Annotated in this window: 42 protein-coding genes and 1 tRNA gene (1 of these 43 running past the window's edge); 30 read left to right on the top strand and 13 right to left on the bottom strand. The window is 70.4% G+C overall.

The window, feature by feature from the left end:
- The 4 genes in view from QM619_RS03715 to QM619_RS03700 are tightly spaced (each overlapping or abutting the next) and all read left to right on the top strand, a layout consistent with a single transcriptional unit that may run on beyond the window.
- On the top strand, nucleotides 1-63 hold the 3' portion of the coding sequence (locus QM619_RS03715; protein WP_415104443.1) for a hypothetical protein. Its footprint begins 606 nt before the window's first position; only the last 63 of its 669 coding nucleotides appear in the window; the start codon falls outside the window, past its left edge; its stop codon occupies nucleotides 61-63.
- A complete protein-coding gene (locus QM619_RS03710) occupies nucleotides 60-1,118 on the top strand; it encodes a hypothetical protein (RefSeq protein WP_415104441.1) in 1,059 nt (352 codons plus the stop codon). The genes QM619_RS03715 and QM619_RS03710 overlap by 4 nt, the downstream gene beginning before the upstream one ends.
- Nucleotides 1,115-1,780 carry an ABC transporter ATP-binding protein gene (locus QM619_RS03705; RefSeq protein WP_415104439.1) on the top strand — a complete coding sequence of 222 codons (666 nt, stop codon included), beginning with the start codon at nucleotides 1,115-1,117 and terminating at the stop codon, nucleotides 1,778-1,780. Before QM619_RS03710 ends, QM619_RS03705 begins: the two co-directional genes overlap by 4 nt.
- Nucleotides 1,777-2,955 carry an ABC transporter permease gene (locus QM619_RS03700; protein ID WP_415104437.1) on the top strand — a complete coding sequence of 393 codons (1,179 nt, stop codon included), beginning with the start codon at nucleotides 1,777-1,779 and terminating at the stop codon, nucleotides 2,953-2,955. Before QM619_RS03705 ends, QM619_RS03700 begins: the two co-directional genes overlap by 4 nt.
- Nucleotides 2,956-3,461: 506 nt before the next feature.
- Here the strand turns inward: QM619_RS03700 and QM619_RS03695 are convergent.
- The 7 genes from QM619_RS03695 to QM619_RS03665 form a co-directional block, all read right to left on the bottom strand.
- Nucleotides 3,462-5,270 (bottom strand): ABC transporter ATP-binding protein, encoded by a 1,809-nt coding sequence (locus QM619_RS03695; RefSeq protein WP_415104435.1) that lies wholly within the window; start codon nucleotides 5,268-5,270, stop codon nucleotides 3,462-3,464.
- On the bottom strand, nucleotides 5,270-7,057 hold the full coding sequence (locus tag QM619_RS03690; protein WP_415104433.1) for an ABC transporter ATP-binding protein: 1,788 nt from the start codon (nucleotides 7,055-7,057) through the stop codon (nucleotides 5,270-5,272). The genes QM619_RS03695 and QM619_RS03690 overlap by 1 nt, the downstream gene beginning before the upstream one ends.
- Complete coding sequence (locus QM619_RS03685; protein ID WP_415104431.1) at nucleotides 7,054-7,863, bottom strand: ABC transporter ATP-binding protein; 810 nt, start codon at nucleotides 7,861-7,863, stop codon at nucleotides 7,054-7,056. The genes QM619_RS03690 and QM619_RS03685 overlap by 4 nt, the downstream gene beginning before the upstream one ends.
- Nucleotides 7,860-8,948 carry a FecCD family ABC transporter permease gene (locus QM619_RS03680; RefSeq protein WP_415104429.1) on the bottom strand — a complete coding sequence of 363 codons (1,089 nt, stop codon included), beginning with the start codon at nucleotides 8,946-8,948 and terminating at the stop codon, nucleotides 7,860-7,862. Before QM619_RS03680 ends, QM619_RS03685 begins: the two co-directional genes overlap by 4 nt.
- Nucleotides 8,945-9,994, bottom strand: coding sequence for a FecCD family ABC transporter permease (locus tag QM619_RS03675; protein WP_415104427.1), 1,050 nt, complete (start codon nucleotides 9,992-9,994; stop codon nucleotides 8,945-8,947). Before QM619_RS03675 ends, QM619_RS03680 begins: the two co-directional genes overlap by 4 nt.
- Complete coding sequence (locus tag QM619_RS03670; protein WP_415104425.1) at nucleotides 9,994-10,968, bottom strand: ABC transporter substrate-binding protein; 975 nt, start codon at nucleotides 10,966-10,968, stop codon at nucleotides 9,994-9,996. The genes QM619_RS03675 and QM619_RS03670 overlap by 1 nt, the downstream gene beginning before the upstream one ends.
- 68 nt (nucleotides 10,969-11,036) lie before the next feature.
- Entirely contained in the window at nucleotides 11,037-12,902 is a 1,866-nt protein-coding gene (locus tag QM619_RS03665) for an SIP domain-containing protein (RefSeq protein ID WP_415104423.1), read from the bottom strand.
- A 159-nt stretch (nucleotides 12,903-13,061) separates the two neighbouring features.
- Between QM619_RS03665 and QM619_RS03660 the strand changes: the two genes are divergently transcribed.
- Entirely contained in the window at nucleotides 13,062-14,615 is a 1,554-nt protein-coding gene (locus QM619_RS03660) for a helix-turn-helix domain-containing protein (protein WP_415104421.1), read from the top strand.
- A gap of 512 nt (nucleotides 14,616-15,127) precedes the next feature.
- Here the strand turns inward: QM619_RS03660 and QM619_RS03655 are convergent.
- Together QM619_RS03655 and QM619_RS03650 are read right to left on the bottom strand one after the other, a co-directional pair.
- Entirely contained in the window at nucleotides 15,128-15,820 is a 693-nt protein-coding gene (locus tag QM619_RS03655; protein WP_415104419.1) for a transglutaminase domain-containing protein, read from the bottom strand.
- Nucleotides 15,821-16,234: 414 nt separating this feature from the next.
- A tRNA-Gly gene (locus QM619_RS03650) sits at nucleotides 16,235-16,305 on the bottom strand.
- Between the two features lie 155 nt (nucleotides 16,306-16,460).
- On the opposite strand from QM619_RS03650, the gene QM619_RS03645 reads away from it, so the two are divergent.
- The 9 genes from QM619_RS03645 to QM619_RS03605 all read left to right on the top strand — a co-directional run bounded on the left by QM619_RS03645 (nucleotide 16,461) and on the right by QM619_RS03605 (nucleotide 27,680).
- Entirely contained in the window at nucleotides 16,461-17,081 is a 621-nt protein-coding gene (locus QM619_RS03645; protein ID WP_415104417.1) for a DUF1707 SHOCT-like domain-containing protein, read from the top strand.
- A gap of 133 nt (nucleotides 17,082-17,214) precedes the next feature.
- On the top strand, nucleotides 17,215-17,706 hold the full coding sequence (locus QM619_RS03640) for a PH domain-containing protein (protein WP_415104415.1): 492 nt from the start codon (nucleotides 17,215-17,217) through the stop codon (nucleotides 17,704-17,706).
- A gap of 74 nt (nucleotides 17,707-17,780) precedes the next feature.
- Nucleotides 17,781-19,235 carry a PH domain-containing protein gene (locus QM619_RS03635; RefSeq protein ID WP_415104413.1) on the top strand — a complete coding sequence of 485 codons (1,455 nt, stop codon included), beginning with the start codon at nucleotides 17,781-17,783 and terminating at the stop codon, nucleotides 19,233-19,235.
- 75 nt (nucleotides 19,236-19,310) lie between these two features.
- Entirely contained in the window at nucleotides 19,311-20,087 is a 777-nt protein-coding gene (gene ppgK, locus QM619_RS03630) for a polyphosphate--glucose phosphotransferase (RefSeq protein WP_415104411.1), read from the top strand.
- Nucleotides 20,088-20,264: 177 nt separating this feature from the next.
- Entirely contained in the window at nucleotides 20,265-21,104 is an 840-nt protein-coding gene (locus tag QM619_RS03625) for a hypothetical protein (protein ID WP_415104409.1), read from the top strand.
- Between the two features lie 28 nt (nucleotides 21,105-21,132).
- Nucleotides 21,133-22,092 (top strand): hypothetical protein, encoded by a 960-nt coding sequence (locus QM619_RS03620; RefSeq protein WP_415104407.1) that lies wholly within the window; start codon nucleotides 21,133-21,135, stop codon nucleotides 22,090-22,092.
- Nucleotides 22,093-22,120: 28 nt separating this feature from the next.
- Nucleotides 22,121-22,915 (top strand): hypothetical protein, encoded by a 795-nt coding sequence (locus QM619_RS03615; protein WP_415104405.1) that lies wholly within the window; start codon nucleotides 22,121-22,123, stop codon nucleotides 22,913-22,915.
- Complete coding sequence (locus tag QM619_RS03610; RefSeq protein ID WP_415104403.1) at nucleotides 22,912-24,342, top strand: lanthionine synthetase C family protein; 1,431 nt, start codon at nucleotides 22,912-22,914, stop codon at nucleotides 24,340-24,342. The genes QM619_RS03615 and QM619_RS03610 overlap by 4 nt, the downstream gene beginning before the upstream one ends.
- Nucleotides 24,315-27,680, top strand: a complete 3,366-nt coding sequence (locus QM619_RS03605; RefSeq protein ID WP_415104401.1) for a lantibiotic dehydratase — start codon at nucleotides 24,315-24,317, stop codon at nucleotides 27,678-27,680. Before QM619_RS03610 ends, QM619_RS03605 begins: the two co-directional genes overlap by 28 nt.
- Here QM619_RS03605 and QM619_RS03600 read toward each other — a convergent pair.
- Nucleotides 27,667-28,773, bottom strand: coding sequence for an NAD(P)-dependent alcohol dehydrogenase (locus QM619_RS03600; protein WP_415104399.1), 1,107 nt, complete (start codon nucleotides 28,771-28,773; stop codon nucleotides 27,667-27,669). The two genes, QM619_RS03605 and QM619_RS03600, sit on opposite strands and share 14 nt — an antisense overlap.
- A 163-nt stretch (nucleotides 28,774-28,936) precedes the next feature.
- Between QM619_RS03600 and QM619_RS03595 the strand changes: the two genes are divergently transcribed.
- The gene (locus QM619_RS03595) at nucleotides 28,937-29,764 is read left to right on the top strand and encodes an FAD binding domain-containing protein (protein ID WP_415104397.1); all 828 of its coding nucleotides are present in this window, start codon (nucleotides 28,937-28,939) and stop codon (nucleotides 29,762-29,764) included.
- Nucleotides 29,761-32,556 carry a molybdopterin-dependent oxidoreductase gene (locus QM619_RS03590; RefSeq protein ID WP_415104395.1) on the top strand — a complete coding sequence of 932 codons (2,796 nt, stop codon included), beginning with the start codon at nucleotides 29,761-29,763 and terminating at the stop codon, nucleotides 32,554-32,556. Before QM619_RS03595 ends, QM619_RS03590 begins: the two co-directional genes overlap by 4 nt.
- A 278-nt stretch (nucleotides 32,557-32,834) precedes the next feature.
- Here the strand turns inward: QM619_RS03590 and QM619_RS03585 are convergent, their stop codons facing one another.
- Nucleotides 32,835-33,920 carry an XdhC family protein gene (locus QM619_RS03585; RefSeq protein ID WP_415104393.1) on the bottom strand — a complete coding sequence of 362 codons (1,086 nt, stop codon included), beginning with the start codon at nucleotides 33,918-33,920 and terminating at the stop codon, nucleotides 32,835-32,837.
- Between the two features lie 124 nt (nucleotides 33,921-34,044).
- Here QM619_RS03585 and QM619_RS03580 point away from each other — a divergent pair, with 124 nt between their 5' ends.
- The 6 genes from QM619_RS03580 (at nucleotide 34,045) to QM619_RS03555 (ending at nucleotide 40,579) form a co-directional block, all read left to right on the top strand.
- Nucleotides 34,045-36,120, top strand: coding sequence for a solute carrier family 23 protein (locus QM619_RS03580; protein WP_415104391.1), 2,076 nt, complete (start codon nucleotides 34,045-34,047; stop codon nucleotides 36,118-36,120).
- A 169-nt stretch (nucleotides 36,121-36,289) separates the two neighbouring features.
- Nucleotides 36,290-37,720 (top strand): amidohydrolase family protein, encoded by a 1,431-nt coding sequence (locus tag QM619_RS03575; RefSeq protein ID WP_415104389.1) that lies wholly within the window; start codon nucleotides 36,290-36,292, stop codon nucleotides 37,718-37,720.
- Complete coding sequence (locus tag QM619_RS03570; RefSeq protein WP_415104387.1) at nucleotides 37,717-38,394, top strand: nucleotidyltransferase family protein; 678 nt, start codon at nucleotides 37,717-37,719, stop codon at nucleotides 38,392-38,394. Before QM619_RS03575 ends, QM619_RS03570 begins: the two co-directional genes overlap by 4 nt.
- Before the next feature lie 147 nt (nucleotides 38,395-38,541).
- Nucleotides 38,542-39,363 (top strand): hypothetical protein, encoded by an 822-nt coding sequence (locus tag QM619_RS03565; RefSeq protein WP_415104385.1) that lies wholly within the window; start codon nucleotides 38,542-38,544, stop codon nucleotides 39,361-39,363.
- 140 nt (nucleotides 39,364-39,503) lie between these two features.
- On the top strand, nucleotides 39,504-39,923 hold the full coding sequence (locus QM619_RS03560; protein ID WP_415104383.1) for an NUDIX domain-containing protein: 420 nt from the start codon (nucleotides 39,504-39,506) through the stop codon (nucleotides 39,921-39,923).
- Between the two features lie 131 nt (nucleotides 39,924-40,054).
- Nucleotides 40,055-40,579 (top strand): hypothetical protein, encoded by a 525-nt coding sequence (locus QM619_RS03555; protein WP_415104381.1) that lies wholly within the window; start codon nucleotides 40,055-40,057, stop codon nucleotides 40,577-40,579.
- A 49-nt stretch (nucleotides 40,580-40,628) separates the two neighbouring features.
- On the opposite strand, the gene argS is transcribed toward QM619_RS03555, so the two are convergent.
- Nucleotides 40,629-42,272: an arginine--tRNA ligase gene (gene argS, locus QM619_RS03550; RefSeq protein ID WP_415104379.1), complete on the bottom strand. Its 1,644-nt coding sequence runs from the start codon at nucleotides 42,270-42,272 to the stop codon at nucleotides 40,629-40,631.
- Nucleotides 42,273-42,534: 262 nt separating this feature from the next.
- On the opposite strand from argS, the gene QM619_RS03545 reads away from it, so the two are divergent.
- The 3 genes from QM619_RS03545 (at nucleotide 42,535) to QM619_RS03535 (ending at nucleotide 45,987) form a co-directional block, all read left to right on the top strand.
- On the top strand, nucleotides 42,535-44,277 hold the full coding sequence (locus tag QM619_RS03545) for a tyrosinase family protein (protein ID WP_415104377.1): 1,743 nt from the start codon (nucleotides 42,535-42,537) through the stop codon (nucleotides 44,275-44,277).
- 173 nt (nucleotides 44,278-44,450) lie between these two features.
- The gene (locus tag QM619_RS03540) at nucleotides 44,451-45,128 is read left to right on the top strand and encodes a DUF2182 domain-containing protein (protein WP_415104375.1); all 678 of its coding nucleotides are present in this window, start codon (nucleotides 44,451-44,453) and stop codon (nucleotides 45,126-45,128) included.
- Between the two features lie 37 nt (nucleotides 45,129-45,165).
- A complete protein-coding gene (locus QM619_RS03535; RefSeq protein ID WP_415104373.1) occupies nucleotides 45,166-45,987 on the top strand; it encodes an aldo/keto reductase in 822 nt (273 codons plus the stop codon).
- A 528-nt stretch (nucleotides 45,988-46,515) separates the two neighbouring features.
- Here the strand turns inward: QM619_RS03535 and QM619_RS03530 are convergent.
- Nucleotides 46,516-47,178 (bottom strand): SanA/YdcF family protein, encoded by a 663-nt coding sequence (locus QM619_RS03530; RefSeq protein ID WP_415104371.1) that lies wholly within the window; start codon nucleotides 47,176-47,178, stop codon nucleotides 46,516-46,518.
- Nucleotides 47,179-47,280: 102 nt separating this feature from the next.
- On the opposite strand from QM619_RS03530, the gene QM619_RS03525 reads away from it, so the two are divergent.
- The 5 genes from QM619_RS03525 to QM619_RS03505 all read left to right on the top strand — a co-directional run bounded on the left by QM619_RS03525 (nucleotide 47,281) and on the right by QM619_RS03505 (nucleotide 57,457).
- On the top strand, nucleotides 47,281-47,715 hold the full coding sequence (locus tag QM619_RS03525) for a molybdenum cofactor biosynthesis protein MoaE (RefSeq protein ID WP_415104369.1): 435 nt from the start codon (nucleotides 47,281-47,283) through the stop codon (nucleotides 47,713-47,715).
- A 6-nt stretch (nucleotides 47,716-47,721) separates the two neighbouring features.
- The gene (locus QM619_RS03520) at nucleotides 47,722-48,009 is read left to right on the top strand and encodes a putative immunity protein (protein WP_415104367.1); all 288 of its coding nucleotides are present in this window, start codon (nucleotides 47,722-47,724) and stop codon (nucleotides 48,007-48,009) included.
- A gap of 216 nt (nucleotides 48,010-48,225) precedes the next feature.
- Nucleotides 48,226-48,822, top strand: a complete 597-nt coding sequence (locus QM619_RS03515) for a molybdenum cofactor guanylyltransferase (RefSeq protein ID WP_415104365.1) — start codon at nucleotides 48,226-48,228, stop codon at nucleotides 48,820-48,822.
- A gap of 106 nt (nucleotides 48,823-48,928) precedes the next feature.
- Nucleotides 48,929-52,894 (top strand): hypothetical protein, encoded by a 3,966-nt coding sequence (locus tag QM619_RS03510; RefSeq protein WP_415104363.1) that lies wholly within the window; start codon nucleotides 48,929-48,931, stop codon nucleotides 52,892-52,894.
- Between the two features lie 3 nt (nucleotides 52,895-52,897).
- The gene (locus QM619_RS03505; RefSeq protein WP_415104361.1) at nucleotides 52,898-57,457 is read left to right on the top strand and encodes a hypothetical protein; all 4,560 of its coding nucleotides are present in this window, start codon (nucleotides 52,898-52,900) and stop codon (nucleotides 57,455-57,457) included.
- Nucleotides 57,458-57,671: the final 214 nt, after the last annotated feature.

The raw sequence follows: 57,671 nt of genomic DNA, 5'->3' as shown, positions 1-57,671 counted from the left end.
CGAAACCGTGAACTGCTCACCGCCATGGCCGGCGACCTGGCGGCGGCCGGGTACGTCCCGTGAACCGCCGTTGGCAGCGGGTCGTCCGCTCACCCGTCGGCCTCGCGGCCGGGCTGATGCTCGCATGTCTGGCCGGCATCGGCGGCACGCTCGCGATCACCCAGTCACCGCAGCAGGCCGCCGCCGCGCGACAGGTGCCCACGCTGCCGATCGCGACGGCGCAGATCGTCGCGCAGCAGATCACCGACACCACCGAGGTCGACTGCGCGTTCGTCGCCCGCGAGGTCCGGGCGAGAGCGCCGCGATCGTCCGGGACGTTGCGGGCGAGGGTCGTCACCGCGATCCGGGTCGCGCCGGGCGACGTCTTGCGGTCGGGAACACCGGTGCTGTCGGTGTCGGACAAGCCGCTGTTCGCGTTCGTGACAACGATTCCGTTCTTCCGGAATCTTCACCTGGGCGACACCGGCGCGGACGTGAAGGAACTGGAGTCCGGCCTGGTGGCGTCCGGACGGCTCCGGGTGGCCGACGACCGGTTCGGCTCCGACACGCTCGCGGCGATCCGGTCGGTCTACCGCAAGGCCGGGCTGGGTCGTCCGGACGGTTTCGACGCCGATGCGGCGTGGCCGGTTCCCTCGGGCAGCCGGGTCAGCGCGGTGCATGGGGAAGTGGGTGAGATCGTGCGCCGCGACACCGTCCTGGTCGCGGCCCGGTCCGGGTCGGGACGCTGGGAATGCCGCGTCCCGGCCGGCATCGCGGTGAGCACCGGTGACACGATCGCGGCGTCCTCCGATTCGAGAGCCGTGACCGGCACCGTGACTCGCATCGCGCTCGACGACGAGACGCATTCGACGGTGGCGGTGGTCCGGCTCCCCCGCACCGTGGGCCCGGACGCGTCGGTCACCGCAAGCGTGGTCTCCCAGGCCAGCGAGGGCGCGGTGCTCACCGTCCCGGCCGGCGCGCTCTACGCCACCGCCGACTCCGATACCGCCGTCCGCCTCGTGGAGGACGGAGCGGTGCGGGAGGTCCGGGTGGTCACCGGCGTCACCGCCGGCGGATGGGTCGAGGTCAGCGGTGCGGGCCTGAAGGCCGGGATGGACGTCCAGATCAGGGGTGCGTGAGCGCCGTGGAGACTCTGATCGACCTGGACGGGGTGGGCCTGGAGGTGACGACGCCGCTCCGCACCCGGATCCTGCACCCGATCACGCTCAGCATCCGGCGGCATTCGTCGGTGGCACTGGTCGGCCCGTCCGGGGCCGGCAAGACCACTCTGGCGTCCATCATCGGCGCTCTTCAGCGGCCGACCGAGGGCAGCTACCGGTTCGCCGGGTCGCGGGTCGACGGCACAGACGCCGTCCGGCTGGCCCGGTTCCGGCGCAACCACATCGGCTTCGTCTTCCAGAACGCCCACCTGATCGACGAACGTTCCGCACTGGACAATGTGCGCCTCGGCGTCGTCGACCCACGCATCGCTCCGCGGCAGTCCGCCGTCGACGCTCGCGCCGCCCTCGCCTCGGTCGGGCTGGACGGTCTGGCGAGCCGACCGGCCGCGCTGCTCTCCGGCGGCGAACGCCAGCGGGTCGCGTTGGCGCGGGCGATCGTCAAACGGCCCGACCTGGTGATCGCCGATGAACCCACTGGTGCTCTCGATCGGGCCAGCGGCAGGGCCGTCCTCGACCTGCTGTTCAGCCTGGACACCACCGTGCTGCTGGTCACCCACGACCCTGACGTGGCCTCGCGCGCCGTGACGACCGTCACCATCGTCGACGGTGCCCTGCAATGACCAGCGGCGTCCGGCAGGCAGCCTGGAACTCGGTCGTCGCCCTGGTCACCGACGCGATGCTGTCTCTGACCGCGAAGCCGCTGCGCACCCTGGGGATGGCTTCGGGAATCATGCTCGCGATCACCAGTTGCACGGCCGCGATCATGATCGCCGACACCCAGCAGGTGCAGATCGACCGGCGCTTCGACCTGCAACGCTCCGCGGCGGTGGTGATCACCGCACAGACCGCGCCCGACGGCTTCCAGCCCGCCGCCATCGCCTCGATCGCCGCGCTGGAACCGGTCGCCACGGCGGGAGAGCTCTCCATCTGGAGCGATCAGGTCACCGTCGCCGCGAACGCCTGGACCGCACCGTCCACCGCGTCGCTGCTCGCCGCAGACGCCGGTGGCCTCGCCGTCGGCGGCCGGACGACACTCGGGGCCGACGCCCAGCTGCTCAGCGTGGACCGGCCGCTGGTCTGGCTCGGCTCCGGTCTGGCCGCACGACTCGGCGTCCGCGACCTGAGGCGTCCGCAGACGGTGGAGATCGACTCCCGGCGCTATGGCGTGGCCGGAATAGTCACGGCCAATCCCGGTTTCGACTATCTCGACACCAGCGTCGTGCTGAGCCGCGCCAGTGCCGCCCGCATCGTCCCCGCGGCCCGGACAACCCGCCTTGTCGCAGCCATTCGGCCAGGCGCGGCCAGTGCTGTCGGCGACTATGCGCTGGCGGTTCTCGACCCCACCCGGTCGCTCGGCTTGGTGGACGTCACCCCGCCGGACGGCGAAATCCTGCTCGGCGGCGTCGCCGGTGATCTGCATCTCATCGGCCTCACCCTCGGCGGGTTCATCGGGCTAGTCGGGATCGTCGCCGTCGCGAACACCATGAGCATGTCGGTGGCTCAACGTGCGCGCGAACTCGGCCTCCGCTCGGCGATGGGATGGAAGCCCGGACGCATCCGCGCGCTTATCCTGCTCGAATCAGGCATCACCGGAGCACTCGCCGCCACCGCCGGCTGCGTCCTCGGCATCGGCATCGCGATCGGCTGGTCGCTCAGCCAGGAATGGACGCCGATCCTCGACCGCCGCCTGCCGATGGTGCTAGTGATCGCAGGAACCCTTGCCGCCCTTGTCGGCGGCCTGATTCCGGCGCAGCACGCCGCCACGACGTCCCCGCTCGAAGCGATGCGCAGCTGACGGCGGGATCCCGGTAGACAGTGCCACGGAAGAAACCCGAAAATCCCCCAGTCGATGCAGAAAAGCCGGGCGACACGCCGGAGGAGAGCAATCGACTAGTGGATTTTCGGGATCGCGCCCGGCCATCTCGACGCCCCAGCGCGGGCCGGTCGGTCATGAGCTCCGTTCAGGCCTCGGCGTCGTCCTCGTCCAGCCCGGTGCGGTGCAGGTAGCCGGGCGAACTGTCGCCGCCGTGTGATCTCGAAGGACATTGCCGTCACCTTTCCGGTCGTGCCGGACTCCACGGTGGAGCCCAGACGGCACCAGCGCGGCTGACAGCGAAGACGTGGCTGAAAGCGAAGGCTGACGTCCCCACCTCCGTGCCCATGCGCGCGGTGCATCGAGGTAGGGACTGTTGGTTGCCGTGGCAACGGTTCTGAGATCATGGCGAGCCCCACCGCTGCGGCCACTTGTAGCACGGCGTCCGGCTCAGCTGGACGCCCGCCGCGGCCTTCGACAGGCCCCGGTCACCCAGCTCGAAGCGAGTCCGAATTCAGCTGGCCTCCCGTGACGTCCCGTCCGGCCTCCCATGCTGCCCACAAGCTGGCATAGACGCCGCCGGCGGCAACCAGTTCGCCGTGCGTTCCAGTCTCGCTGATCCGGCCATGCTCCATCACGACGATCCGGTCACAGGCCGCCGCCTGGGAGAGCCGGTGGGCGATCACCAGCCCGGTCCGTCCACGTAGCGCCGCCTCGGCTGCCCGATCCAGCAGGCTGGACTGCGTCGAGCCCGCCTCGGCGGTGGCTTCGTCGAAAATCGCCAGCTCGGGATCGAACAACAGCAGCCGGGCCAGGGCGATCTGCTGGGCCTGGGCGTCGGTGAACTGGTGCCCGCCGGAGCCGACACGGGTCTCCAGCCCGTCGGGCAGCAGTTCGAGGATCGCGGCTGCCCCCGTCGCTTCGAGTGCCTGACGGATCTCTTGGTCGCTCGCCTCGGGCGCGGACAGCGTGAGGTTCTCCCGCAGGGTTCCGGCGAAGACGTGCACCTCCTGGGTGATCACCGCGGTCCGCTCGGGACGGCTGACGGTGCCGGTCTCGGGTGGGTGGATGCCGGCGATCACGGCCGCCAGGGTGGTCTTGCCCGCGCCGGACGCACCGACCACGGCCAGCTGCCGGCCGGCCGGGATGTCGAGGTCGATGTCGTCCAGCACCCGCGGTCCCCCGTCGTAGCGGAACGAAACCTCGCGCAGCCGGACGGACCCGTCCTCGGTCGTCCCGTGTTCACGGGCCCCCGGCTCGGACGTCCCAGGCCCGGACGTCTCGGCGTCCGGGATCGCGGTCACACCGACGATCCGGTTGAGGGACGCGGCCGCCGACTGAACCACGTCGACGACCAACAGCAGCTGGTTGATCGGCTCGAGCAGCCGCAGAACCAGCAGCATTGCCGCGGTCGCGGCACCGATCGTCGAGGAACCGGCCTGGATCAGCAGGAAGCCGGTGACCAGCACGGTCGCCAGCGACAGGCATTCGGCGCAGTTGAGCCGCGCGTTGAACATGCTCTGCACGGTCCGAGCCCGCGCCGCCTGGATCGCCACCCCCCATGACGCCCGCAGCACGCTGTGGTGGCGTTGTTCGGCGAGCCCGAAGCCGATCACGGTGGCATAGCCGCGCTGGGATTCGACGATCTGCTGGGCGCGGGCGCTCATCGCCGCCCGTTCCGCTCGATACACCTGGGGTCCGGTGCGCAGGTACCAGCGCATCCCGACGACGTAGATGGGCAGGGTCACCGCGAAGACCGCCGCATAGGGCCAGTCCAGCGCCACCAGGCCGGCGAGCGAGGCGAGGATGGTGAAGACGGTGGTGGTGACCGCGCCGATCACCGCGGGAGCTGCTTCGGCCACGGTGGTCACGTCATCGCTGCTCCGCGAGATCAAGTCCCCGGTCCCGGAACGCTCCACCCGATGCTGCGGGAGCGTCATGGCCCGACCCACCAGCCGTTCCCGCAGCGCGGCGAGGATGGTGTGGTAGGTCCGGGTAGCCAGCACGATGGTGACCGCGCTGCCGACCGCCCCGACGACGGCCGCAGCCACCATCACCGCCGTGACGGTCAGGACCACGCCGAGGTCGGCGGTGCCCGTTTGCACCCGGTCGACGAAGTACCCGGTGACCAACGGAAAGATCAGGCCGAAGCTGGTGCCGCCGACCCCCAGCACCCCGATCGCGGCGAGCCTGGCCCGGTGACCGCGACTGAGTCGCCACAGTTCGCACCCCGTCTCCCGTCCGGACGCGATCGGCAGCCCGGGTTCGGCCGTGTTCGTGCCTGACGCCGCGCTCATCACGCCACCGTCCGCTCCGACGCGTCGCCGGCGGCCTCGGCGGTCGCGGGGCTCAGGTCGATCACCCGGTCGCAGCAGCTGAGCAGGGCCGGCGAGGACCCGATCAGCAGGATCGACCGGCCCGAGCGGACCTCGCGCAACCGTTCGGCGATGACCTGTTCGGTGACCGAGTCCACCGCCGTGGTGGGGTCGTGCAGCACCAGGATCGGGGTGTCGGTGGCGATCGCCCGGGCCAGGGCGACGCGCTGCCGCTGACCGCCGGAGAGCCGGTTGCCGTCCTCGCCGACCGGGGCGTCCAAGTCGGTGACGAAGTCGTCACAGGCCGCCGCCCGCACCGCCGCGTCCAGCCGGTCGGCCGCATCGGACGGGCTGGTCAGGCTGGTCAGGTTCGAGCGGATGGTGCCGCTGAACAACGTCGTCCGGTGCGGCGAGACGGTGACCCGGGCGTGGTACTCGGCCGGCGCCAGCCGCTCGACGGGGTGCCCGTCGAGCCGGATCTCGACCCCGGCGGGTCGCTCGGCGTGCGGGTCCAGCAGCGCCGCAGCGACCAGGGCCGCGGTGCGGTCGTCGGCCCGGAGCCCCACCAGCTCGCCGGGCGCCACCCGATGCGGCACCCCAGACACGCGGACCTCCAGCATGCCGGCGTCCGGTGACCGCGGCGTGGACGCGTCCGTCCCCGCACCGGTCGACCAGGCCGGTGCGGCGACTCCGGAACCCACCGGACAGGCGTTGCCGAGAGCCTCCAGGATGCGCGCCGCCGAGGCCTGGGAACTGGCGATGTTGGGTATCGAAGCGCCGACGATGCCCTGGATCTGCGGCAGCAGCGCCTGGGTCAGCCCAACGGTGGCGATCAACCCGCCGATGCTCAGTTGCCCATCGACCACGAACCAGCCCGCCAGCCCGGTAACGGCGACGACGAAGACACCGTTGACCACCCCCGAGGCGCCCAGGAAGCGGCCCAGCACGGCGGCGTTCCGTTTCGCGCCGACCAGGGTCTCCTGGCTCGCCTCCTGGTACCGACGGGTGGCTTCGGCCTCGGCGCGGATGCCCTTGATCACCCGATAGCCGGCGACCAGGTCACTGGCTCGTCCCACCGTCGCGGCGAGCAGATCCTGGTATTCGCGGGTGCTCCGAGACAGCCGCCTGGAGAGCATCCCCACCAACCACACCACCACCGGCGCGCCGACCAGCACCAGCACGCCGAGCAACCAGTGCACCACCAGCAGTGAGACCGCGATGAACACAATCGACACGATCCGCGAGATCGACATGGTCAGCAGCAGGACGGCGTAGCTCAGCCGAGCCACGTCGTTGGTCATCGTCGACACCACCCCGCCGTCCGGGGGCCGGACCGTGGTGTGCCGGGGGTGTAGCACCCGGCTGGACACGGTGGCCCGGAGCCGGTGCTGCAACAACTGCAGCGCGGTCACGTTGAGCCGGCCGGTGAACCTAGCCGCCATCGTCAAGGCGATGTACACCACCACCAGGACGCCGATCCACAGCAGCAGCTGGCCCGCGTCGCCGGCGGCCAGGGCACGGTCGATCGCCAGCCCCATCACGACCGGGACCGCAGACTCGCCGACCTGCCAGGTGATCGCCAGCAGCATGGCCGACACAGTGATCCGCGGGATCGAGAAGACCACCCGGACGACGAACCGGCCGGGGGTGTCGGATGCCCGTGTCTCGAAGGGACGGACGTCGGGAGGTTCCGGCGCAGCCTGGCCCAGCACCGGCAGCCACCGGGTCAGCGGGCCTCGGTTGAAGCCGGCCGGGTCGACCCGGCTCACGATCGTCCTCGGTTTCGTTCCCGGCCCAGCGGCACCACCGACGGCGTTCCCGCCACCGGATCGGGCACCACCAGGCAGCGCAACCCGAAGACCTCTTCGACCAGTTCCGCGGTGACGATCTCGGACGGGCTGCCCTCGGCGACGATGTCGCCGTCCTTCATGGCGACCAGGTGGGTGCCGTAGCGGGCGGCGTGGTTCAGGTCGTGGAGCACCGCGACCAGGGTGTGGCCGACGTGGTTGAGGTCGGTGAACAGCTCCAGCAGCTCGATCTGGTGGGTGATGTCGAGGAAGGTGGTCGGCTCGTCCAGCAGCAGGATGTCGGTGTGCTGGGCCAGGGCCATCGCGACCCAGACCCGCTGCCGCTGCCCGCCGGACAGCTCGTCCACCAGGCGTCCGGACAGGCTGGTGGTGTTAGTGGCATCCATCGCCTGGACCACGGCCTGCTCGTCCTCCGTCGTCCACTGCCGGACCAGCCCCTGGTAGGGGTAGCGGCCACGGGCCACCAGATCGGCCACCGTGATGCCGTCCGGAGCGATCGCGGTCTGCGGCAGCAGTCCGACCCGCCGGGCCACCTCCTTGGTCCGGTACGACGCGATGTCATTGCCGTCCAGGATCACCCGTCCGGCCGACGGCTTGAGCAGCCGCGACAACCCGCGCAGCAGCGTCGACTTGCCACACGCGTTCGGGCCGACGATCACCGTGAAGGACTCGTCCGGGATGGTCACCGACAGGTCGTCGGAGACCATCCGCTTGTCGTAGCCGATGCTGGCGGACTCCACCCGAAGTCGCGCGGTGAGGGTGGTCATAGCCGCCTCCTGGCTTCGAGGAACAACAGGTAGCCCAGGTAGCAGCCGCCGATGATCAGGGTGATGATCCCGACCGGGAGCGGGGTCGATACCAGGTGCTGGGCGAAGTAGTCCGCCGCCGCGCACAGCACCGCGCCAACGCACGCGGAGGGGACCAGGGTGATCCCGGCGGTGCGGGTGAGGCGGCGCGCGATCTGCGGCGCGACCAGTGAGACGAACGCGATCGGCCCGGACGCCGCGGTCACGGTAGCGGTCAACGCAACGCCGACGATGATCAGGACGAACCTGGCCGGCCCGACCCGGACGCCCTGCGATGCGGCGGCGTCGTCGCCCAGCTCCAGCTGGCGCATCGGCCGGCTGAACCCGGCCGCCACCGTCGCCAGCACCGCGATGCACACACCGCCGACGACGACCTGCACCCAGGACGTCCCGTTCAGCGACCCGGCGCCCCAGGCGGCCGCGGCCAGCGCGTCCTCCCGGTTGGCCTTCAGCATCAGCCAGGTGTTCACCGAGGCCAGCATCGCCGACAACCCGATGCCGACGATGATCAAGCGGAAGCCCTGGACGCCCTGCCGATAGGCGAGCAGATAGACGATCACGGCCGTGCCCATCCCGCCCAGCAGCGCCCCGCCGACCAGTTGCGGGTAGTTGCCGTCCATGACCAGGATCACGATCAGGGCACCGGTGTGGGAGCCCTGCGAGAACCCGATGATTCCGGGGTCGGCGAGCGGGTTGCGCATCAGCGACTGGAAGATCGCACCGCTCAGCCCGAGCGCGGCGCCGAACAGCAGCGCCGCGGTCACTCGAGGCAGCCGCCACTCGACCACGATCTGGCGCACCAGCTTGGACTCGCCGCCGGTCAGCGCGGCAGCGACCTGGTCGAAACCGAGCTGGTAGGAACCGGTGGCCAACGCCGCCAGCACCAGGGCGATCATCAGGACGGCGAGCACACCGCAGACCAGCACGCTGCGCAGATCCACCCGGAGCCCGAACCGCTGCCGGCGCAGCACCAGCACCCGACGTCCGAAGTCGATCGGCTGCCCGTGCCGCGCGGTGCGTTCCGGCGTTGCTGTCTCCAGGGTCATAGTCCGCTCGCCTTCTTGCGCCGCACCAGGCCGATCAGCACCGGGGCACCGACGAAGGCGGTGACGATGCCGACCGGGATCTCGCCGGGCGCGATCACGACTCGGCCGAGGATGTCGGAGGCCAGCAGCAGGCTGGGTGCCAGCACGATGCTGTAGGCGAAGATCCAGCCCTGATGCGGGCCGACGAACCAGCGGGCGACGTGCGGGACCATCAGGCCGACGAAGCCGATCGGACCGGCGATGGCGGTGGCGCCTCCGGCCAGCAAGGTGATGGCGGCGACGGTCAGCACCCGGGACAGCCCCAGGCGGACACCCTGCGCCGCCGCGACGTCATCGCCGAGCGCCATCGCGTTGAGGGATGCGGTCACGCTCAACCCCAGCACCAGGGCCACCACCAGCAGCGGAAGCACCGGCCAGATCAGCGCCAACGGCCGGCCCATGATGCTGCCGGCACTCCAGCCGCGCATCTGATCGAAGGCCTCCGGGTTGGTAAGGGTCAGCGCCGAGCTCGCGCCGGTCAGCACGGCGCTGACGCAGACCCCGGCCAGCACCATCAGCACCGGCGACTGGCCACGGCGGGTCGATCCGAGCGCGAGCACCATGACGGTCACGACCAGCGCCCCGGCGTAGGCGAACCACATGTAGCCGCTGATGTCGCGAACCCCGAGGACACCCACCGCGACCGTGACCGCGAACGAGGAACCGGCACCGACGCCGAGGATTCCGGTGTCGGCCAGCGGATTGCGGGTCAGCGCCTGGAGCAACGCACCCGAGACACCCAGTGCGGCACCGACGACCAGGCCGACGATCGTGCGGGGCAGCCGGAAGTCGCGGATGGCGAACTGGTCGAAGCCGTCCGAGGCGTTCACCAGGGCATCCCACACCGCCGCCGGGGACATGGTCGTCCCGCCGACGGTGACACTCAGCACCAGCAGGACGGCCAGCGCCGCCATCGCCGCCAACAGGCCGAGCATTCTCCGGCTGGGTTCGGGCGCGGTGGCCGCGCCCGAACCCGGGTTGCCGGTGATCGTGGTGGTGGTGATCACTATTCCTTCGGCAGTGTCGCCAGTGCCTGGTCGAGCCCCTCCAGGTACTTCGCCATGAAGCCGTAGGAGCGACCCCACGGGCAGTACACCGGCTTCGCGTGGCCCGCCTTCACCGCCGGAAGCAGCTTCCAGGCGTTGGTGTCGAGCAGCGGCTGGATGCCGGCGCCCGGCTGGCCGTCGCTGCGGGCGTTGTACAGGATCAGGTCGTACTTGGCGAGCTTGCCGATCTGCTCGAAGGACATCGGGGCGCTGGCCTCGAAGTCGACGAGGCCCTCCTCCTTGACCGCCTCGGCGCACAGCGACTGGTTGATCGCGAATTGTCCCGCTTCCGCCCCGGCGAACCGGTAGGTCTCGACGATCTTCGCGGTCTTGAGGACGTCGGCGTAGTTCTGCTTGATGCTGGTGGCGAGCTGCTGGTACGTCGCCTTCTGCTGGTTCAACGTGTCGAGCAGGTTGCCGGCACCGGCGAAGGCTTCGACGCGGAACTTCCAGTCGCTCTCCTGGTTCAGGAACACCACCGGCGCGATCGCCTTCAGCTCGTCGCCGATCTTGCCGTACTGAGAGTCGCCGGTCTGAATGACGATGACGTCCGGCTTGAGCGAGGCGACCTTCTCCAGATCGATCTCGCCGCTGCTGGTGGCGACGTTGGTGGCGGCCCGGTAGGCAGCCTGCTGCTCGGCGGGGAGGTCGGCGAGGGTTCCTTCGTCGACCGCGGTGATGCCGACCGGCTTGCCGCCCATGTCCAGGTAGGCCAGCGCGGCGTTGACCAACGCGACCACGCGTTGCGGGTTGGCGGGGACGGTCACGGTGCCGTCGTTGGTCTCGACCTGGCGGGTCTGCGCCGTCGTAGGACTGGCGCTGGGGCTGGCCGAGGGTGCCGCGGCGGGGGCGCTGCACGCCGCGAGGCCGAGGGCCGTGACGAGCAGACCGGTGGCCACGGCTGTGGCACGTCGCCTGACGGTGGGGAGGGGCATGACGGGCTCTTCTTTCTCTCGGTTCGGTAAGGGAGTGACGAGTGGGGACGGGCGGTAACCGGACCGGGCTAGCTGGGCAACGGGCGGATCAGCTCGTGGATCTCGGTGCCCCAGCCGACGGTGTGTGTCGTGCTGAGGACCAGGCCGGCGTTGCCGAACACGGCGGCCAGTTCGTCCGGTGTGCGGAGCCCGGAGCCGTGCACCGCGAGGCCGAGCAGATCGGCCTCGCCGTCGTGTTCGTCCAGGTCGTCGAGGGCGAAGGTGTCCTCCACGTAGAGCACCCGCCCACCGGGCAGCAGGTTCTCCGCGGCCCGGCGCAGGGCGTGGGCGGCGTCGGCGTCCGGCAGGCTCTTGAACGACCGGACGATCAGGACGGCGTCGGCCGCCGGGCTCGGTTCGAAGACGGATTGTTCCGACACCGTGACCCGAGCGCGCTGCCGCTCGTCGGGGATGGTGTCGGGCAGGTCGCGACGCAGCCAGTCGGCTTGGGCGGGCAGCGCGCAGATGGTGATCGTCAGGTCGGGGTGGTCGGCCAGGAACTCCCGGGCCTGCACACCCGCACCGGCGGAGTGGATGACCAGATGACGGACGCCGGCCAGCAACTCGGATTGGGCGATCGGCACCGCCAGCGCGGACTGGAATTCCGCCACCCGCTCGAGGTAGCGGTCCTCGTAGTCCTGCTCGGCACGGACGTCGGCGAAGGTCCGTCCGGTCACCGAGACGTAGGCGGCTCTGCCGGTGCGGATCGACTCGGTGAGCCCGAAGATGCCGAGCATCTCGCGTCCGAACACCCCGTCGGGGTGCAGGTAGTCCACCGTCGGCTCGTTGGTCAGCACCTCGCCGATCGCTGCCAGTCGGTAGTGGCCGGGCTCGGGCTGGGTCAGCAGGTCGAGGGACTGCAGGTAGCGCAACAGCTTGCCCAACGCTCGTTCGTCGGTCTTGGTCCTGGCGGCGAGTTCGGTGACGCTGGTCACTCCGCGAGAGATCAGCTCTGCCACGTCCAGTTCGACGACGGTGCGGATCGCGATCGGCGCGATCAACTCGGTCAGGTCGTGCAGCTTCTCGAAGGGCGTCTTGGACTTGGCGGGATCGGGCATCGCGGCGTCCTCGTCCGAGGCCACCACCTCACCGCGGCGCCAGTACCCGGTGAAGTCGATGTCTTCCTTGGGGATCTGGCGTTCCTCGACCAGGTAGCGTCGCAGGTCGCGCACCGTGCTGCGCTCGCCGGCGACCCAGGCGAAGACCTGCCCCGGCAGCGATCCCGCTTCCCGCATCGCGTCGCACAGCAGGCTGGTGGTGCCGGCCTCGGCGCCGTGCCGGACCAGCCAGGTGACCTGAACACCCGGCGGCCGGCGCAGTTCCATCCGGTGCTCCAGCTCGGCGACCTCGATGAACACCAGAGCGCGCGCGTCGTCGGCGAGCTCGTCGAGCAGCCGGGCGATCGCGGGCAGCGCCGTGTCGTCCCCGGCGACCAGCAGCCAGTCGGCGGCCGACGGGAAGCTTTTGGACGTGCTCGGGCCGATGAAGTGGATCCGGTCCCCCGGCTGGGCGCGGTAGGCCCAGGTGGTGCCCACGCCGACGCCGTGCTTGACGAAGTCGACGTCCAGTTCGCCGGCGGCTGCGTCCCAGCGCCGCACCGTGTAGACCCGGGACAGTGGGCCCGGGTCCCGCGGGATGTCGAGGCCCTTCTCCTTCTGCACCGGCAATACCGGGGCCGTCTGGCCCGGGTAGCAGAACACCAACCGGATGTCGTCGTCGAAACCTGGCGAATCGAAGGCGGGCTGCGGGAACCCGTTGTCGGAGGTGAAAGCCCCCAGCTGGTCGCCGACCAGGGTTACTCGCCGCATCCCGGACGTCAGATCGACGACCCTGGACACCTGCACCTCCCGCAGAGTCAGTGGGTGCACCGTGAGCCGGCGTGAGGTTTTCGGCATGCTGAAGATCAGCCCTTCCGATCACATGGTGGATGAGGAGGCCACACGCCACCGTGGGCGAGAGGGCCGCTGTTAAGGTTAGGCAAACCTAACTACCTGTGGAGTGCGTAGATCGCCATATAGTTAGGATCAAGTTCAATCCACTTGGGACTTCTGACCATGAACGGACCCCCGGCGATCCCGGCAGCGCAGGCGCGTTCGCCGCGACGCTCGGCGTCTCCGTTGCTGCTCTGGGTGCGCACCGGCACCGCGCAGGTACGCGTCGACGAAGCGGCAACGCTCACCGTCCGTGCCGGCGAGGGCGTCTGGATGCCCGCGGGCAGCCGACGTGAGATCGTCACCGAGCCGGGCACCGTCGCCTTCCCGCTGTGGCCCGAGGTCGGCGGGGGTCCGTCCGAGACGACCCGGTTCGAGGTTCCCGAGGGCTGGCAGGACTGGCTGATCCAGCAGTTCAACCTGCAGGTCACGCCGTTCCATGGTCTCGGCTACTCCTGGGACGCGATCGCCGACCTGCTGCGGCGTCCCGGCTCACCCCCGGCCGCGATCGCGGGCCGACATCACGCGGCCGCGGCGCGCCACGACCCACCCCCGACGCCGAAGGCGGAGGTGGCCCGGGCCGTGGCCGAGGAACTGCTCCGCGACCCCGCCCTCGATCTCACCATCCAGCAGTGGGCGGTGCGGGTGCTGTCCAGCCCCCGCACCCTGCTGCGCCACTTCGTCGCCGACACCGGGCTCACCTTCGAGCAGTGGCGGCTGCGCTGCCGACTGTGCGCGGCGGTCGAGTTGCTGGCGACCGGCTACGGCGTGGACGCCGTCGCGGCCCGGGTGGGTTTCGCCAGCCGCAACGGCTTCACTCGCGCCTTCCGGCAGCAGTACGAAATGACGCCGCACGAGTTCACCAGTGCGCTCGCCGTCCGTCCTGGCGGCGACCGGGCGGTCGGCGATGGCGTGGTGCGCCGCGGCACCGATCTGGTGCGGATGATGCGGGGGGACGGCACATCGCTGGCACCCGATCTGCTGCCGCAGGTCCGGACGCCGCCGCACGCCAACGACAACCATGTGCTGAGCTGGGTCTACCGCGGCAGCGGCTACCTCGACACCGGCGATCAGCGCTACGAACGGCAGCGCGGAGACGCGACCTGGATACCGGCCGAGATCGAGCACGTGACGGTTCTGCGGCAGGACTCGGTCTCGCTGCCGCTCGGCAACGCCAGCCCCCGCGACCTGCAGTTGACCGCGCCGCTGCAGGTGCAGTTCTCCCCCGCCTGGGACGACTACCTGATGTTCTGCTCGGTCAGCGCCCGGTCGATCCTGCAACCCGACGACTACGACCCCCGCCAGATCCTGGACCTGTTCGCCGAGCAGGTCGCCGCACAGCGGGCGCTCGAGGTGCCGATGCCGACCGAGCCCCACGCGCGGAAAGCGGCCCTGCACTACCTGCGCCACATCGGCGAACCCGACGCGTCGGCGGCACACGACCTGCCGACCGACCTGCACCGGGCCTTCCGCACCGAGACCGGCATGACCTTCTCCCGCTGGCGCTACGCCGCCCGCATGCGCATCGCCCGGAACCTGCTCGCCGCCGGCGCCAAGCCCAGCGCGATCGCCCGCCGCGTCGGCTACGCCCACCTGCCGACGTTCACCGCAGCCTTCCTCCGTTTCCACGGACTCTCACCGCGGGAGTACCAGGAACGCGAGACCGCACAGGTCTGACCCCGCCCCCCGCGCTCCATAACTATTTGGCGCTCGAACTCGGCGAGCCCGAAGTAGTTGGGCGAGCGGTTGGTTGGAGTAAGGGGGTCGGCGACAATGGCCGCATGGCCGACCGGATCATGTTCGTGCAGTTGAAGACGGGATACGACACCGACAAGGGTCCGGCCTGGATCAGCGTGGTTTCCTTCAGTCGCACCTGGAACACGGCCCGATGACACGGCAAGACCCTGCGCCGGATTCCCTCCCGCTTCGACGCGAACTTCACCGATACCGAGACCGGTGACGAGTACTGGCTCTCGGGGCCGCATCGCGACCGCCGGGACACCCGGTACAGCTCGATCATCCCCACCGTCGACCCGGACGCCAAGGCCGACTACGAAGCCTTTCTGGGCGGCGCCCCGCTGCCCGGCCGGGAACACGGCTGAATCGGACGTCCCACCCTGACGAGAGCGCTGATTTCCGTTGGTCAAGCCTGTCGAGACCCCGTTGGCAACGGGTTTCGTCGAACTCGATCAGCGCGACGGCGCGGCCAGCGTCACTCGGACGGGAGGCTCACCTCGCGGAGAGAACTGAACCACCTCGTCGCCCACCCGGATCCGCGCGTCCTGTTCGTACAACTCCTGCAATGCGCTTTCAGCGTCCCCGTCACCGCGATCGGCCCGCTGCACGAGCTCGGCGAGGACGTCCCCCAAGTCGAGGTCGACCTGTCCGCCGGGAAAAGGCATGGCGCCCCAGCTGTCCCACAGCAGAAGTTCATCGCCGAAGCGGTGGGCGACATCTCTGATCAGGTAGGACAGCACGAACAGCGGACCAGTGAAGTCCACCGGTCCGATGCGAACACCGAGGTCGTCGATGGATCGTCCATGCTGCCGGTAATCGGACCACGCAGCGGCAGCCGTCAGGAAGGGAGATTCTTCGCCGATGACGATGTCGCGGGGATTCGCCACCCGGCCACGAGGCTCGGCAAGACCAGGGTCGAAACGGATCCACCGGCCGTCCATCCAGGCTTCGGCCACGACGTGATCAATCCGCAAGCCCGGGCGCAGATAGTCGGCGAACCCGACCCGGCCTCGCGCCGGGATGCCGTGCTGGCGCAGGACGCCGACCGCGAGCAGGGTCTGGTCTCGGCAACACCCTTGAACCCGCTCCGCTTCGGGCCGCGGCACCAGCAGCGAAGAACCGTGCCGCCCCTGGTCGATCTCCACGATCGCGCTGAGCCAGCGAGCATTGATGTCGTCGTTGCTGGATTCCGGCAAAGGCACCTTCGAGAACCGGTAGTGAGCGATCAGGTTCTGGGCGACTGCGGACGCGCCGGCGATGCTCGGCTCGATCTCCTCGAGCAACGCGGCATGGCGACCAGGATCCGAGTAGGACGAGTGCGCTGCGTATCGCTCGGACGGAACCGGCTGAACTGCTGTCCCGTCAGGTTCGTTCAGCGGTGGACGCATCCCTGCACGCTAGCAACTGGTCACCACGGACTGAGCAGCCGACCCGTAGGCGGTTGTTCCGCTGAACACACTCCGCTGATGCACGAAAGTGCACAACTTCGCGGTTTCAAGGCGAGTAAGGTTGCCCAACTGGACTGGTCGGGTTAGCTCCGACTAGGCATTTCACCTCGGAGCGGGCGACGGGAATCGAACCCGCATTCTCAGCTTGGGAAGCTGATGTTCTGCCATTGAACTACGCCCGCACGATCCATCGGATCGGCCCGGTCAGTGTAGCCCGAACCCCTTGCCCCGCGCACAATCGGACGCCGCGGCGTCCGGTCAGGGAGACCCCGACCCGGACCCTGGGCGGGCTGGGCAGGCCTGCCGACCGCGGTCGGGCGCGACTAGCGTCGAGATTATGAGCTACCCCGAACCCAGCGATGTCGGACCCGCGGCGGGCGGCAACCGGCCAGTGTTCGACAGCGACCGCAACCAGGTGATCGCACTTCTCGAAGCCGCCTACGCCGAGGGACGGATCACCGCGGCGGAGCACACCGAACGGATCCAGGCGGCCAAGGCGGCCGAGACCTTCGACGACCTCGTTCCCCTGACCCGCGACCTGGTCGCACTCGACGAACCCACCGCGCCGGCACCGGCGTGGTCGCGGGCTCCCAGCCAGTCCGGCGCCGAACCCGAACTGATCGTCACCCTGTTCGGCGGCACCGAGCGGCGCGGTCGCTGGCAGCCCCGCCGCAATCTCAGCGTGCTCACCCTGTTCGGCGGAACCTCGCTCGATCTGCGGCAGGCGATCTTCACCGGCAACAGCTGCGAGATCAACGTGTTCTGCCTGTTCGGCGGCGTCTCGGTGATCGTCCCCGAAGGTGTCGATGTCGAGAACCGGGTGACGGCGATCTTCGGCGGCTCGGACGTCAAGGCCACCCCGGTGATGCCCGGCACCCCGAAGGTCGTGGTGCGCGGCTTCGTCGGGTTCGGCGGCGTGGAGACGCGCGCCAAGCCCCTCGACGACCCCGACGACTGAGAAACAACCGCCGCGACGCCCTCGGCACGGACGACGTCCAGAGCCTGAGCGCCACGATTCTTCGCAGGCCCGGTGCGACCCACTCGCGCCGGGCCTCGGCACGTCCGGACGCCGTCCCACCTATGGTGAAGCCATGGACGACGCCCTGTTAGCCCCGCCCGACCAGGAGTGGCGCCGGATCTCACCGGAGTACACGACGGTGCTGCGCGTCCGGATGTTGGTGAGCGTGGTCGTGGTGGCAGGGGCGACCGCCGCCGCGCTCTGGCTGCTGACGGACTGGCGGTGGGCGGCCATCCCGGTCGCGGCCGGCCTGATCTGGGCGGTGTGGCAGTGGTTCCGGCTCGCCCGCTGGGTGCGCACCTGGGGCTACGCCGAACACGACGAGGACCTGTACCTGACCCACGGCCTGTGGTTCCGCGAACTCACCGTGATTCCCTACGGCCGCATGCAGGCGGTCAAGGTCGAGAGCGGTCCGCTGACCCGCGCGCGCGGCCTGGCCAGCGTCGAACTGGTGACCGCCAGCCTGCAGTCGAGCGCCAAGATTCCGGGCCTGCCGCGGGCAGACGCCGAACAGCTCCGCGATCGGCTGACCGCGATCGGCATCGGCGACGAGGACGGCCTGTGACCAGTCCACAGGGCCAATTCTCGGGCCCACCCGACCCGAGCGGGCAGGATCGGCCGGCGACCTCTGACGACAGTGTGAATCTGGGCACTGAACTCGGTGCCCAGATTCACACTGTCCTGCCGACCATCGAGGCCCCGAGCGAGAAGCTGGTCGAAAAGCCCCATCCGATGACCCCGTTGGTGCGGGCCTGGGTGCTGGTGCTGGCCGCGATCTGGACCCTCGGCCGCGAAATGCTCAACAGCGCGGACGGGTTCCGGCTGCCGCCGCTCACCTGGGTCACCGGCGCCGGCGCCGTGGCGCTGGTGCTGCTGCTCGGGTACGCCTACCTGGACTGGCGGGCCACCTCGTTCGTCATCGACTCCGACGAGGTGCGGATCGAGACCGGGGTGTTCACCAAGACCTCGCAGCGGATCCGCTTCGACCGCATCCAGTCCGTCGACATCACCGAGCCGTTCGCGGCCCGACTACTGGGTTTGGCCGAGATCTCGATCGACGTCGGCGCCGAGGGCGGCCACAAGCTGCGCTACCTGTCCCGGACCCGGGCCGCCGCCGTCCGCGACTATCTGCTGACGCGCGCCCACGGCGTCCGGCCTGTCGAGATCAGCCAGCACGTCCGGACCGGCGTCCTGGACGACCGCGGGGACGCCGATCAGGTGCTGGTCACCGTGCCGCCGCAACGGCTGGTGCTGGGGGCACTGTTGTCGCACGAACTGCTGTTGTTCACCCTGCCGGTGCTGCTGGCGCTCGCCGTGCTGCTGGCCCTCGACCCGGCCGGCGCCGCGGCGGTCGCGGCGAACCCCTGGCTGCTCCTCGGCCTGCTGGTGCCGGCCCTCGGCGGCCTGTGGAGCTTCGTCGTCCGCCGGGTCATCGGGCAGTGGAATTACGCCTTCCTGCGCAGCGGTCACGGTTTGAAGATCACCCGCGGACTGACCAGCCTGACCAGCCAGTCGGTCCCCCGGCACCGCATTCAGTCGTTGCGGATCGCGCAGCCGCTGTGGTGGCGGCGGCTCGGCCTCTACCGGGTCGACATGGCGGTGCTGGGCAATCACGGCCTGGCGCACGACGAGGACCAGGCCGGCACCACCAGCCTGCTGCTCCCGGTCGGCACCCGCGCCGAACTCGAGGTGGTGCTGAGCACGATCTGGCCCGGCCTGCGGCTGGACGCGATCGACGTCCGTCCGTCGCCGCACCGGGCCCGCTGGCTGCAGCCGATCAGCCACCGCTGGGTCGGCTGGGGATTCGACGACCTGGTGCTGCTCACCCGAGCCGGCTGGCTGACCCGTGTGCAGATGGTGGTGCCGCATGCCCGCGTCCAGTCGATCGCCGTCCAGCAGGGGCCGGTGCGCCGCCGGCTGGGCCTGGCCACCGTCGACTTCCACACCACACAGGTGCTGGCCACCAGCGCCGCCCGGAACATCGCCGCCGCCGACGCCCGCACCCTGCTGTTGGACGAGGCGGCACGAGCCCGGACGGCCCGGCTGGGCAGACTGCTGAACGGCCCAGACCAGCCCGAGTCGTCCGGCGACTGAGAAAGAACAAGGCCGGGCGCCGAAAAGCCCCGAAGCACTCCCGTCGGGCAGCACCAGGGCCCTAGGGTTCCGCTCATGACTTCGAACTTCGCACTCGGCATCGACATCGGCGGCTCGGGCATCAAAGGAGCGCTGGTCGATCTGACCGCCGGCGACTTCGCCACCGAACGGCTGCGGATCGAGACGCCACAGGAGTCCACGCCGGCCAACGTCGCCGCGGTCGTGGGCCAGATCGTGGACAACTTCGCCGACCAGCTCGGCGACGGCGCGATCGGCATCACCGTTCCCGCGATCGTGCAGCACGGCGTCACCCTCTCGGCGGCCAATATCCACGAATCCTGGGTGAACTGCCCGGCGGAGACCATCTTCAAAGAGACGCTCGGACGCGACCTGGTGGTGGTCAACGACGCCGACGCGGCCGGGGTCGCCGAGGTCGGGTTCGGTGCCGCCAAGGGGCATCCGGGGCTGGTCATCGTCACCACGCTGGGCACCGGCATCGGCTCGGCGATGATCCACCAGGGCGTGCTGGTGCCCAACTCCGAGCTCGGCCACCTCCAGATCGACGGTTACGTCGCCGAGAAGCGGGCCGCGGCCAGCGTCCGGACGCGCGAGAACCTGAGTTGGGAGGAGTACGTCCCGCGGCTGCAGCGCTTCTACGAGACGGTGGAGTTCCTGTTCTCTCCCGACCTGCTGGTGGTCGGCGGCGGGGTCAGCAAGAAGGCCGACAAATTCCTGCCGGATCTGACGTTGCGGACGCCGATCGTCCCGGCTCAACTGCAGAACCGGGCCGGCATCATCGGTGCCGCCTTGCTGGCCGTGGCGACGTCCGCGCACCCGGACGGTCGTCGCTGATCGTCGCCGGAGGAGGCCTGGAGAAGGCGGAGTCATGTCCCGCCGACAAGGGCGACATGCTTCACCAGCGAGAGTCAGCGCTTCCCTAACCGTACGCAATTCCACGTATGGCCGGGCCTACTCGGCGGGAGCACGATGAGTGGAGGCCACCCCTTTGTGCGGATCGAGGTACCACTCATGGCCGAGAACGAGAACATCGCCAACCGCCCGTCCGACCCCTTCGTCGCCGCCCGCATCAACGATCCGGCGGCCGGACCGCCGGCCACGCTCACCCTGGTAGGCCTGCTCGGCGACAGCGATCGTCCGGGGCGACGCCGGCTCTACCTGAGCACCCGGCTCGACTACTGGGTGGAAGTACGCAACTCCGACGTCCTGGCGGTCGAGGACGTCGGACCGGACCAGCCGCCCTTCCAGGGATTGGACGCGACCCGGCTGACCGTCGTCCGGGATGCCCAGCTCGACTACGTCCGGACGGCGGGGGCGGGAGCGGCCGACCCGTTCTCGGTGCAGCCGATGACGGCGGCGGCCCGGCCGATGGCGGCGCTCGCCGAGACCTGGGAGGCGGAATGCCCCGGCCCGTCGTGGGGGGATTGCCCGACCGACATCGGCTGCCCGACCGCGAACGAGTGTCCGAGCGGATGGACGGTGTGCAAGCCGCGCACCTGCCGCGAGACCCAGGGCGCCACCTGCCAGACCTGCGACACCTGCCGGCACACCTGCGACACCTGCCACGGCGGCACCTGTCGAACCTGCGGGGACGGCTGCCCTACCCGTGGCGACGCCACCTGCGTCACCTGCCCGACCGGGTGCGCGACCACTTGCGGCCCGACCTGCGCGGCCACCTGTCTGAACACCTGCGCCGCTACGTGCGCGAACACCTGTGCCAACACGTGCGCGGCAACCTGTGGAGCCACCTGCGGCGCGACCTGCCGGTTCACCTGCACGCCGGACGTCTGCGAGACGGTCGGGCGCTGCCCGACGTTCGCGCAGACCCACTGCAACACCTGCCGCTGCTGACCCGGCGTCCGAACGGAGGGGGACCGCGATGGCAGATCCAGACGAGATCCAGAGCCGCGCCGCGGACCCCTTCGTCCGCGCCCGAGCCGACGCCGGATCGCCCCGACCGGGCCTGGTCACCCTGGCCGGCCTGCTCGGCGACAGCGATCGGGACGGCCGGCGCCGGCTCTACCTGACCACCCGGCTGGACTATTTCGTCGAGTTCAAGACCGAGGACGTCGTCGCCGTCGAGGACATCGCCCCCGAAGCGGCCCCGTTCCCCGGCCTGGACGCTACCCGCGTCACCCTGGCCGGCGGCGCCACCCTGGACTGGGTGCGGCAGGCCTCCGGCGCCGCCGACCCGCTCGCCCACAGCCACCTGTTCGCGGTGGACGCGCAGTCGCAAGAGCAGGAACAGCAACAAGAGCAACACCCCACCCACACCTGGGAGGCGCGCTGCCCTGCGATCACGGTGGTCGCCGGCCAATCGGACCTTCTCCCTTGTCAGGGCGGCGCTCAAGGCACCGGCGGCGAAGCTGGCACCGTCCGCCAGGTGCCGACCATGGCCGGGCACACCTGCGCGACCTGCAATCTGCGGAACACCTGCAACGCCTGCACGGCGGCCACCTGCGCCACCTGCGGACAGGCCACCTGCGCGATCACCTGCAACGCGGCGACCTGCGCCACCTGTCAAGGCGTCCGCTGCGTTTCAGCCCAGGGCACCTGCCAGACCTGCGGACGCGCCACCTGCGAAGCCGCCTGCGCCGTTACCGCCGGCAACGGTGTCAGTTGCGACGCGACCTGCGCGACCTGCTGGGACACCTGCGCCGGCACCTGTCTGAGTTGCCGCGGGACGTGTGACGCCACCTGCGCCAACACCTGTGTCGACACCTGCGCGAGCACCTGCGCCGCGACCTGCTGGGCAACCTGCGAGACCTGCAACACCTGCAATTTCGCCACCTGCGGCTGCCGGGCCAGCGACCCGGCCTGGTGCCCGATCCGGGCCTGACCACAACCGACACCACCGAGGAGTTCCCATGGCCGACAACGAGAAAGACAGCGAAGACCGCCCGGACGACGGCAGCCCAAGCCGCCCGGACAACGGCATCGAAGGCCGTCCGCCGGACCCGTTCGTGGCCGCCCGGATCAACGATCCGAGCGCACCGGCACCGGCGTCCCTGCAACTCGCCGGGCTGCTCGGCGACAGCGAACGGGCCGGCTACCGCCGGCTCTACCTGAACACCGCCCTGGACTACTACGTCGAATTCCGCACCGACGACGTCCTCGCCGTCGACTCGGTTGCCCCGGACCAGCCGCCGTTCGTCGGTCTGGACGCCACCCGGGTCACCCTGAAACGGGACGCCCAGGTGGCCTACGTCCACTCCCGGCCCGCTGCGGCAGTGTCCGACGCCTTCGACGTCGATGCGCAGACGGACGGATCGACCGCGGAGATCATCAGGCCCACCACCACCGTCTTCACGCGTACTCGCGGTGTCGGCTGCGTGCCCAACACGCTGCCGCCGGGATGCCAACCGGCGACGATTCCGAACACCTGCGGGCCCGGTTGCGACACCCTTCACACCCTCAGGCTCACCCAGTGCGGCACCTGCGGCGACGCCACCTGCCAGACCTGCAACCAGGCCACCTGTGTGAGTTGCGTGACCTGCGACAACGGCGTCAGCTGCCAGACCTGCGTGGCCGGGGAATGCTGGCCGACCCTCGGCGGGACCTGCATCACCTGCCGGATCACCATCTGCAACTGGAACTGCCAGCCGTCGGCGGTCGTCCGGTGCGTCACCCAGGACGGTTGCCCCACGTTGGCCTGCCCATGAGAGACGGCCCCGAACCGGACGCCGGCGAGTCCGGTGCCGCGATGGCCGCGGCACCGGTGCGGACGCATCGGCTGATTCAGCACTACCCGATCCGGCCCCGGCCCGCGTCATCGTGGCACTCGCCGCTGCCCGATGACCTGGCCGAGCGGGCATCGGCGGCGGCGTTGCTGCTCGCTGAGCGATGCACTGATCCGGCCAGGGTGACGCAGGCCAACCGGCTGTGCGTGCAGCAGACCAGGTTCCCCACGGCGCTGCACTGGGATCCGACGTCGATCGCGCAGGGAGACCTGGGCCAGGCGCTGCTGTGCGCCGAACTGGATCGGCACCGTCCCGGCCAGGGCTGGGACGTCCGGGCCGCGACCTTGGCGTCCACCACCGCGACCCTGCTCGGACGCGGCCATCGACCCGCGATGGGGTCGGTGGGCGGGTCGTCCGGAATGGCCTTCGCCGGACGCCGGATCGGTGCCGTCGCGCTGAACCCGCTGCTGCCCGGCCTGGACGGGGTGATCGCCCAGGACGCGCTAGCCACCGCCGCAGCGATCCGGGGACGCCGCGGACTGTCGGTCGGCAGCTTCGACCAGATCTCAGGCCTGGCCGGAGTCGCGCTGTGCGCCCTGCCGAACCCGGAGCAGAGCGCCCGGCCGGTGGTTCCGTTCGTGCTGCGCGCCCTGGCCGCGCTGGCTCTGGAGGGCGGCCAACCGCCCGCCTGGTATTCGCCCGCCGAGCTGCTGTACGACGACGAACAGCGCTCCTACTACCCGTTCGGCAACGTCAATCTGGGGTTGGCCCACGGCATTCCGGGGCCGCTGGCCGCGCTGGCCATCGCCGTGCTCTGCGGGGTGGGCAGCGACGATTGCCGGGCCGCCGCCGAGTCGCTGGCCGAGTGGCTCGCTGCCCACGTCAGCATGGGCGACGACGGACCCGGCTGGGACACCGTCGTCGCGCTGGCGCAGGGTCCGCAGGGTCTGGTAGAGGTGCCGGCGCACCGGGTCGGGCGGGACGCCTGGTGCTACGGCACCCCAGGCGCCGCCCGTGCCCTGTTCTTGGCCGGCCGGGCCCTGGACCGCTCCGACCTGCGCAATCTGGCCATCGAGGCGATGGCCGCGGTCTACCGGCGTCCGCCGGCGGTGCGCGGCATCGACTCCCCAACCTTCTGCCACGGCGTCTCCGGACTGCTGCAGATCACCCTGCGCTTCCACCACGACACCGGCCTGCCGCTGTTCGCCGAGGCGGCGTCCGCGCTCACCGAGCAGATCCTGGACGCCGTCGAACCCGACCGTCCGATGGGCATCGCCTGTGTGGAGCCGGGCGACAACAAGGTTGATCAGCCCGGCGTCCTGGACGGCGCGGCCGGGGTCAGCCTGGTGCTGCTGAGCGCCGGGAGCGAGGTGGAGCCGACATGGGACCGGATGTTCGCGCTGTCCTGACCGACTCAGGCCCGGACGTGGAACGCGGGGGCCGACCCCGCGTTCCACTCCTCAATGGCGCGGGCGGGTCCGTCCCCGAGCGAACCTCCGAGCCGGAACCGTCGATCGGGACGGCGCTGTACCGGGTGGCGCCCTGGGTGACGGTGCGGACGCCGTTGCTGCCCGTCGAGCGGCTGCCGTGGGTGCGCGATCCGCTGCGGTCGCTGGACGACCCCGCCGTCGTCCGGGCGCTGGCGATCGGCAGCCCCACCCTGCTGCAGAAGACCCGGCGGGCCGAGCCCGACCCCAGGGAGGCGTCCCGGACCCGGACCAGCCTGGCCCGCTACCTGATCCGGATGACCACCCGGCCCACCCCCTACGGCGGGTTCGCGGCCGTGTCGCTGGCCGGCTGGACCTCGGCCACCGACCTGTGCCTGAGTTCCGCGGACCGCACCCGGACACGCCCGGACATGGGCTGGCTACGGGGTGTGCTCGCCGCCACGGAACAACGCCCGGACGTCCGGGCACGATTGCGCTGGCGGGCCGACCCGCTGATCGCCGAGTCCGGCGACCGCCTGGTCGCCCAGGGCGGCGGTTCGGTGCGCGCCACCGAGCCGGTCCGGCTGGCGTTGGCGTCCGCGGCGTCCTGGATCGACCACGCCGACCTCGTCGAGCGGGTCGCGGCGGGCAGCGGCGGCTCCGCCGAGCAGGTCACCGGCCTGGTCGAGCAGCTGATCCAGGCCGGGCTGTTGCACAGCGACCTGGTCCCCGCGCTGACCGGGCCGGCCGCGACCGCCGGCACCGAGATCGGGGGCCTGCTGGCCAGGGCCGACCCGGCCGCGGGCGACTCGGTCGCCGAGCTGACCGAGGCACTCGTCGCCGCCGACTCCGACGCCGGATCGTCCGGTGACCACGGCGAGCCGGACGCTTTCGCCCGCGTGGCCGCGGCCGCCCGTGCCGTCGCCGACCGGGTCCGGCAGAGCGGGGTGCCCCACGACCACGACCACAATCACGGAGACCAGTCCGACACCTTCCAGACCGATCTGCTCCGGCCGCTCACCGGCGCCCTGGCAGCCGAGGTCGGGCGGGAATGTGCCCAGGCCGTCGAGGTGCTGCTGCGGATCGGGCCAGGGCCGTCGACCTCGGGCGACCTGGCCGGGTACGGACGCCGGTTCCTGGCCCGCTGGGGTGCCGGGCAGGAGGTTCCGCTCACCGAGGTGTTCGATCCGACCCGCGGGCTGGGGCCGCTGCCGCACACGCACGGGGCGGCGTCTGGCCTCGATCCGGCCGTGCAGGCCCGGCGCTCGGAGCGACTGATGAGCCTCGCCCTGGAAGCGCTCCGGGACGGACGCCGCGGCGTCCGGCTGGACGGCGACACGATCGCCGCACTGAGCGGCTGGCCGGCGACGACCGGCGGAAAACAGAGCAGCGGCACCAGGGAGTTGTCGCCACAGACCGCGCCGGACGCCCCACTGTCACTCGACGTCTCCGCGTTCCTGCTCGCCACCGACCCTGCCGCGGTCGACGCCGGCGCCTTCACCCTGGTCGTCGGGCCCAACCTGGGCGCCGGTTCGGCGGGACGCTGGCTGGGCCGGTTCGCCGACCTGTTCGGTGCCGCCGGCGACGACTATTACGCCTGGTTGGGCCGTGCCGAGGCCGATGCCGACCCGGGCTCGGTGGCCGCCGAGGTGGTCTATCTGCCGGGCACTCCGCGTTCGACGAACGTGGTGATCCGGCCCACCGTGTCAGCGCACGAGATCGTGGTCAGCGGACGGGGCAGCGCCGAGCATCAGCTCGACCTCGCCGATCTCCTGGTCGGCCACGACGGCACCCGGCTCTACCTGCGCTCGGCGAGCCTGGGCGTCCGGCTCCGTCCGACCGCCCGGCACATGCTCAACCACCATGGCGCGCCGCCGGTCTGTCAGTTCCTGGACGCGGTCGGGCTGGGCGTCCCGGCCGAGTTCTCCGCCTTCGACTGGGGTCCGGCGCAGTCGCTGCCGGTGCTGCCCCGGGTCCAGGTGGGCCGGACGGTGCTGGCGCCGGCCCGCTGGCTGCTCAGCGTGCCCGGCTGGACGCCGTCGGTGACCGTGGACGCCGGCGCAGTGACGTCCGCGATCGACCTGGCCCGCAGCCGTTGGGGCTTGCCGGAACGGGTCTACGTGACGGTGGCCGACAACCGGTTGCTGCTCGATCTCGCCCAGGCCGACGACCGCGAGCAGCTGCGTCGCGAGTTCCGGAACTCCGGCGGAACCCTGCGGCTCGACGAGGCTCTCCCCGATGTGGCGGACACCTGGCTGCCCGGCCCCGGCGGTCACTACCTCACCGAGCTGGTGATCTCGCTGGTTCGCCGTCCGGCGCCCGGATCGGCCGCCGCGGCCGGTGTCTCGCAGGGTCACGGCGCGACAACCGATGGGATCGCAAACGGGCGACCCGCGGGCGATCTTCACTCCCACCTGCCGGCGACCGGCGACCCACTCGCCCCCTGGTCGCGCCCGGCGAACCACATCGCCGTCCGGGACCGGATCCGGTTGCCGGGCAGCGATTGGCTGTTCGCGAAGTTCTACGCGCCCTACGACCAGCTGACCCGGCTGCTGACCACCGATCTGGCCGACCTGATCGACATGGCCGAGAACTCCGGGCTGGCCAGGCGCTGGTTCTTCCTTCGCTACAGCGACCCGGAGCCGCATCTGCGGATCCGCTGGCAGGGCCAGCCCGACCTGCTGGTGCGCCATCTGCTGCCGCAGGTCGGCGACTTCGCCGGGCAGCTCCTGGACGCCGGACGGATCGCCCGGCTGACCCTCGACAGCTACGACCGCGAGATCGAGCGGTACGGCGGGGCGGCCGGCATCGAGCTGTGCGAGGACGTGTTCCACGCCGACAGCGTCGCCGTCCGCAGGCTGCTCGCGCTGCCCGGACCGATGCCGGAGACTCTGGCGGCGTCCACCACGGCCCTGCTGGCCGGACTCGGCATCGACCGGTCGCAGCGGCTGGCGTTCTACCAGGCCCAGGCGGCATTGGTCGAGGACCCGCAGGTCGGCCGGGCGGCCGGCGCCGACTACCGGGACCGCAAGACTCGGCTGCGTGCCCTGCTCGGCGCCGATCCCCCGCCCGACCCGCTGGCCGACGTTCTCGACGCGCTGCGGACGTCGCTGCTGCCGGTGGGCGCCACGCTGCGCGAGGCTGAAAGGGCGGGCGAACTGGACGGCACCATGGCCGTCCTGCTGCCCAGCCTGGTGCACATGCACCACAACCGGATGGTCGGTCCGGGCCAGCCCAGCGAAGCGCATCTGGTCCAGCTGCTGCTGCGCACCGAGCGCGGACTGCTGATGTCGAGCGACGCCAGCCTTAGGCCGGCATGACCAGGACGGCCTTCACCGCCTTGCCGGAGGCGGTATCGGAGATCGCCCGCTCGATGTCCTCGAACCGATAGGTGGTGATCAGCTCGTCGAAGGGGAACTGGCCTGCCCGATGGAGGGCGAGCAATTGCGGGATGAAGGTCTGCGGAACGGAATCGCCCTCGAGCGCGCCGACGATGGTCTTGCCCGACGCGCTGATCAGCCCGAGATTCACCGTCTCGCCGGGCCGGGGCACACCGACCAATGCGATCTTTGCGCCCAACGCCGTCGCCTGCAGCAGCGACTCGATCACCGTTGCCACGCCGGTGGTGTCCACGCCGTAGTCGGCGCCCGCTGAGGTGATCTCCATGATTCGCGCGACGGCGTCGACCTCACGAGAGTTGATGGTGTGCGTGGCCCCGAGGCTCCGGGCGGCCTCCAACCGTTCGTCGATGATGTCGACGGCGACGATGGTGGTCGCGGCGGCGATCTTCGCCGCCATGATCGCCGAGAGTCCGACGGCGCCCGCGCCGGTGACCACGACGGTGCTGCCGGCCGGCACCCCGAGCGTGTTCAGGATCGTGCCGGCCCCGGTCTGGAAACCGCAGCCGAGCGGGCCGACCAGTTCCACCGGCACACCGTCGGGCAGCTTGACCACGCTCGTCGCCGCAGCGATGGCGTGGGTCGCGAATGAGGACTGCCCGAAGAAGCTCCCGTGCACGACGCCGCCATCGGCACGGCTGAAGGTGGTCGAGCCGTCCCCTCGGACGCCGAAGAAGTTCAGCGGGTAGAGGTTCAGGCAGTTGGTCGGGTGCCCGGCCAGGCAGTTGCGGCAGTGATGGCACGAGGCGAAGGAGAGCGCGACGGCGTCGCCGACGGCGAGACCGGTGACACTGTCTCCGACCTGTTCGACGACGCCCGAACCCTCATGACCCAGAACGAACGGAAAGGGGCCCGGTATATCCCCGTGCTGCACCGCGAGGTCGGTGTGGCACAGACCGGTCGCCGCGATCTTGATCAGCACTTCGTCCGGACGGATGTCATCGAGAATCAGATCCTCGAACCGGAACTTCTCCTCGACGCCGGTCAAGACGGCGGCACGCACCTCAGTGGCCACGATATTTCTCCTTCGAAAGTGGGCTGCCCTCACGGTACGTGGCGGTGCGGGCCATGTCACGGCCTATCGATCGCACGCGAATAGGGCGGCGCCGGGTGCAGCCGACCCGGAAGCCGCACCGAATCGAAACACGGGCGATACATACCCTCTGTTCACTGTGCCGATGGACCTGAACACGATCACGCGGTTCCGACGGCCCCTCTGCCGAGACGATCTGGTCCTAGAGCCGGGCGAGACACTGCTCGCCGGCGGGACCTGGTTGTTCTCCGAGCCGCAGCAGGCGACGTCCGGACTCGTCGACCTGACCGCGCTGGACTGGCCCGCGCTGGAGATCACCGAGGACGGCCTGCGGGTCGCCGCCACCTGCACCATCGCCGAGCTGGTCGCGCTGCCGCAGCAACCCGGGTGGACCGCCCAGCCACTGTTCCGGGCCTGTGCCGACGCGCTGCTGATGTCGTTCAAGATCTGGAACCTGGCCACGGTCGGCGGCAACATCTGCCGCTCGTTCGCGGCCGGGGCGATGGTGACGCTCGCGGTCGCTCTGGACGCCGAGGCCGAGATCTGGCGTCCGAACGGCACCGACCGGCGGGCGCCAGTGGCCGATCTGATCACCGGCAACGGCACCAACAGCCTCGCCGCGGGCGAGGTGCTGCGGGCTATCGAGATTCCGCAGCACGCACTGGTGGCCACCACGGCGCTGCGGAAGATCGCGCTGGCGAAGCTGGGTCGCTCCGGCGCGGTGCTGACCGGACGCCTCGACGCCGACGGCTCGGCGCTGTTCACGATCACCGCCGCCACACTGTGTCCGGTGCTGGTGCGCTACCCGGAATTGCCGGACGCCGCCACCCTGCGCGCCGCGGTCGCCGCCGCACCGGGCTACTACACCGATCCCCTGGGCGCCGCCGATTGGCGCCGCCAGGTCAGCCAGGTGCTGGCCGACGAGGTGCGCGCCGAACTGGCGGAGACCGCGCCTGATCGGGTCGGCCGATGACCGCCGAGCCCAACACCCCGGTGACTGCTGCGGACGTCCCTGGCGAGGTCCGCTGCACGGTGGACGGGGGCGAGCTGACCGGGGTTCCCGCACCCGGCCAGTGCCTGCGCACCTTTCTGCGCGAGCACGGCCATCTGGGGGTGAAGAAGGGCTGCGATGCGGGCGACTGCGGCGCCTGTTCGGTGCTGCTGGACGGACGTCCGGTGCATTCCTGCCTGGTGCCGGCCGTCCGGGTCGACGGGGCCGCGGTGACCACGGTGTCCGGGTTGGGCAGCCCCGAGGACCTGCATCCGATGCAGCGCTCGTTCTGTGACAACTTCGGCTTCCAGTGCGGATTCTGCACCGCCGGCATGATCGTCACAGCGTCCACGTTGACCCCCGACGACCTCGATGACCTGCCCCGGCTGATGAAGGGCAATCTGTGCCGCTGCACCGGCTACCGGTCGATCCGGCAGTCGATCCGGGCCGGGGTGACCGGTGCGCCGACGATCACCGACCGACCTGGGCCGGGTGAGGCCGCCGTGGGCCGGTCGGTGCCGCCGCCGGCCGGACGCCGGGTGGTGACCGGCACCGAGCCGTACACCTTCGACGTGACGATGCCCGGCGCGCTGCACCTGCGGCTGCTCAACGCCCCCCACCCGCACGCCCGGATCGTCGCCCTCGACACCACCGCCGCCGAGGCGCTGCCCGGCGTCGAGCTGGTGCTCACCCATCGCAACGTTCCCGGCGTCCGGTATTCGACTGCCCGGCATGAGCATCGCGTCGACGATCCGGACGACACCCGGATGCTCGATGACGTGGTCCGGTTCCGCGGCCAGCGGGTCGCCGCCGTGGTGGCGACGACCGCGGCCATCGCCGAGCAGGCCTGCCGGCTGATCGAGGTCGAGTACCAGGTGCTGCCCGCCGTCTTCGACCCGGAGCAGGCGCGCACGCCGGGCGCCCCGCTGATCCATCCCGACCGGACGCCGGCCGACCGCGTCGACGAAGCCCACCGGAACGTCGTCGTCGGCCTGCACGCCGGGCACGGCGGCGACGTGGACGCGGCGCTGGCGGCGTCCGAGGTGACGGTGAGCGGGGTCTGGCAGACCCAGCGGGTCAGCCACGCCCAACTGGAGACCCACGGCACCATCGGCTGGCTGGACGAGGCCGGCCGGCTCACCCTGCGCACCTCCACACAGGTGCCGTTCCTGGTCCGCGACGAACTCAGCCTGTTGCTGGAGCTGCCGAAGGAACGGGTCCGGGTGTTCACCGGACGGGTCGGCGGCGGCTTCGGCGGCAAGCAGGAGATCTTCACCGAAGACCTGGTCGGGCTGGCCGTGCTGCGCACCGGGCGTCCGGTGCAGTTCGAGCTGAGTCGAGCGGACGAGTTCCAGCGCATTTCGGTGCGGCATCCGATGCGGGTCGGGGTGAGCCTCGGGGCGTCCGCCGACGGCCGACTGACAGCGCTCAAGCTCGACCTGCTCTCCGACACCGGCGCCTACGGCAACCACTCCCGCGGGGTGATGTTCCACGCCTGCGCCGAGTCGATTTCGCTGTACAACGTGCCGGTGAAGCGGGTGGACGCCGAGGTCGTCTACACCAACAACGTGCCTTCGGGCGCCTTCCGCGGCTACGGACTGGGGCAGGTGATCTTCGGTGTCGAGTCGGCCCTTGACGAGCTGGCCATCGCACTGGACATGGACCCGTTCGAGCTGCGGCGGATCAACATGGTCCGCGACGGCGACCCGCTGCTGACCGCACATGCCGAGCCGGAGGCCGATCTGGTCTACGGCAGTTACGGCCTCGACCAGTGCCTCGATCTCGCCGAGGCGGCTCTGGCCAGGGGCAACGGGGTGGCGCCGCCGTCCGGCCCGAGCTGGCGCAGCGGCGAGGGGATGGCGGTGGCGATGATCGCCACCATGGCGCCGTTCGGGCATATCTCCCGCACCACCGTCGCCCTGCACCCGGACGGCCGCTATCACCTCGGGGTGGGCACGTCGGAGTTCGGCAACGGCACCACCACCGTGCACACCCAGATTGTGGCGACCGCGCTGCACACCGGGGTGGACCGGATCGTGGTGCACCAGTCCGACACCGACGCCGCCCCCTACGACACCGGGGCGTTCGCCTCGGCCGGCACCACGGTCGCCGGCAAGGCGCTGTACGCGGCCGCGCTGGCCCTGCGGACGACGCTGCTGTCCGCCGCTGAACGGCTCAGCGGGACGCCGGCGTCCGAACTCGCCCTCGATCGGGACGGGGTGGTGGCGGGCGAGCGGCGGCTCGGCTTCGCGGAGCTGATCGCCGCCGCCGACGCCCATCGGGTCGGCGACACCCTGGTGGCGGACGGCACCGAGCTCGGCGAGTTCCGCTCGCTGGCCTGGAACGTGCACGCCTTCCGGGTCGCGGTGGACGTCGACACCGGCGAGGTGCGCATTCTGCAGTCCATCCAGGCCGCGGACGCCGGCACGGTGATGAACCCCGAGCAGTGCCGCGGCCAGGTCGAAGGCGGAGTCGCCCAAGCGATCGGCTCGGCACTGCTGGAAGAGGTGCTGGTCGCGGACGGAGCGGTGCTCAACCCGGCGTTCCGCACCTACCGGGTGCCGCAACTCGCCGACATCGGCGACACCGAGGTCTACTTCGCCGACACCAGCGACGACCTCGGCCCGTTCGGCGCCAAGTCGATGAGCGAATCCCCCTACAACCCGGTCGCGGCTGCCCTCGGGAACGCGATTCGCCGGGCGATCGGCGTCCGGCCCTACGAGACCCCGTTCAGCAAAGACCGAGTCTGGCGCCTGGCCTCCGGCGCACAGTAGTCCTGACCGTCCCGCCCCGGCCACGCTTCCGGGATGACGCAGTTCAGGGGGACGGTTCCTTTCCGATTCAAGGAACCGTCCCCAGCGTCCAACATCCAGGCTCCCGTCACATTCCGTCATCCCGGCGAACGCCGGGATCTCTGGACGGATCCGAGTGACGGATCCGAGGGCAGGAACGGGATCCCGGATCAAGTCCGGGATGACGAGGGATGACGAGGTCCGGGATGACTTGGGCCGACGGGACGACATCAGATCGACCACAAACCGGCGGTCCCCGATCAGGCCGGCGCCACCACCGCGTGGATCGGACCCGACCCCTGCGCCAGCGGACGCGCCGCCGAACCGGTGCGGGCGGCAATCACCTCGGCCATGATCGACACCGCGGTCTCCATCGGGGTCGCCGCGCCGAGGTCGAGGCCGATCGGCGAATGCAGCCGGGCCAGCGCCTCCGCCGAAACGCCCGCCGCGCGCAGCAGGTCGAGGCGTCGCAGATGGGTGCGCCGGGAACCCATGGCGCCGATGTAGCCGGCCGGGCCGGTCAGGGCGGCGACGATCAGCGGCACGTCGAACCGCTCCTCGTGGGTCAGCACCGCGATCACCGTCCGGACGTCGACGGAGGTACCCGCCAGGTAGCGGGCCGGCCAGTCGACCACCACCTCGTCGGCGTCCGGGAACCGGTCGGCGGTGGCGAACAGCGCACGGGCGTCGCAGACCGTCACCCGATACCCCAACTGGCGACCGAGCCGGCTCAGTGCCCCGGCCACGTCCACGGCGCCGAAGATCAGCAGCCGGGGACGCGCGCGGCTGACCAGCACCGCCAGCTCCAGGTCGCCGGACAGTTCGATCACGCTGCAACGTCCGTCGACCAGCCGCTCGGCAAGCTCCTTGCGCACCACGCCCAGCACCCCGGCCGGCAGGGCCGCGTCGCCGCCGGTCAGCGTCACGACCCTGCCCAGCAACTCGTCCGGCCCACGTGACACGATCGCCAGCGCGGCGTCCAACCCTTCGGCAGCGGCGCGCAGCTCCGCGATCAGATCGGTCCGGTCGGCCTCCAGCCGGTAACCCAGCACCCGCAGCTGACCACCGCAGGACAGGCCAGTGGAGAACGCCCACTCGTCGAAACCGAGATGCTCGCTGACCGGCCCGCCCGATGCCAGCACCTGCCGCGCCAGAGCGTGCGCGGACGACTCCGCGCAGCCGCCGGAGATCGCGCCCAGCACCCGCTCGCCGGACGCCGTCGCGACCACCGCCATTGAGCAACCCACCGGACGCGGCGCCGTCCCCAGCACCCGGGTCACCGTCACCACGGCCACCGGCTCATCGGAGTCCAGCCGCTGCAACAACTCCACGGCAAGCTCGAACACGGCATCCACTCCTCACTCCCACAGCCCCGGTCACCATCAGGACTACCGGCGCCCTGTTCCGGAGCGATGAAAGCAACGTTACTTTCCGGAGACACGGGGCTCCGACCCGAAAAGCAGCCCGAAGATGGTTGCGCAGCCCGCTTCCGGACTGCACACCCACCACCAGGAGGTCGCGATGGCGACGATCACGGCGGACCGGACCGCCAGCGGGAAAGCCGGGAGCCACCCCGTCGACGAGGTGCTCCCGGCTCCCCGGTTGGCCGCCTACGGCTTCCAGCACGTGCTCGCCTTCTACGCCGGCGCGGTGCTCGTCCCGATTCTGGTGGCCAATGCGCTCGGCCTGACCAGCGAGCAGCTGATCCACCTGATCAACGCCGACCTGTTCACCTGCGGCATCGCCTCGATCCTGCAGGCGGTCGGCTTCGGCCGGGGGGCCTGGCGGGTCGGCATCCGGCTGCCGCTGCTGCAGGGCGTCACCTTCACCGCGGTGTCGCCGATGATCGCGATCGGTCTCGCCGTGATCGGCACCGGGGGGACGCCGGTCGACGGCCTGCTGACCATCTACGGCGCGGTGATCGTGGCCGGCCTGTTCACCTTCTTCGTGGCGCCGTTCTTCGCCCGGCTGCTCAAGTACTTTCCGCCGGTGGTGACCGGGTCGATCATCCTGATCATCGGGATCGCCCTGGTGCCGGTGGCGGCCGGAGACATCTCCTACGGCGCGATCGGCGGCGTCAACGGCTTCGTGCTGGACGCCGCCGGCACTTTCACCCCGGTGGAGATGTACGACTATTCGCTGCGCAATCCCGACCTGCTGCTGCAGAACCTCGGCTACGCCGGCGGCACCCTGGCGCTGATCCTGATCGTGCAGCGCTTCACCCGGGGCTTTCTGCAGACCGTCGCGGTGCTGATCGGCCTGGTCGCCGGCACCCTGATCGCCTTCCTGCTCGGCGACGCACACTTCGACGACGTGGCCGATTCCCCGGTCTTCGGCATCACCACGCCGTTCTACTTCGGCGTCCCGCAGTTCTCGGTCACCGCGATCATCTCGATGATCATCGTGATGCTGATCACCATGGTGGAGACCACCGGCGACGCCTACGCCACCGGCGAGATCGTCGGCAAACGGGTCCGGCCCGGCGACATCGCCGCCGCGATCCGGGCAGACGGACTGGCCACCACCCTGGGCGGAGTGCTCAACTCGTTCCCCTACACCGCCTTCGCCGAGAACGTCGGCCTGGTCCGGCTGACCCAGGTGAAGTCGCGCTGGGTGGTCGCCGCGGCGGGCGTGATCATGATCGTCCTCGGCCTGCTGCCGAAGGCGGCCGCGATCGTCGCCGGCATCCCGCACCCGGTGCTCGGCGGCGCCGCGCTGGCGCTGTTCGCGGCGGTTGCCGTCGCCGGCATCCAGACCCTGCAGAAGGTGGACTTCACCGACCACCGCAACAGCATCGTGGTCGGCACCACGATCGGTGCCGCCGGCCTGATCACCGGCTACGGCGCGATCGCCGGCGCCTTCCCCGGCTGGGCGCAGATCTTCTTCGGTTCGGGCATCACCCTCGGCGCGATCGTGGCGATCGGGCTGAACCTGCTGTTCTTCCACACCGGCGGCGGCGGCCAGGCGGTCTCGGGACGTCCGGGCGAAGGCCTGGTCACCATCGAGCAGGTCAACGAGATGGCCCCGACCCAGTTCGGCGATACCTTCGGCGACCTCGTCCAGGGTGCGCCGTGGGTGGTCGAGTTGGCCTATCGGGCCCGTCCGTTCGCCGACGCCTACGCGTTGCGCGCCGCGTTCCAGGACGCCATGCTCGGCGCGTCCGGCGACGAGCAGCTGGAGCTGCTGTGCTCGTTCCCCGATCTGGGCTCGTCGGCGGACACCGCACACATCCGCTACTCGGCCGATCACGACGACAAGGGTCTGCCCGCCCTGGTCGGCGAGGATTTGGACGACCTGAGCGAGCTGACCAGCGCCTACAAGGAGAAGTTCGGCTTCCCGCTGGTGGTCAGCGCCGCGGACGTGGACCGCTACGAGAAGGTGATCGCCGACGGCTGGACCAGGCTGGCGAACTCGGTCGCCGCCGAAAGGGCGGCCGGGCTGATCGAGGTGGCGAAGATCTTCAACCACCGGTTCGACGAGAAGGTCGCCGACGCCAACCCGATCGCCGCCGCCAAGGTTCGGATCGCCGCCGAGTATGGGCACTGACGGCGTCGGACGACACGTCGGTGTGAGCGCCGCCGGGGCACGTCCGAGGGACAGGCGGACGAGTTCCGGGCGGACGAGTTCCGCAGTACGTCCGCGTGCCGGGCGGACGGCCCTCGCCGGCTCGGCGGATTCGACGGATTCGATGCACTCGACGGATTCAGCGGACTCCGTGGCGGCGGTGCATCGCGGACACGTGCTGCACATCGCCGGGGACGCCGACCTGGCCACCGCCGACCGCCAGCTGGTGTCGGTGCCGGACGGCGCCCTGGTGGTGGACGCGGCGGGCGCCGTGGCCTGGCTGGGCCGGTACGACGAGCTGCCCGTTGACTACCTGTTCTGGCCGGTGGTCGGGGACGGCTCGGCGCTGCTGCTGCCCGGCTTCGTGGACACTCATCTGCACTATCCGCAGACCTTCACCACCGACGCCTACGGCGGTGGGCAACTGCTGGAGTGGCTGGAGCACTGCGTCTTCCCGGCCGAGGCGCGGCTGGCCGACGACGAGTACGCCGTCCGGGTGGCGCGCAGCTTCACCAGGCGCCGAGCCCAGGTCGGCACCACGGCCGCGATGGTCTTCGGATCAGCCTTCCCCGGCGCCCAGGACGCCCTGTTCGAGGCCGCCCGCGACGCCGGGCTGCGGCTGGTGTCGGGGCGCGGCATCCAGACCGTCGGTCCGGACAGCGCCGCACCGCTGCTGACCGGCGAGGACGAGGCGATCGCTCTGGTCGCCGACGAGATCGACCGCTGGCACTGCGCCGACACCGGCGAGGTGGCGTCCGCGCTGCTGCAGGTGGCGGTGGTGCCCCGGTTCTCGCTGTCGGTGACCCCCCGGACGCTGGCCGCGCTCGGCGAGCTGTACGCCGGCGTCCGCGACCGTGGGGTGTACCTGCACACCCACCTGAACGAGAACAACCGGCCCGGCGACGGCGAGATCGCGGCGGTCCGCGCCCGCTACGGGGTGGACAGCTATCTGGACACCTACGACGGATTGTTCCTGCCGGGTTCGAAGCGCGGCGGCGAGTCGCTGCTGGGGCGCCGCACCATCATGGCCCACGCGGTGCACTGCACGGACACCGAACTGGCCCGGCTGGCGGCGTCCGGAACCTCGATCGCGCACTGCCCCACCTCGCAGCAGTTCCTCGGCTCCGGCACCATGCCGTGGCGACGGACGGTGGCGCACGACGTCACCGTCGCGCTCGGGACGGACGTCGGCGCCGGCGACGAGTGGCTGATCCCGCGGGTCGCCAACGACGCCTACAAGGTGCATCTGTCCGAACCGGGAGACGCCTCGGTTGCGCTGACCCCGCCGCAACTGCTCTACCTGTGCACATTGGCCGGCGCCCAGGCCCTCGACCAAGACCGCCGCTTCGGCAATTTCGACGCCGGCAAGGAGGCCGATTTCGTCACCGTCGAGCCCGACCGGGACGAACACCTGGCCCTGGCACTAGCCGGTGCCGGCGACGAACCGGACCCCCAGCGCGCGCTCTACCAACTGCTGTTCACGGTGCTGATGGGGCTGCGCGAGGCGGCAATCACCGCGGTACACGTGCGGGGCCGGCGAGTGACGCCGCCCGAGCGCGACGCGCCGCCGTCCCGCCGATGAGCGCGACAACCGGCTACGCCCGGGTCGGGCGGCCCGTCGCGGAACCCGGCCCGGTGCCGGTCATCCTGCCGGGTACCAAGCGGCGGCCGATGGGCGTCCGGTCGGAGGGCTCGGCCCGCGACCGGGTGGTCGGACTGGTGCTGGCGGCCGGTGCCGGCACCCGTGCCGGCGGCCCGAAGGCGCTGCGGACGACGGCGACCGGCGTCCCGTGGCTGCGGGGCGTCGTCCGGCGGCTGCTGGACGGCGGCTGCGCCGACGTGATCGTGGTGCTGGGTGCCGCGGCGGACGCGGCGCGCGCCCTGGTGCCGGCCGAGGCCAGCATCGTGGTCTGCGACCGTTGGCAGAGCGGGCTGTCAGAGTCGTTGCGCACCGGACTCGATGCCGCCGCCCGGCTTCATCCGGACGCGGTCGCGGCGGCGATCACCCCGGTGGACATCCCGGACGGCAGCCCCGCCACGCTGCGCCGGCTGCTGATCTGGCTCGCGCCGGACTGCCTGGTCAGGGCGTCCTTCGCCGGACGTCCAGGACACCCGGTGCTGATCGGACGCCGGCATTGGCGTCCGTTCGCCGACTCGCTCAGCGGCGACTCCGGCGGCGCCTGGTACCTACGCGCCCACGGAGCGCTCTCGATCGAGTGCGGCGATCTGGAATCGGGCCGGGACCTCGACACCTGACCCGTCCCGGTGACCAGCTCGCGGATCGACACCATGCCCGTCCTCGACCCCAGGCGGCGACCCCGCAGCTGTGTACACGGCGTCCACGACGGGTAAACATGGGGGCGTGAAGATGATCGGCGTGCTCGGCGGCGGCAGAGAATGAGCATGCGGCTGCTGTTCGTCACCGACCTGAACTACCAGGCGGCCGGCCGTCGCTACTGCGATGAGGACATCGCCCTGTCCGGCGAGCTCGGCGAGCACTTCCACGTCGCGTTGTGCCACCCCCGTGACGCCGTCGCATTCATGGACGGCGCCGACGTCGTGCTGGTGCGCAACACCGGGCCGGTGGCCGAACACCTCGACGCCTACCACGCCTACCGTGCGCGCGCCGTCGAACTGGGCGTGGCGTTGTATACCGAGCCGATCGGGAAGGGGGACCAGGCGGGCAAGCAGTACCTCGTCGACCTCGCCGCGGCGGGCGACCCCGTCATCCCGACCATCGACGACCCCGCGTCCATCGATCGGCTGCCCGCTGCCGAGCAGTACGTGGTGAAGCCCAAGCAGGGTGCCGATTCCGTCGGGCTGCGATTCGTCAGCCGCGCCGAGGCCGAGACGGTCGACGAGCCGGACGTGCTGATCCAACCGCGGATCGACTTCGTTTACGAGGTGTCGTTCTACTACGTCGACCACGCTTTCCAGTACGCCCTCTACGCCCCCGACCCGAGCCGACGGTGGCAGCTGGAACCGTACGACCCGACGCCGGTCGATCTGGACTTCGCGCAGCGCTTCATCGACTGGAACGCCATCGAGCACGGAATCCAACGCGTCGACGCCTGCCGCGCCCGCGACGGTCGACTGCTCCTGGTCGAGTTGGAAGACCTCAACCCCTATCTCTCCCTCGACCGCACCGCCCCCGACACCCGGACGGCGTTCGTGGCGGCGCTGGTCCGTTCACTTCACGACTACACCGCCCGTGGGAGCCGCTGAGGGTTCAGCGGCGTCCGCGCTCGTCAAACAGCGACCGATTTGGGACATCATCGAGGCGACTGAGGCGGAGCAGACCCCGAATCGGTCGCTAATCCACGGCTGTCGGTCGGGCCAGAGGCCCGCTCTGGCACATTGTCGCTATGGAGCCGACGAAGAGCCGGGCAGCGGTCGTCTCACTGCGCGACGATCAGCTACTCGTCATCAAGCGCGCGAAGCAAGGGCGGCGGTATGCCGTCCTCCCCGGTGGTGGCGTCGAGTTGGACGAAACCCCTCACGATGCCGCGCTTCGAGAGTTGCAGGAGGAGACTGGTTTGTCGGGCCGTGTGCTGCGGCCGCTATGGACGCTGCAGCACGACGATCGAGTGGCCGCCTACTTCTTCGTGGTGGTTCCGTCGGCGCCCATGGTGATGGCAGGCCCAGAGGTTCAGAACATGTCACTACAGAACACCTATGAGCCCTGCTGGATTCGACTATCGGACCTCGACTCAGAGAACCTTCAACCCGCCGCGATCAGAGCGCTCATCCGCGAGCTCGCCGGTTCGTCGGCAGTTTCTCCCTAAGCTCCTGTCATGACGGCATCGGAGAGGCTTCGCGTCCGGAACCGGGTACGGGATGAACCGCAGCCCGGTTGCCCCGGCGGGCTGATGACCGGCAGGCCGTCGTGAGGGTGTGGGGATCCCGCTCCTGGCGGGTGAGCATCGATACGGCACCGCTGCTGCCGCATGCGCTGCTGTGCGTCCGCGATGCCGGCGGGCTCTCCGCCGACGACCCAAGCGTGCCGCCACCGTTGCTGACTGCTCCCCCGCCGCTGCAGACCACTACGACCGGCGAGGAATGGATGGCGTACTGGCAGCGCACGCTCGCGGCGTCCGAAACCTTCGAGACGGTCAACCGCCGTGTCGATGCGTTCCTCGACGACTTCGGCGACAAACCCTTGCGCTGGGCGTCGACGCAGATCAAGAACCAGACGCCGTTCCCGCCGACAGCCGACCTCGGAATCGACGGTGCGATCCGACGCTTGCAGCGCGACTACCGCAGCCCGCTCGACGATCTGGACGTCGCCATCCTCGGCCTCGCGGTCACCGGCGACTGGCGCCACATCTCACCGGACGGCGTCCTGGTGCTGGCCTCCTGGGACGCCTTGGCCACCGCCGAACACTGGATGACCGACGCCCTGCGTCCCGCCGCCGAACGCGCAAGTTCCGGCCGAAAATGACCGGTCGGGGTCAGCGCCGTCCCCGATGCCCGACCCCCGATCGGCGCTGCTACATCCGCTCGGGCGCCACGATGCCGAGCAGGTACAGGCCCTTGGCGAGCACCGTCCGGGTGGCCGCGCAGATCGCCAGCCGGGACGTCCGCACCTCGCCTTCGCTCTTCAGCACCGGGCACTGTTCGTAGAAGGTGCTCAGTGCGGTGGCGGTGTCGAACAGATAGGTGCACAGCTTGTGCGGCTGCAGTCCTGACGCCACCTCGTCCACGATCTCGCCGAACCGGGAGAGCAGCAGCGCCAGCGCCTGCTCGGCCGGGTCGTCCAGCACGGTGACGCCGTCGGACGCCCAGCCCTCGGCGTCCGCCTTGCGCAGGATGCCGCTCACCCGTGCGTGCGCGTATTGCAGGTACGGGCCCGTGTTGCCGGTGGTGGCGACCATTCGGTCGGCGTCGAAGACGTAGTCCTTGTGCAGCGAGGTGGACAGGTCGGCGTACTTCACCGCGGCCATCGCGATCTCGGGCGCGGCGACGTCCTCGGCCAGGTCGAGCAGAGTGTCCAGGGTCACGGTCTTGCCGTCGCGGGTCTTGAACATCTTGCCGTCCGGGCCGAGCACCGAGCCGAAGCCGACATGCTCCAGGACGCCGCCGGAGGGCACCCAGCCGGCCATCCGCGAGACGGCGAACACCTGGGAGAAGTGGTGCGCCTGGGGCGAGCCGACCACGTAGATGCAGCGGTCGGCGTCCAGGGTGCCGAACCGGTACCGGACGGCGGCCAGGTCGGTGGCGGCGTAGCCGTAGCCACCATCGGACTTGCGGACGATCAGCGGTGCGTCGTCGCCGGGCACGAAAACCACCAGCGCACCCTGGTCGACCACGGCGATGCCGGCCGCGGACAGGTCGTCGGCGACACCGGCCAACAGGTCGTTGTAGATCGACTCGCCGGCCAGATCGTCGTCGGTGAGCAGGACGCCGAGCCGCCGGTAGGCGGCGTTGAACCCGGCCTTCGACACCTCGATCAGCGACCGCCAGATGGCCCGGGTCTGCTCGTCGCCGGACTGCAACGCGACCACCCGGCGGCGGGCGGCGTCCGCGAAGGCCTCGTCGGAGCGGAAGTGCTCCTGAGCACGGCGATACAGGGCGACGGACGAGTCGAGGTCGAGCGAATCGGCGTCGATGCCCTCGACGAGGATCTGCTCGACCAGCATGCCGAACTGGGTGCCCCAATCACCGATGTGGTTCTGGGCGATCACGGTGTGGCCCTGGGCGCGCAGCACCCGTGCGAAGCAGTCGCCGATGATGGTGGACCGCAGGTTGCCGACGTGCATCGGCTTGGCCACGTTGGGCGCCGAGTAGTCGATCACCACCCGCTGCGGGTCGGCGGACTGTTCGATCACGGCGTCCGGGTCGCGCAGGATGCCGGTGACCACCCCGGCCAGCACGTCGGAGCGCAGCCGGATGTTGATGAAGCCCGGACCGGCCACCTCGAGCGGCTCACACAGGTCGGCGACGTCGGCCTCGGCCACGATGCGCTGGGCGATCTCGCGCGGCGGTTTGCCCTCGGCCTTGGCCAGCCGCAAGGCCACATTCGACTGGAAATGCCCGAACTGCGGCTTGGTCGCCGGACGGAGCTCCGGGTCGACCCCGGTGACGGCCTGGAAACGATCGGTCAGCAACGCGGGCAGGGAAAGCACGTGGTCCATCCTCCCACGACCGCCGAGTCGGCCGGCACGCACCCGTTCGTCTGGGCGGCTACTCGGGATCTGTCTGAAGTCGACCCCAGAGTAGAAACGCCAAGGCCCCGGATACGCCTCCGCAGACACGTAATTCCCGCTGTCGTCCATCAACTCTGGGGTCGATTTCGGACAGATCCGGAGTAGCCCCGCCGCGCCGGTGGCAGAACTACCCCTGTCGCCGGCACCGCACCGGTTGGCAGGATCGGTGCGTACCATCCAGGGAGGCCACATGCTCAGGTCGCAACTGTTCGCCGGTGACCCGCTGCTGGAACGCATCGCCGATGGAGGCCCGGATCGCATCTCGAGGTTCCAGAACTCGGCCGATCCGGCGGTCGGCAAGGTGCAACAGGCCTTGCTGCGGTGGGACGCCGCCGCATTGCCGCTGCACGGTGCCGACGGCATCTACGGCCAGGAGACGGCGCAGGCCGTCGTCCGATTCAAGGTCGTCGAACTGCAGGTGCCGCAGAACGAGCTGTTCGACGACGTCGGGCCGCGCACCGTCGTCCGGCTCGACGAGATCGCCAAGGCCGCCGAACCGCCGGTCACCCCGCCTGAGCCAGAGCCGCAGGCGTTCGTCCGCCAGGACGTGTTCGTCCTGCAGCCCGAGGGGGCGTCGACTCATCCGATCATCGCCGCGTATGCGGTCGCCGTCCGCGAACTCAAACGCAACGCCGGGCCGCAGCACCGGCTGTGGAGCCACCACACGCAGGTGCACGGCATGTTCCCCGACCCCAACGACGGCCTGCGCAATACGTGCCAGCACTTCTGCTGGTACTTCCTGCCCTGGCACCGGATGTACCTGCACGCATTCGAGTCGATCTGCCGCTCGATCATCGTCGAGTCCGACGAGGTGGACGACGACACCAAGGCCACCTGGGCACTGCCCTACTGGGATTACGACCGCGACGGCGCCCGCTCGCTGCCGCCCGCGTTCCGCAGCCCGACGCTGGACGACGGCGCGCCGAACCCGCTGTACGACGCGGCCCGCGACCTCGGCATCAACTCGCCGGTCCGCTTCCGGGGTGAGCCGGCGCCGCGGCTGGCCCGCCTGGAGCCGGCCCAGACCACGGCGGCCGGCTGGTTCCCGGCCACCCCCTACTCGGGTCCGTTCGATCCGGCCTTCGCCGGCACCGAGACCGGCTTCAACCACGCCGGCGCCCCGAACGCCATTCCCGGACCGCTGGAGATCACCCCGCACGGCTCGGTACACGTCTTCGTCGGCGGCCCGACCGGCAAGATGAGCGACTTCGACCAGGCTGCCGGCGACCCGATCTTCTGGCTCCACCACGCCAACCTGGACCGGCTGTGGGAGGTCTGGCGCAGCACCACCGGACTGGGCCTCGACCCGACCGGCAGCCGGTTCGTCGACCGCAGCTTCGAGTTCCTGGACGCCACCGGGCAACGCATCCAGCCGACCTGTGGCAGCGTGTTGAACCTTGCCAACCTCGGATACGGCTACGCCGACACCTCGATCCCCGCCTCGGCGGGCGCAGGAGGAGCCATGGACGACATCACCCGCGGCCGGCAGCGGCCGCGCGACCGGCGTCCCCCGCAGCGGGTGGGTGCCGCGGAGGAACCGGTGCGGCTCACCGACGGGGCGACCGAGGTGAGTTTCCCGACCGACGCGCCGACCACGCGGGCCGCGCAGCGCTTCCTGGTGTCGGTGGAGCACATCCGCGCCGACCGGCTGCCCAGCGCCGAGTGGGGCGTGTTCCTGCAGCCCACCTCGGGCGCGCCGGAACTGGTCGGCACCCTGCCGCTGTTCGGCCTGCGCGAATCGCAGCAACCGGACGCCGACCACGAGCTCAGCTACATCTTCGACGTCACCGCGCTGGTGCAACGTCTGGACGCCGAGGACCGCTGGGACGCCGAGCAGTTCCGGGCCACCCTGGCTCCGGTGAATCCGATCGCCGAGGAGGCGCCGCCCGAGCCTGAAGTGGTGATCGGCACGATCGCGCTGCTGATCCAATGACCATTCCTTTGCGGGCTGCGCCTGTCGAGGCGCACCCGCGGACCGGACCATCGCTGGTCGAGCCTGTCGAGACCCCCACCCGAACCGGACCACCGCTGGTCGAGCCTGTCGAGACCACTCCACGTCTGGCGCCAGCGGCCCGGGATTGGCTGGACCGTCATCCCGAATGGCTGATGCTTGCCCTCGCCCTGGCCGGCTGGGTCTGGCTGGCGGTCGGGTTGGGCTGGTTCAGCGTGGGATCAGCGCCGGCGGGACACCATCACGGGCTGGCGGAGGCGTCCGGCGTCCATCACCCGATCGACGACGGGCTGCTGATCTGGCTGGCGATGATCGTCGCGATGATGCTGCCGACCGCCGTCCCGCACCTGCGGTACCTGGGTTTCAACACCGCCAGGTCGCGCCGGCAACGCTCGATCGCGCTGTTCGGGCTCGGCTATCTCGCGGTGTGGCTGGTGCCCGGACTTGCCCTGTCGCTGGTCGGGACGCCGACGCCGGCCGTGCTGGCGGTGGTCGTCCTGGCCGCGGGCGGGTGGGAGCTGACCTCGATCAAGCGGCGGGCGTTGCGACGATGCTGCCGGACCTGGCCGGTCGGCTACACCGGGTCGTCCGCGGACGCCGCGGCCGTCGAATACGGGTTGCGCCACGGCATGACCTGTCTGCTGGTGACCGGTCCGACGATGGCGGCGTCGATGCTGGCGGGACATCCGTGGTGGGCCACGGTGGTCGCGGCGATCGTGATGGCGGCACAGAAGCTGCTCACCCAGCCCGAGCGTTGGCGTGCGGCGGTGGCGATCGGCTGGCTGGCGTCCGGCGTCGCGCTGCTGGGCACGACCCTGCTGGCACGAGGTTAGGCTCGGTGGAGATCCCAGCACCCGATCGAGGAGCATCGTGAGCGTTCCCAGCATCACCCTCAATGACGGCAACCGCATTCCCCAGTTCGGCCTCGGCGTGTTTCTGATGCCGCCGGAGCAGACCAAGGAGCATGTGGCGTTCGCCCTTGCCAACGGCTACCGGCACATCGACACCGCGGCCGTCTACGGCAACGAGCGCGAGGTCGGCCAGGCGATCGCCGAGTCGGGTGTCCCACGGGATGAGATCTTCGTCACCACCAAGCTGTGGAACAACCGGCAGACCGACGCCCCGGCCGCTCTGGCCGAGTCGCTGGAGAAGCTCGGCCTCGACCAGGTCGACCTGTACCTGATCCACTGGCCGACCCCGGAGTTCGACACCTATCTGCAGGCCTGGCACAGCCTGGAACAGTTGCAGGCGGACGGCCTGACCCGCTCGATCGGCGTCTCGAACTTCCACCAGCAGCACCTGCAGCGGCTGATCGACTCCAGCGACGTGGTGCCGGCGGTGAACCAGATCGAGGTGCACCCGAGCCTGCCGCAGTTCGACCTGGTCGACGTCAACAACCGGCTGGGCATCGCCACCGAGGCCTGGAGCCCGCTCGGCCGCCGCTCCGATCTGGACAACGAGGTGATCGTCGAGATCGCCCGGCGCATCGGACGGACGCCGGCCCAGGTCATCCTGCGCTGGCACATCCAGCGCGACATCATCGTGTTCCCGAAGGCGTCCAGCCCGGAGCGCCTGCGCGAGAACGCCGACATCTTCGACTTCGAACTGTCCGCCGACGACAAGACCGCGATCGACGGGGTCGACTCCGGCAACCGGGTCGGCTCCAACCCGGAGACCATGAATCGCCGCTGAACTCACCGGCGGTGGACCGAGGGGACGCTTCTCGACCACCGGGGACGGTTCTCGACGGTTGATTTTCGAACGTTCGGGGGACGGTTCTGGTGGCGGTCCACAGGTGCTCGACTTCCGCACGGCGGAGAGCCGGGTCGTGGACGACTCCTCCCAGTGGTCCGTCCGACCCGGCTCGATCCTGCCCTCACCACCACCGGCAGATCCCCCCAGATCCTTGTTCGTTTCCGTGGTCCCCCCGAACCCGTACTCCGAACCCTGCCGGTTGTGGCGGCTTGTGCCACGCACAAAAGAACTCTGCCCCACCGACCTCAACCGCTGCTCCGGGCAACCTCAACACCGGCACAAGATCCACTCAGCAACACCCAGGGACGGTCCCTGAACCGAAACGGCACCGTCCCCTGAACCGAAACGGAACCGTCCCCGCCGGTCCAGAACCGTCCCCAGCCGTCGACTTTCGACCACCGAGAACCGTCCCCGATGATCGAGTTTCAACCAACCAGAACCGTCCCCGATGGTTCACTCGATGGTTCAGCCGCGGAGTGCCTCGTCCAGGCTGGTTTCCCGTGGGCCGAGGACGGGCTCGCGCTGGCTCACCAGGTCCCACACCATCTTGAGGTTGGCGCCGAATTCGCGCAGCGTCCCGTACGACCACATCTCCTGGTTGTTCCGGACGGTGTCGTCGCCGACGCCCCAGGCGTCCAGACCGATCACGTGGCAGATCGCCAGGGCCCGCGGCAGGTGGTAGGTCTGGCTCACCACGATGGCGGCGCCGACCCCAAAGACCCGTTTGGCCCGCACGCACGAGTCGTAGGTGTCGAAGCCGGCGTGGTCGCCGACGATCCGGTCCGCCGGCACCCCGTGCGCGATCAGGTAGTCCCGCATGCCGCCGGTCTCGTCGTAGTGCCGGGTGGCGTTGTCGCCGGAGACCAGAATCGTCCGCACCGTGCCCGCTTCGAACAGCTGGCGGGCGACGTCCAGCCGAGCCCGCAGGTAGCGCGAGGGGCGTCCGTCGGCGTACACCTCGGCGCCCAGCACCAGCGCGACCGGCTGGGCAGGGACGTCGTCGACGGTCCGGATCCGGCCCTCGCTGACCTTGCGGACGTACCACGCCGGCGCGGCGACCACCATCGCACCAAGCAGGACGCCGCACGCCGACACCGATCCGACCCGCCACCTGCCGCGCCCTGCCATACCGCGATGCTACGCAGACCGGGCCGGACGCCGAGTCATTGGGCAACCGACGAGAACGCAGCCGAGCCGGCCTCCGGACAGTGGGGCATAGAATCGCCGGCGATGACGACTCCCACGGCCCGCGTGGCATACACCGCCGTCCACGACCAGCAGCTGGACGTGGCGCGACTGTCCGCCCTGGTCTCCGATGAGCGGGCCGGCGCCCTGGTCACCTTCACCGGAACCGTCCGCGACCACGATCACGGACGTGCCGTCACCGGCATCGAATACGTCGGCCATCCGAGCGCGGGCACGGTCATCGCCGAGGTCGCCGCGGAGTTCACCGGACGCGACGGCGTCCACGCGATCGCCGTCGAACACCGGGTCGGCACGCTGACGATCGGCGACCTTGCCCTGGTGGCGGCGGTGTCGGCATCCCATCGCTCCCAGGCGTTCGGCACCTGCTCGGACCTGGTCGACCGGATCAAGGAACGCCTGCCGATCTGGAAACGGCAGCTGTTCACCGACGGCACCGCCGAGTGGTCGAACTGCCCCTGAAACCCGATGATTCTGCCCACGGTTCGCGATCCACGCTTCATCACCGTCCGCCGCGGCGGCACCCTGACCGACCCCGATCATCGGCTGCTGGCCTTGTGGGCGGCCGATTGCGCCGAGCACGTACTGCCGTTGTTCAAGGCCGTCCGGGCGGCCGCGCCGGCGGGTCGCGCCGACGAGTTCGGCCGCGCGGAGTTCTGCTGGCAGCGCGAGCAACTCCCGGAGCAGATCCGCGACCTGGTGCTCGATGACCAGCGCCTGCGCAACGCCATCTGCTGGTCGGTCTTCGACTGCTGAGCCGGCCAGCTCCCCACCGAGATCCCGTGGCAAGCACGGGATGACACCCCACCGTTGGTTGAGCTTGTCGAAACCCCTGCGCACGCGGACTCCTGAAGGTCTCGACAAGCTCGACCACCGGTGCCCCAGACAACGATCCGGATCGGGCCGGAACAGACCAGCCCGATCCGGATCCTTATTCACGGCCCGGCATCGTCGACCGTCTACGCTGACCCGATGCAGCGCCGATTCGCGATCATTCTGGGCGGAGGACGCTCGGCCCGGATGGGTCGCGACAAACGCGCCCTCACCTTGGACGGACGCTCGCTGCTCGCGCTCGCCGTGGACGCCTGCGCGACTCGCGACGGGATCGTCGCAGTGACCCCCGATCTGCCGGACGACGTCGCTGCCGACCAGGTGATCCGGACCCTGGAGGATCCGCCGTTCGGTGGTCCGGTCGCCGGCATCGCCGCCGGTGTGGCCGCATTGCCGCCGGCACAGACCGACGACGAAGTACTGCTGCTGGCCTGCGACCTGCCGCATGTGGGCGAGATCCTCGCGGTATTGGACGCCGCGCCGGTGGTCGGGTGCGGGCTCGACCACCGGCGCGCCCTGGACTGCGTCTGTCTGGTGGATGCCGAGGGCTACCCGCAGTATCTGGCCGCCCGCTACCGCCGGGCGGCGCTGGAGAATCGGCTTGCCGCGTTCGACACCACCCGGTCCTTGTCGGTGCGCCGGCTGATGTCCGGGCTTGCCGTCCACCGCATCGCCGCCCCCGACATCGCCGCCGATGTCGACACTCCCGAGCAGGCCGAGGCCGCCGGCCTGCGCTGACCCGCCGCGGCACCATCGCCGGTGCCTACGCAATTCTTCCCCGTGGCTGTAGCCCGGAAAGCGGTCAAGACTGGCAGGTGCGCCGCACCCGATGAGGAGGCCCGCCGTGTCCGGATCCACCGAACTGCCAGGCAAGAAGTTGAAGCGCACCACCAAGGCCCCACGGGTAGCCGCGGCTGCCGCGAAGCGGGTGAAGGACGCCGGAAAGGTTCCAAGCCTCGACCGAGCCAAGCCCGTCGGACCCAAGCGAGTCGACCCCACGCCGGCCGAGCCGGTAGCACAGCGCCTACCGATCGGCGGCGACAACCCGCTGAAGCCTCAGATCGGACGGATCCCGATCGGCCGCGTCCCCCCGATCATCGCCCAGCAGAGCCTCGATCCCCGCGTCCCGATCGACCAACTCGACCCGATCTGGCGAGTCCCCATTCACCTGCCCGACCTGGGCGACCTCGCCGTCCCGCCGGCGCAGCAGATCGAGGTCGAGCACAGCTTCGAGGTGATCCGGTCAGCCGACCTGGTCTCGCTGATCGTCAGCACCAGCGGCTTCGATCTGGACGCCGGCACGCTCACCGCGCGCGACCCCAGCCCGGCCCTGCTGATCTTCACGCTGCCCTTCCAGCACCTCGGCGAGCAGGCCACCTACGAGGGCGAGACGGTCCCCGTCCCGAACGAGTCCAAGCCGACCGAGAAGCCCACCAACGTCACCGACCCTTCGGACGGCGTCCCGCCGACACCGGTGGGCGGCATCCCGGCCCGGGCCAGCCGGCTCGTGGTGACTGTGCCGGCCGGCCACACCGTCGAGGTCAGCACCACCGGCTTCCTGGACGCCCTGGCCCGCTACCCGATGGCGGTGCATCCGCTGGCCAACGCCGGTCCGGCCCGGACGGCCACCTTCACGACGTTCGATCCCGGCAAGCTCGCCGTCCTGGTGAATGCCGGCCTGCTCGACCGGGCCGTACTGGCCGGCGCGGCACCTCCACCGATCGCCGAGGTGCACCCCGCCGACACCACAACGGGCGTCGCCCAACTCGCCCGCACCCTCGCCGACGTCCGCAAGACCCTGGGCGGACCGGCCGCCACAGTCTCGATCAGCCAGCTGGTCGTCGACCCGCGGATCGTCGCCGGCCCGATCCTGATCCCGCGCAACCCGCAGAAGCTGAGCCGCCCGGCCGGCCTGGCCGAGACCGCGATCGAGGCGCCGTTCCGGCTGGTCATCTCACCGTCGTCCGAGAGCGGCTGGACGCACGCCGACCAGCCGGTTCCGGACGCCTCCGGCACCGCGGTCGAGCTGTGGCATACCCGGCTCGGCCATCGCCAGGACGACGGGGTCGTCGAGGGTGCCGAGTGGATCCGGGCCGTCTGGGCTCGCGACCGGGAGCGCTTCCCGAACTGGGCGAGCACCGAGTTCGGCCACGACAACGTCCCGATGCGGATGTCGCTGGATTCCAAGGACCGGCACATGATCGTCCGGCAGTCCAGCGAGACCTGGGCCCGCAACCGGGTGAAGATCACCGACCCGGCACCGATCGACGGCACCCGACTGTATCTGTCCAGCCTGGGCGCCTGGCTCGACCTGCACGCCCAATGGCTGACCCTGCCCTGGTCGCAGCAGGGGTTGGCGTCCGTCCTGTCCTGGGACCATGAGGCGCCTATGGGGCGCGACCAGTACGTCCGGGTCGCGTACCCCGGCTACCTGTTCCCGTTCGGCCACCGGGCCACCCTGGTCAAGGTCACCGAACGTAGGATCAAGGACAAGGCCAACCCCCGCGCCGCCCTCTATCAGCGCAAATTCCTGATCGTCGGCGAGCCGGTGAAGACCTACGCCGCCCGCAACCTGCCGTTCACCCGGGTGGAGATCGTGCCCACCATCACCCCGACGCTGTCGCCCGATCCGGGTGCGGCGCAGGACACCTTCTTCGTGCCCAATGTGGGCGGCGCCCCGTTCCAGTTCGTGCTGCACTGCCTGGATGCCGACGGCCGCGAGGTGAAGCTCCCCACCCCACTGGTCTGGGTCGCCGAGCACTTCAAGCCCCCGTTCCCGGCCAACAACGACCCGGTCAAGGCATTCACCGACCTGGGCGAGACGAACGGGCTGGGCCAGAGCATCGCCTTCGCGCCGTCCGAACCGGGCGGCGTCGACAACGCAGTCCCGACCGTCGGGCTGAGCTTCACCGGCACCCCGCAACTCGGCACCTCGGTACCGAGCCTGGTCACCGCGCGAGCCACCATTCCCGCCGTCGAGCGGATGAAGCCGACCGGCCCGCAGCAGATCAAGTACGCCCAGGCCTGGCTCGACAACGGCTTCGGGGCCGGGAACACCGGCCAGGTCTGGGCCGAGCTGACCTCGCCGACCACCCTCGGCTTCGGCTCCGGCGGCACCTCCACCGGTGGGGCGGGCGGCTTCATCGCGCCCTCCCTGCCGATCGAGGGGTTGTCCCGCAGCCAGGGCCCGGTCGGCGACCCGACGGGCGTCGCCGCCGGCGACTTCGATCCAGTCGCCTTCCTCGGCGACGCGCTGCCGAAGCTGTTCGGCTTCGTCTCGCTGATCGACATCCTGGACGCCGTCGGCGTCGACCTGCACGACGCCCCCGCCCTGGTCAGCGAGTCGCTGGCCAAGGTCGAGGCGTTGATGGCCGACCTGAAGGAGCTCAAGCAGGCGATCGCGGACGCCGCCGACCAGGCCCAGCAGGCGCTCACCCTGGCGCAGCAGACCGCGAGCGACCTGGTCGAGCAGGGCCGGGACGCGCTGGCCGACGAGGTGCTGGCCAAGGCCAATGACACCGTCAACGCCGCGCAAGGCCTGGTCGACCAGGTGATCGCGGCCGCCGACGGCGTCCTGCAGGCAATCATCGACGCTCCCGGCGACCTGGCGTCCGCCCCCGGCAAACTCGCCACCGCGTTGAGCAATCTGGCCGCCGCGCTGACCAGTGTGGAAGCCGCCGCCGCGAAGCTCACCCCGTTGGCCAAGAACCGGCTCACCGCGCTCACCACGGCGCTGCGCACCGCGGCGTCCGATGTCGCGATGGTGCAGTCGGTGATCGACTTCGTCCAGGGCATCGCCACCGCGGTCACCGACGCCCGGTTCTCGTTCAAATGGCAGCCGAAGCTGAAGTCGCTGATGGTGGCCGGCAAGCCGCTGCTGGAACTGCCCGAACGCGGCCTGACGCTGGCCGTCGAGGGCCAGGCCGGCGAACATCCGAAGGCGGACGTGCTGGCCGAGTTGCGCGGCTTCGCGCTGACCCTGCCCCCCGGCGAGCCGATGATGCGGCTGCCGTTCGACCACCTGATGTTCAAGGCCGGCAGCTCCGGCAAGGTCGAGGTGGACGCCGCCGTCGGCAACCTCGAGTTCATCGGCATTCTGAGCTTCATCGAGCGGATCAAGCAGTTGATCCCGCTGGACGGCTTCTCCGACCCGCCGTATGTGGACGTCTCGCCCGAGGGCGTGGTGGCCGGCTTCACCCTGGAGCTGCCGAATCTGGCGATCGGCGTGTTCAGCCTGTCGAATATGTCGCTGGCCGCCGACGTCCGGGTGCCGTTCCTGGGCGACATCGTCTCGGTCGGCTTCGGCTTCTGCACACGGGAGCGTCCGTTCAACCTGGCGGTGCTCTGCCTGGGCGGCGGCGGCTGGTTCGGCATCCGGCTCTCGCCCCGCGGCCTGGAGGTGCTCGAGCTGGGCCTGGAGGCCGGCGCCTACCTGTCGGTCAACCTGGGCGTGGCGTCCGGTTCGGTGTCGATGGCGCTCGGCATCTATCTGCGAATGGAGGCCGACAAGGGCTCGCTGACCGCCTATTTCCGGCTGCGCGGCGAGGTCGACGTGCTCGGCCTGATCAGTGCCTCCATCGAGCTGTACCTGTCGCTCACCTACGACTTCCCGAGCGGAAAGATGATCGGGAAGGCGGTGATCACCGTCAAGGTGAAGGTGCTCTGCTTCTCGGCCTCGGTCGAGATCTCCTGCGAACGAAAATTCGCCGGCAGCAACGGCGACCCGACATTTGCCGAAGTCATGGGCGTGCAGCCCGACTTCACCTCGCCGCTGTGGTCCGAATACTGCCTCGCCTTCGCACAGGAGTGAAACATGCGCGAACAATTCACCGTCGTCGCACTGCCCTATTCGTGCGATCCGGACGCCGATTTCCATGTCTCGCTGTTCATCTCCCCCGACATCGAGGTGGACGACCCGCGCGACACCCTCGCGGTCACCGAGCTCTTCCTGCACTGGCCGAAAGCGCTGGCCAGCGCCCGGTTCGTGGTCGAGGACCAGAACGGCGAACTGGAATGCACGCCGCTGCTGGAGAAGATCGAGGACGGCCTGTGGGAAGAGGTCTTCCCCGAGCAGACGCCCATCACCAGCTACCAGCCGCCGGACTGGACCAAGCGCCCGTGGCGCACCTTCCACCCCGGCCTGACCACCGGCATCGCCAAGGCGGTCAATCTGTTCTCGACGATGGCCAACGGCGTCGAGCCACCCACCGTGCACGAGGTGCCCTGGTACGGCACCGAGATATTCCGGGCATTGCAGGGCGGCGACGGACGGCAGCAGAACAATCCGTTGGAGATCGTCGGACGATTCGAGACCCAGCAGACCGAACGGCTGGACGCCGCCGCCCGCGAGGGCGTCCCGCTGGCCGAGTTCGGCAGTCCGCGCGAGTATTTCGACGTCCGGCCGCCGGTCGACAACACCGTCGGCGGTGCCGGCATGGCGATGGCGCAGTTGGCATTGCACCAGGCCCGCCGGTTCTATTCCCATCCCGAGGAGGAGACCGATTACCAGCGGCGTCCGGACCCCGACAATCCCGGCCCGCCGCCACCGGAGAAGCAGATCCCCGACTTCCACGCCCGTGTGTCGCTGATCAACGACCACGGGCCGCTGCAGCGCAAGCTCGGCCTGGTGATCGACCTGAAGGCGGACGCCGCGCGGCTGGCGAAGAGCGAGTGGCTGCTGGGCCGCGTCCTGATCGCCGGGCGCGACGAGGTGACCAAGGTGGTCCGGGTGGCCTGCCGGGCGGTCGGCACCGCCCTGACCACACGTGCCGAGGACGAGACGACCTGGATCAACGGACGCCTCCCGGTCGGCAACGCGGACGCCTTCGACCTGCTCGACGTGGACGCCGACGGTGCCGCGTTGAAGACCGAGCTGTACCTGTCGTCCTATCTGCGCACCGCCGCGGCCGCGCTGCAAGGGGCACCGGAGAACGCCGCCCCACCTGCGCTGCGCTCGATCGGCCTGACCCTTGCCCGCCGCGACAACGCCGCCACCACGGCGTCCGCGATGGAGCGGCAGCGGACGATGCTGGACTCTGTCCGCGACCAGCCACCGCTGTCTGCGGCGAATGCTCCGCTGCTGACCACCGAGGACGTCACCCAAGGCGTCCGGATCGAGGTGCACGACGACGCGACCCGGATCTGGCGATCGCTGCACCAGGTGCGGGTCCGGGCCGAGGTGGTCGGTGGCCGCACCCTGGAGTTCGACGATGTCGCCTTCCTGCAAGAGACCGCCGCCACCCATTCCGGGGCCGACCAGGCGCCGGTGCACGTCCACGAGGCGGTCTTCGGCTGGGACGGCTGGAGCCTGTCCGCGGCCCGTCCGGCGCTGCCGGTGGTCAACGAGGGCGGCGAGGAGAAGGTGGTCACCGATCCGCATCCGCCGGACGATCCGTCCACCCCGGTGATCATCGAGCGGCGCGCGGCCCCCGGTTCCCTGCCCCGGCTGCGGTTCGGACGCCGCTACAGCTTCCGGGCCTGGGCCGTCGACCTGGCCGGCAACTCCCGGCCGCACCGGGTCGGCACCGCTCCGGCAGCCGAGCCCGCACCGGCGGAGGGGGAAGCCCGGCTGACCGCCAACCTGAGCGGACTGCGCGGCTTCACCACCGAATCGGTGCAGTTGCTGCGAGGCGGCGTCACGGCGAGCACGCCGGACGCCGGGCCGGCCCTCGAGACGGGACGCAGCGAGGGAAGCCTGCAGTTCGCCCAGGTGCTGCCCCAGATCGTCGGACGCCTGCAGGCGGTCCGTGGCGACCAGGCCGCCCGGCCGGTCGCCTCGGCGCTCGCCGAAGTGCGCGGCACGTTGGCGTCCGGGCTGACCGCCGACGACGTGACGCCGGCCGCGACCGCGGTGCTCAACCCCGCGGTGATCGCGTCCGGGGTCGACCTGAACCCCGATCTGGCCGGCATCTTCACCGCCGAACGCCAAGCCGTCACCCCAGAGGTCGCCTACGTCCGGTGGCAGCCGGTGCCGCCCCCGGCGATCGTGCCCCGCCGGCAGTACAGCGAGGGCGAGTCGAACGAGGTGCTGGTGATCCGTTCCGGGGTCGAACAGGATCCGGTGACGCTCGCCGTCGGCCACACCGATCCGACCGGCTATGCCGCCGTCCATCCCGGCCGGTTCGACAGCTGCGAGCGGCACTTGGTGCCGCCCAAGACCAGCCAATTCGAGGCCGAGTTGCACCATGCGTTCGATGCGGCGATCGGCGCGTCCGATCCGGCCACGGTGAATCGGTTGCTGCATGCCGCGATCCGCGAATCGGGGACGCTGTTCGACCTCGACCTGCCGCGGCTGGACGACCCGTCGATCCGCGATCCGCAGGACGGCGTGGAGTTGGTGCATGGGCCCGGCGCGTCCCCCGGCGAGTTGCGGACGCTGCCGCTGCCACCCGGCGAGGCGCCCGGTCCGGGGCAGTATGTGGTGCACGGCACCGATCTGGTGCACACCCCGTACCTGCCCGACGTGCTGGCCCGCGGGCTCGGCTTCGTCTTTCCGGACGCCGGCAAGGACTGGACGATGGTGCCGCCGTTCGGCGTGGAGGGCTTCACCGCCCGCTACCCCGATCCGGAGAAGTGGCCGGCGATCGACGGCTACCGGCTGGTGCTGAACGGCGCCGCCGAACTCGGCGGTGCGGTGACGCCGCATCTGATCGCCCTGTCGCTGCCGCTCGGCACGATGCTGCGCACCCGGGTCTCGTCCACCCTGGACCCGGACGACCTGGAGCTGATGGGGGTGTGGCAGCAGCTGCCGCCGGCGCTGAAGGTGCCGATCGTGGCGCAGGCCGCGGTCAACGGCTGGCTGTGGGCGCTCACCCCGTCCGAATCGCTGACCCTGGTGCATGCGGTGCCGCGTCCGGTGCGGGCGCCCGAATCGGTGGCGTTCACCGTCTTCCGGGCGCCGAACGCCACCAATGCGATGCTGCTCGGCGGCGTCGAGTTGCATGGCCCGAGCACCGATTCGCTGATCGTGGAGGCCCGCTGGGACGAGGTGCTCGACGACCTGTCCGACCAGCGGTGGAAGACCCTGCCGAATCAGCGGCAGGTCGCCGCGACGACCGCGATCGAGTCGTGGGAGGACATCGCGGTGCTGATGGGCGCCCACCCCGACCAGACCTACGACGACGCCTCCATCGGGCATCTCCGCGCCCACCAGGCGGTGCACGAGTTCGGCGACACTTTGCACCGGCTGGTGCACTACCGGTTCCGGGCGACCACACGGTTCCGGGAGTATTTCTCCCCCGACGAGCTGGCGCCGCTGCCGGCGTCCGACGACCCGGCCCTGCCGATCGACGACGGACGCTCGACGGTCAGCGCCGAGGTGGACGTGCACGTGCCGAACACCTCGCTGCCGGCGCCGCCGCTGGTGCATTCGGTGATCCCGCTGTTCCGCTGGGAGGAGGGCACCGAGCCGGCGCAGCCGATGGCGCGGCGCCGGACCCGACGCAGCGGCGTCCGGGTGTATCTGGAGCGGCCGTGGTTCACCACCGGCGCCGACGAGCAGATCGGCGTGGTGTTAGCGATCGGCGACCGGCCGGAGACCACCCGGGTCAGCCAGTGGGGCGGCGACCCGTTCTGGATCGGCAGCGTCGTGGACGACCGTGAGGCCTTGCAGCTCACCCAGTTCCTGGCCGCGGTGGGGTGGGACGACTACGACTCGGTGGCGGGGCCGTCCGGGAAGCCGGAGCAGTACCCCAGCGCCGAGGACCCGAACACGAAAGTGTGGGTGGTGCCGTACCGGCCGCAGTACAACGAGGGCCGCCGCAAGTGGTTCGTCGACATCGGCTTCCCGGCCCGGTTCTGGCCGTTCGTGCAGCTGGCGCTGGTCCGCTATCAGCCGTACAGCGTCACCGGTCGGCACATCTCCAAGCCGGTGCTGTGCGACTACGTCCAGATTCCGCCGGAGCGGACGGCGTCGGTGAGCCGGACGTCGGCGGGTCGCGTCCGAGTGCTGGTGAGTGGCCCAGTAGGCATTCACGACACCGGGTTCGGCACCTCGCCGGCCGGGATCTCGATCGTCGGCCCGGCCCGTGGCACGGATCCGCTGCTGGTCACCGGCAACCGGGTGCTGCGCGCCAAGCTGCAGCATCGGGACGCCGGCCAGACCTCCGATCTGGCCTGGGTCACCATCGATCAGACCGACCTGGCCGTCCGCGGCTACGCGGGTTCTCTGGCCAACCTGGTCTGGACCGGCGAACTGGACGTCCCCGAGGGCCTGCCGTTCACCCGTCCGACCACCGCCGGCGACCACCGCGTCCGGATCGAGGAATGGGAGACCTTCGTCGGCGACCCCGAGAACCTGGGCGATCCGAACAGCCCGCCCACACGGGAGAACCGGCTGATCTACGCCGATGAGTTCGAACTGGGCACCCCCTGACCGGACCAAGGGACCAAGGGGACGGTTCTTCCACGTTCGAAAATCGCACGTCGGGGGACGGTTCTTCCACGTTCGAAAATCGCACGCCGAAGAACCGTCCCCGGACGTTCGAGATCGGCGCGACGTGGTCACTGGGGACGGTTCTCTTGGTCACCAGTCGGTCGGATTTCTTCGCTGAAGGAATTCTGCAGCGGACCTTGGGCTGTTCTTGAGG

Origin of the sequence: Micropruina sp. (assembly GCF_047606665.1) — a bacterium.
Lineage (GTDB): Bacteria > Actinomycetota > Actinomycetes > Propionibacteriales > Propionibacteriaceae > Micropruina.
Note: the sequence above shows the minus strand (reverse complement) of the source record. Positions and strands in the feature narration are given on the sequence as shown.

Coding starts and splice junctions, on each gene's coding strand:
- QM619_RS03615 (WP_415104405.1), top strand. CDS start 22,121: ATGGCCGACAACGAGAAAGACAGCGAAGACCGCCCGGACGACGGCAGC.
- QM619_RS03560 (WP_415104383.1), top strand. CDS start 39,504: ATGGAGCCGACGAAGAGCCGGGCAGCGGTCGTCTCACTGCGCGACGAT.
- QM619_RS03640 (WP_415104415.1), top strand. CDS start 17,215: ATGGACGACGCCCTGTTAGCCCCGCCCGACCAGGAGTGGCGCCGGATC.
- QM619_RS03620 (WP_415104407.1), top strand. CDS start 21,133: ATGGCAGATCCAGACGAGATCCAGAGCCGCGCCGCGGACCCCTTCGTC.
- QM619_RS03605 (WP_415104401.1), top strand. CDS start 24,315: ATGGGACCGGATGTTCGCGCTGTCCTGACCGACTCAGGCCCGGACGTG.
- argS (WP_415104379.1), bottom strand. CDS start 42,272: ATGGACCACGTGCTTTCCCTGCCCGCGTTGCTGACCGATCGTTTCCAG.
- QM619_RS03610 (WP_415104403.1), top strand. CDS start 22,912: ATGAGAGACGGCCCCGAACCGGACGCCGGCGAGTCCGGTGCCGCGATG.
- QM619_RS03540 (WP_415104375.1), top strand. CDS start 44,451: ATGCTTGCCCTCGCCCTGGCCGGCTGGGTCTGGCTGGCGGTCGGGTTG.
- QM619_RS03660 (WP_415104421.1), top strand. CDS start 13,062: ATGAACGGACCCCCGGCGATCCCGGCAGCGCAGGCGCGTTCGCCGCGA.
- QM619_RS03590 (WP_415104395.1), top strand. CDS start 29,761: ATGACCGCCGAGCCCAACACCCCGGTGACTGCTGCGGACGTCCCTGGC.
- QM619_RS03525 (WP_415104369.1), top strand. CDS start 47,281: ATGACGACTCCCACGGCCCGCGTGGCATACACCGCCGTCCACGACCAG.
- ppgK (WP_415104411.1), top strand. CDS start 19,311: ATGACTTCGAACTTCGCACTCGGCATCGACATCGGCGGCTCGGGCATC.
- QM619_RS03530 (WP_415104371.1), bottom strand. CDS start 47,178: ATGGCAGGGCGCGGCAGGTGGCGGGTCGGATCGGTGTCGGCGTGCGGC.
- QM619_RS03565 (WP_415104385.1), top strand. CDS start 38,542: ATGCGGCTGCTGTTCGTCACCGACCTGAACTACCAGGCGGCCGGCCGT.
- QM619_RS03625 (WP_415104409.1), top strand. CDS start 20,265: ATGGCCGAGAACGAGAACATCGCCAACCGCCCGTCCGACCCCTTCGTC.
- QM619_RS03700 (WP_415104437.1), top strand. CDS start 1,777: ATGACCAGCGGCGTCCGGCAGGCAGCCTGGAACTCGGTCGTCGCCCTG.
- QM619_RS03570 (WP_415104387.1), top strand. CDS start 37,717: ATGAGCGCGACAACCGGCTACGCCCGGGTCGGGCGGCCCGTCGCGGAA.
- QM619_RS03645 (WP_415104417.1), top strand. CDS start 16,461: ATGAGCTACCCCGAACCCAGCGATGTCGGACCCGCGGCGGGCGGCAAC.
- QM619_RS03680 (WP_415104429.1), bottom strand. CDS start 8,948: ATGACCCTGGAGACAGCAACGCCGGAACGCACCGCGCGGCACGGGCAG.
- QM619_RS03695 (WP_415104435.1), bottom strand. CDS start 5,270: ATGAGCGCGGCGTCAGGCACGAACACGGCCGAACCCGGGCTGCCGATC.
- QM619_RS03520 (WP_415104367.1), top strand. CDS start 47,722: ATGATTCTGCCCACGGTTCGCGATCCACGCTTCATCACCGTCCGCCGC.
- QM619_RS03595 (WP_415104397.1), top strand. CDS start 28,937: ATGGACCTGAACACGATCACGCGGTTCCGACGGCCCCTCTGCCGAGAC.
- QM619_RS03580 (WP_415104391.1), top strand. CDS start 34,045: ATGGTTGCGCAGCCCGCTTCCGGACTGCACACCCACCACCAGGAGGTC.
- QM619_RS03665 (WP_415104423.1), bottom strand. CDS start 12,902: ATGCCGAAAACCTCACGCCGGCTCACGGTGCACCCACTGACTCTGCGG.
- QM619_RS03685 (WP_415104431.1), bottom strand. CDS start 7,863: ATGACCACCCTCACCGCGCGACTTCGGGTGGAGTCCGCCAGCATCGGC.
- QM619_RS03515 (WP_415104365.1), top strand. CDS start 48,226: ATGCAGCGCCGATTCGCGATCATTCTGGGCGGAGGACGCTCGGCCCGG.
- QM619_RS03545 (WP_415104377.1), top strand. CDS start 42,535: ATGCTCAGGTCGCAACTGTTCGCCGGTGACCCGCTGCTGGAACGCATC.
- QM619_RS03670 (WP_415104425.1), bottom strand. CDS start 10,968: ATGCCCCTCCCCACCGTCAGGCGACGTGCCACAGCCGTGGCCACCGGT.
- QM619_RS03505 (WP_415104361.1), top strand. CDS start 52,898: ATGCGCGAACAATTCACCGTCGTCGCACTGCCCTATTCGTGCGATCCG.